The 53,701-nt window shown below is 57.0% G+C and carries 44 protein-coding genes and 2 pseudogenes; 21 read left to right on the forward strand and 25 right to left on the reverse strand.

Annotated elements, in window-relative coordinates; genetic code table 11:
* Positions 1 to 36: 36 nt before the first annotated feature.
* The 10 genes from LZP73_RS14970 to yceD form a co-directional block, all read right to left on the reverse strand.
* Positions 37 to 912 (reverse strand): NAD(P)-dependent oxidoreductase, encoded by an 876-nt coding sequence (locus tag LZP73_RS14970; RefSeq protein WP_234235792.1) that lies wholly within the window; start codon positions 910 to 912, stop codon positions 37 to 39.
* Between the two features lie 136 nt (positions 913 to 1,048).
* Complete coding sequence (locus LZP73_RS14975) at positions 1,049 to 1,534, reverse strand: acyl-CoA thioesterase (RefSeq protein WP_234235793.1); 486 nt, start codon at positions 1,532 to 1,534, stop codon at positions 1,049 to 1,051.
* Positions 1,535 to 1,740: 206 nt separating this feature from the next.
* Complete coding sequence (gene fabF, locus LZP73_RS14980) at positions 1,741 to 2,979, reverse strand: beta-ketoacyl-ACP synthase II (RefSeq protein ID WP_234235794.1); 1,239 nt, start codon at positions 2,977 to 2,979, stop codon at positions 1,741 to 1,743.
* A gap of 209 nt (positions 2,980 to 3,188) precedes the next feature.
* Positions 3,189 to 3,422 carry an acyl carrier protein gene (gene acpP / locus LZP73_RS14985; RefSeq protein ID WP_011865403.1) on the reverse strand — a complete coding sequence of 78 codons (234 nt, stop codon included), beginning with the start codon at positions 3,420 to 3,422 and terminating at the stop codon, positions 3,189 to 3,191.
* Between the two features lie 164 nt (positions 3,423 to 3,586).
* The gene (gene fabG, locus LZP73_RS14990) at positions 3,587 to 4,333 is read right to left on the reverse strand and encodes a 3-oxoacyl-ACP reductase FabG (RefSeq protein ID WP_234235795.1); all 747 of its coding nucleotides are present in this window, start codon (positions 4,331 to 4,333) and stop codon (positions 3,587 to 3,589) included.
* 9 nt (positions 4,334 to 4,342) lie between these two features.
* Positions 4,343 to 5,269, reverse strand: a complete 927-nt coding sequence (gene fabD, locus LZP73_RS14995; RefSeq protein WP_234235796.1) for an ACP S-malonyltransferase — start codon at positions 5,267 to 5,269, stop codon at positions 4,343 to 4,345.
* Between the two features lie 113 nt (positions 5,270 to 5,382).
* Complete coding sequence (locus LZP73_RS15000) at positions 5,383 to 6,342, reverse strand: beta-ketoacyl-ACP synthase III (RefSeq protein ID WP_234235797.1); 960 nt, start codon at positions 6,340 to 6,342, stop codon at positions 5,383 to 5,385.
* 9 nt (positions 6,343 to 6,351) lie between these two features.
* Entirely contained in the window at positions 6,352 to 7,380 is a 1,029-nt protein-coding gene (gene plsX / locus LZP73_RS15005) for a phosphate acyltransferase PlsX (protein ID WP_234235798.1), read from the reverse strand.
* A 15-nt stretch (positions 7,381 to 7,395) separates the two neighbouring features.
* Positions 7,396 to 7,566, reverse strand: a complete 171-nt coding sequence (gene rpmF, locus LZP73_RS15010) for a 50S ribosomal protein L32 (protein WP_153663821.1) — start codon at positions 7,564 to 7,566, stop codon at positions 7,396 to 7,398.
* Between the two features lie 17 nt (positions 7,567 to 7,583).
* Positions 7,584 to 8,108 (reverse strand): 23S rRNA accumulation protein YceD, encoded by a 525-nt coding sequence (yceD, locus tag LZP73_RS15015; protein ID WP_169562353.1) that lies wholly within the window; start codon positions 8,106 to 8,108, stop codon positions 7,584 to 7,586.
* A 275-nt stretch (positions 8,109 to 8,383) separates the two neighbouring features.
* Here yceD and LZP73_RS15020 point away from each other — a divergent pair, with 275 nt between their 5' ends.
* Entirely contained in the window at positions 8,384 to 8,983 is a 600-nt protein-coding gene (locus LZP73_RS15020) for a Maf family protein (protein WP_234235799.1), read from the forward strand.
* A 53-nt stretch (positions 8,984 to 9,036) separates the two neighbouring features.
* Here LZP73_RS15020 and LZP73_RS15025 read toward each other — a convergent pair whose 3' ends face one another.
* Positions 9,037 to 9,693, reverse strand: coding sequence for an HAD family hydrolase (locus tag LZP73_RS15025; protein WP_234235800.1), 657 nt, complete (start codon positions 9,691 to 9,693; stop codon positions 9,037 to 9,039).
* Between the two features lie 7 nt (positions 9,694 to 9,700).
* On the reverse strand, positions 9,701 to 10,660 hold the full coding sequence (gene rluC, locus LZP73_RS15030; RefSeq protein ID WP_234235801.1) for a 23S rRNA pseudouridine(955/2504/2580) synthase RluC: 960 nt from the start codon (positions 10,658 to 10,660) through the stop codon (positions 9,701 to 9,703).
* A 551-nt stretch (positions 10,661 to 11,211) separates the two neighbouring features.
* On the opposite strand from rluC, the pseudogene rne reads away from it, so the two are divergent.
* Both rne and LZP73_RS15040 read left to right on the forward strand, forming a co-directional pair.
* Positions 11,212 to 14,545, forward strand: a pseudogene (gene rne / locus LZP73_RS15035) (ribonuclease E).
* Between the two features lie 126 nt (positions 14,546 to 14,671).
* On the forward strand, positions 14,672 to 16,231 hold the full coding sequence (locus tag LZP73_RS15040) for a SulP family inorganic anion transporter (protein WP_234235803.1): 1,560 nt from the start codon (positions 14,672 to 14,674) through the stop codon (positions 16,229 to 16,231).
* Positions 16,232 to 16,434: 203 nt separating this feature from the next.
* Here the strand turns inward: LZP73_RS15040 and LZP73_RS15045 are convergent, their stop codons facing one another.
* The gene (locus LZP73_RS15045; protein WP_234235804.1) at positions 16,435 to 17,346 is read right to left on the reverse strand and encodes a bifunctional methionine sulfoxide reductase B/A protein; all 912 of its coding nucleotides are present in this window, start codon (positions 17,344 to 17,346) and stop codon (positions 16,435 to 16,437) included.
* Positions 17,347 to 17,580: 234 nt separating this feature from the next.
* On the opposite strand from LZP73_RS15045, the gene LZP73_RS15050 reads away from it, so the two are divergent.
* Together LZP73_RS15050 and ylqF are read left to right on the forward strand one after the other, a co-directional pair.
* Complete coding sequence (locus tag LZP73_RS15050) at positions 17,581 to 18,420, forward strand: isopenicillin N synthase family dioxygenase (protein WP_234235832.1); 840 nt, start codon at positions 17,581 to 17,583, stop codon at positions 18,418 to 18,420.
* 105 nt (positions 18,421 to 18,525) lie between these two features.
* Complete coding sequence (gene ylqF / locus LZP73_RS15055) at positions 18,526 to 19,467, forward strand: ribosome biogenesis GTPase YlqF (RefSeq protein ID WP_234235805.1); 942 nt, start codon at positions 18,526 to 18,528, stop codon at positions 19,465 to 19,467.
* A 35-nt stretch (positions 19,468 to 19,502) separates the two neighbouring features.
* Here the strand turns inward: ylqF and LZP73_RS15060 are convergent, their stop codons facing one another.
* Positions 19,503 to 19,970 (reverse strand): low molecular weight protein-tyrosine-phosphatase, encoded by a 468-nt coding sequence (locus LZP73_RS15060; RefSeq protein ID WP_234235806.1) that lies wholly within the window; start codon positions 19,968 to 19,970, stop codon positions 19,503 to 19,505.
* A gap of 47 nt (positions 19,971 to 20,017) precedes the next feature.
* Complete coding sequence (locus tag LZP73_RS15065; protein ID WP_234235807.1) at positions 20,018 to 20,878, reverse strand: DNA ligase; 861 nt, start codon at positions 20,876 to 20,878, stop codon at positions 20,018 to 20,020.
* A 207-nt stretch (positions 20,879 to 21,085) separates the two neighbouring features.
* Here LZP73_RS15065 and LZP73_RS15070 point away from each other — a divergent pair, with 207 nt between their 5' ends.
* Complete coding sequence (locus LZP73_RS15070; RefSeq protein WP_234235808.1) at positions 21,086 to 21,457, forward strand: diacylglycerol kinase; 372 nt, start codon at positions 21,086 to 21,088, stop codon at positions 21,455 to 21,457.
* On the opposite strand, the gene LZP73_RS15075 is transcribed toward LZP73_RS15070, so the two are convergent.
* Positions 21,429 to 22,319, reverse strand: a complete 891-nt coding sequence (locus LZP73_RS15075) for a LysR substrate-binding domain-containing protein (RefSeq protein WP_234235809.1) — start codon at positions 22,317 to 22,319, stop codon at positions 21,429 to 21,431. The genes LZP73_RS15070 and LZP73_RS15075 overlap by 29 nt on opposite strands.
* 108 nt (positions 22,320 to 22,427) lie before the next feature.
* On the opposite strand from LZP73_RS15075, the gene LZP73_RS15080 reads away from it, so the two are divergent.
* The 3 genes from LZP73_RS15080 to LZP73_RS15090 all read left to right on the forward strand — a co-directional run bounded on the left by LZP73_RS15080 (position 22,428) and on the right by LZP73_RS15090 (position 24,974).
* Positions 22,428 to 22,862 (forward strand): DUF413 domain-containing protein, encoded by a 435-nt coding sequence (locus LZP73_RS15080; protein WP_234235810.1) that lies wholly within the window; start codon positions 22,428 to 22,430, stop codon positions 22,860 to 22,862.
* Between the two features lie 22 nt (positions 22,863 to 22,884).
* Entirely contained in the window at positions 22,885 to 23,889 is a 1,005-nt protein-coding gene (locus tag LZP73_RS15085) for an ATP-grasp domain-containing protein (RefSeq protein ID WP_234235811.1), read from the forward strand.
* Between the two features lie 218 nt (positions 23,890 to 24,107).
* Positions 24,108 to 24,974, forward strand: coding sequence for a DUF481 domain-containing protein (locus LZP73_RS15090; RefSeq protein ID WP_234235812.1), 867 nt, complete (start codon positions 24,108 to 24,110; stop codon positions 24,972 to 24,974).
* Between the two features lie 78 nt (positions 24,975 to 25,052).
* On the opposite strand, the gene LZP73_RS15095 is transcribed toward LZP73_RS15090, so the two are convergent.
* Positions 25,053 to 26,648 carry a M28 family metallopeptidase gene (locus tag LZP73_RS15095; protein ID WP_442800749.1) on the reverse strand — a complete coding sequence of 532 codons (1,596 nt, stop codon included), beginning with the start codon at positions 26,646 to 26,648 and terminating at the stop codon, positions 25,053 to 25,055.
* Between the two features lie 216 nt (positions 26,649 to 26,864).
* Between LZP73_RS15095 and LZP73_RS15100 the strand changes: the two genes are divergently transcribed.
* Positions 26,865 to 27,890 (forward strand): diguanylate cyclase domain-containing protein, encoded by a 1,026-nt coding sequence (locus LZP73_RS15100; protein WP_234235813.1) that lies wholly within the window; start codon positions 26,865 to 26,867, stop codon positions 27,888 to 27,890.
* On the opposite strand, the gene LZP73_RS15105 is transcribed toward LZP73_RS15100, so the two are convergent.
* The 3 genes from LZP73_RS15105 to pdsO all read right to left on the reverse strand — a co-directional run bounded on the left by LZP73_RS15105 (position 27,877) and on the right by pdsO (position 31,613).
* Positions 27,877 to 28,500, reverse strand: a complete 624-nt coding sequence (locus LZP73_RS15105; RefSeq protein WP_234235814.1) for a class GN sortase — start codon at positions 28,498 to 28,500, stop codon at positions 27,877 to 27,879. The two genes, LZP73_RS15100 and LZP73_RS15105, sit on opposite strands and share 14 nt — an antisense overlap.
* Positions 28,501 to 28,545: 45 nt before the next feature.
* Positions 28,546 to 30,786 (reverse strand): marine proteobacterial sortase target protein, encoded by a 2,241-nt coding sequence (locus tag LZP73_RS15110; protein ID WP_234235815.1) that lies wholly within the window; start codon positions 30,784 to 30,786, stop codon positions 28,546 to 28,548.
* Between the two features lie 89 nt (positions 30,787 to 30,875).
* On the reverse strand, positions 30,876 to 31,613 hold the full coding sequence (gene pdsO, locus LZP73_RS15115; RefSeq protein WP_234235834.1) for a sortase-associated OmpA-like protein PdsO: 738 nt from the start codon (positions 31,611 to 31,613) through the stop codon (positions 30,876 to 30,878).
* Between the two features lie 392 nt (positions 31,614 to 32,005).
* On the opposite strand from pdsO, the gene pdsR reads away from it, so the two are divergent.
* From pdsR to LZP73_RS15130, 3 genes are all read left to right on the forward strand, one after another.
* Entirely contained in the window at positions 32,006 to 32,698 is a 693-nt protein-coding gene (pdsR, locus tag LZP73_RS15120) for a proteobacterial dedicated sortase system response regulator (protein WP_234235816.1), read from the forward strand.
* Positions 32,699 to 32,739: 41 nt separating this feature from the next.
* A complete protein-coding gene (gene pdsS / locus LZP73_RS15125; RefSeq protein WP_234235817.1) occupies positions 32,740 to 34,908 on the forward strand; it encodes a proteobacterial dedicated sortase system histidine kinase in 2,169 nt (722 codons plus the stop codon).
* A 127-nt stretch (positions 34,909 to 35,035) separates the two neighbouring features.
* The gene (locus tag LZP73_RS15130) at positions 35,036 to 36,214 is read left to right on the forward strand and encodes a cystathionine beta-lyase (RefSeq protein WP_234235835.1); all 1,179 of its coding nucleotides are present in this window, start codon (positions 35,036 to 35,038) and stop codon (positions 36,212 to 36,214) included.
* Between the two features lie 177 nt (positions 36,215 to 36,391).
* Here LZP73_RS15130 and LZP73_RS15135 read toward each other — a convergent pair whose 3' ends face one another.
* Entirely contained in the window at positions 36,392 to 36,865 is a 474-nt protein-coding gene (locus LZP73_RS15135; protein ID WP_234235836.1) for a CreA family protein, read from the reverse strand.
* Positions 36,866 to 36,899: 34 nt separating this feature from the next.
* Positions 36,900 to 38,342 carry a molecular chaperone gene (gene yegD / locus LZP73_RS15140; protein ID WP_234235818.1) on the reverse strand — a complete coding sequence of 481 codons (1,443 nt, stop codon included), beginning with the start codon at positions 38,340 to 38,342 and terminating at the stop codon, positions 36,900 to 36,902.
* A gap of 291 nt (positions 38,343 to 38,633) precedes the next feature.
* On the opposite strand from yegD, the gene ppk1 reads away from it, so the two are divergent.
* Both ppk1 and LZP73_RS15150 read left to right on the forward strand, forming a co-directional pair.
* Positions 38,634 to 40,775: a polyphosphate kinase 1 gene (gene ppk1 / locus LZP73_RS15145; protein ID WP_234235819.1), complete on the forward strand. Its 2,142-nt coding sequence runs from the start codon at positions 38,634 to 38,636 to the stop codon at positions 40,773 to 40,775.
* A gap of 41 nt (positions 40,776 to 40,816) precedes the next feature.
* Entirely contained in the window at positions 40,817 to 42,328 is a 1,512-nt protein-coding gene (locus tag LZP73_RS15150) for a Ppx/GppA phosphatase family protein (RefSeq protein ID WP_442800750.1), read from the forward strand.
* 91 nt (positions 42,329 to 42,419) lie between these two features.
* On the opposite strand, the gene trhO is transcribed toward LZP73_RS15150, so the two are convergent.
* Entirely contained in the window at positions 42,420 to 43,403 is a 984-nt protein-coding gene (trhO, locus tag LZP73_RS15155) for an oxygen-dependent tRNA uridine(34) hydroxylase TrhO (protein WP_234235821.1), read from the reverse strand.
* A 277-nt stretch (positions 43,404 to 43,680) separates the two neighbouring features.
* Between trhO and LZP73_RS15160 the strand changes: the two genes are divergently transcribed.
* On the forward strand, positions 43,681 to 44,349 hold the full coding sequence (locus tag LZP73_RS15160) for a glutathione S-transferase (protein WP_234235822.1): 669 nt from the start codon (positions 43,681 to 43,683) through the stop codon (positions 44,347 to 44,349).
* Positions 44,350 to 44,417: 68 nt separating this feature from the next.
* On the opposite strand, the gene LZP73_RS15165 is transcribed toward LZP73_RS15160, so the two are convergent.
* A complete protein-coding gene (locus LZP73_RS15165; protein WP_234235823.1) occupies positions 44,418 to 46,178 on the reverse strand; it encodes a SulP family inorganic anion transporter in 1,761 nt (586 codons plus the stop codon).
* Between the two features lie 138 nt (positions 46,179 to 46,316).
* The gene (locus LZP73_RS15170) at positions 46,317 to 46,925 is read right to left on the reverse strand and encodes a LysE family translocator (protein ID WP_234235824.1); all 609 of its coding nucleotides are present in this window, start codon (positions 46,923 to 46,925) and stop codon (positions 46,317 to 46,319) included.
* Positions 46,926 to 47,018: 93 nt separating this feature from the next.
* On the opposite strand from LZP73_RS15170, the gene LZP73_RS15175 reads away from it, so the two are divergent.
* The 5 genes and pseudogenes from LZP73_RS15175 to LZP73_RS15195 form a co-directional block, all read left to right on the forward strand.
* Positions 47,019 to 48,416, forward strand: a complete 1,398-nt coding sequence (locus LZP73_RS15175; RefSeq protein WP_234235825.1) for an aminotransferase-like domain-containing protein — start codon at positions 47,019 to 47,021, stop codon at positions 48,414 to 48,416.
* A gap of 212 nt (positions 48,417 to 48,628) precedes the next feature.
* On the forward strand, positions 48,629 to 49,810 hold the full coding sequence (locus tag LZP73_RS15180; protein ID WP_234235837.1) for a multidrug effflux MFS transporter: 1,182 nt from the start codon (positions 48,629 to 48,631) through the stop codon (positions 49,808 to 49,810).
* A 529-nt stretch (positions 49,811 to 50,339) separates the two neighbouring features.
* Positions 50,340 to 52,061, forward strand: coding sequence for an acetolactate synthase 3 large subunit (locus LZP73_RS15185; RefSeq protein ID WP_234235826.1), 1,722 nt, complete (start codon positions 50,340 to 50,342; stop codon positions 52,059 to 52,061).
* Positions 52,061 to 52,555, forward strand: coding sequence for an acetolactate synthase small subunit (gene ilvN, locus LZP73_RS15190; RefSeq protein ID WP_169562325.1), 495 nt, complete (start codon positions 52,061 to 52,063; stop codon positions 52,553 to 52,555). Before LZP73_RS15185 ends, ilvN begins: the two co-directional genes overlap by 1 nt.
* A gap of 945 nt (positions 52,556 to 53,500) precedes the next feature.
* Positions 53,501 to 53,655 (forward strand): annotated as a pseudogene (locus tag LZP73_RS15195) (IS5/IS1182 family transposase); the annotation flags it as partial.
* Positions 53,656 to 53,701 lie beyond the last annotated feature (46 nt).

Below are 53,701 nucleotides of genomic sequence, written 5' to 3' on the forward strand. Positions count from 1 at the left end.
TGAGCTTCAGTCCTTTTTTATGTGTGGTATTTGTGGCTAGTTGCGCGTCTTTTCCAGTCGCGCCAACAGGCTGGAGGTATCCCAGCGATTGCCGCCCATGGCCTGCACTTCGGCATAAAATTGATCAACCAGCGCCGTCATCGGCAACTGGGAGCCGTTGCGGCGCGCCTCTTCGAGGGCGATGGCTAAATCCTTGCGCATCCAATCTATGGCGAAGCCGAAATCATACTTGCCCTGCCACATGCTCTGGTAACGATTTTCCATCTGCCAGCTCTGGGCCGCACCTTTGCTTATGACCTCGACCACCTTCTCACCATCCAGCCCGGCACTGCGGGCGAAATGCAGCGCTTCGGCCAAGCCCTGGACCACGCCTGCGATGCAAATCTGATTGACCATCTTGGTCAATTGCCCGGCGCCCACATCCCCGAGGCGCTCGGCGCAGCGGGCATAGGCCGTTATCACGGGCTTAACCCTGTCGAACACACCTTGCTCACCACCGACCATCACGGTCAAGACACCATTCTCGGCGCCCGCCTGGCCACCCGAAACTGGGGCATCGAGAAAGCTCATCCCCTGCTCCGCGAGCAGAGCCGCAAGCTCCCTGGCGACATCGGCCGAGGCCGTGGTGTGATCGATAAGCACGGCACCGGGTGCCATGCCTGCCAGCGCCCCCTGTTCCCCGAGCACCACCTGACGCAGGTCATCATCGTTGCCGACACAAGTGATCACTATTTCCTGGCCCTCGGCGGCTTCTCTTGGGGTGGTGCAACTGCGGCCGCCATGGGTTTCGACCCATTTCAGGGCCTTTTCCTGGCTCCGATTGTACACAGTGACCTGGTGGCCTTTACCGACCAGATGCCCAGCCATGGGGAAACCCATGACGCCTAAACCTATGAATGCCACTTTTGCCATGAAAATACCTTCGCTTACCGTGAATATTAGGGGTTACAGAATTATTATGATTATGCTTGAAATCAGATGTTTATTGTCCCGCAGGAGCGGCGTATCAGTTTACTCCTTGGAGGGCAAATGTGAAAGCCACGGCCGGTTAAGCGCCAGACATGACGTGGGCCGCCATTTCGGCGCCAATTTTCTTGCGCATCTCCATCAGCCTGAGGGCCGAATCCCGCAGTTTGATATCCGCTTCTGTGACAGGAACCCACTCGGGCACAGGCGTCGGCTGCCCCTCATCATCGACGGCCACCATGATGACGATACAATGTGTGGTCAGGTGGCGCTCGGCGTTCTTGGGATCTCCGGCCCTAACGTCTATGCCTATGTGCATGGAGGTCCTGCCGGTGTAGATCACCTTGGCCCCGACCTCGACTATGTTGCCTACATGGATAGGCTCGACAAAGCGGATCCCGCCGGCATAGACAGTGATGCTGTACTTACCGCTCCAACCGGCGGCGCAGGCATAAGCCGCCAAATCGATCCATTTCATCACGGCGCCGCCGTGTACCTTACCGCCGAAATTGACATCCGCCGGCTCGGCCAGAAATCTCAGGGTTATTTGCCTATCTTGACCCGCCATGCTCACCTCTTTTCTTCAGCTAGTTTTGCCCGCCATATGTGGGTACAGTGTACGCCAGAAACATCCCGGGGAATATTGCCCAGGCCCGGCAAACACAGCTTTTATGGCGGCCATTTACGGAGTAATGCCCAGAACCCTGGCTGACGGTTAATAAAAAAGCGCCGAGAGGCGCTTTTTTATTTCAAAACCTGGCTTGGTTGCTGCTATCAGATTTTTTTAAATAACAGCGAGCCGTTGGTGCCACCAAAACCGAAGGAGTTACACAGGGCATACTCCAGCTTCACGTCTCTGGCGGTGTGGGCAACAAAGTCCAGATCACAGCCTTCATCCGGGTTGTCCAGGTTGATGGTCGGCGGCACTGCCTGATCCCTGAGCGCCAACAGGGTGATGATGGCTTCGACCGAACCCGCTGCACCGAGCAGATGCCCTGTCATGGACTTGGTCGAGCTCACCAGCACGTCATAGGCGTGGGCGCCAAACACAGACTTCACCGCCGCCGCTTCGGCCTTGTCACCGGCCGGGGTCGAAGTGCCGTGCGCATTGATATAGCCAATCTGCTCACGGGCCAATTGCGCATCCTTTATCGCATTGACCATGGCCGAGGCCGCACCCGCACCGTCGCTCGGTGGCGATGTCATATGAAAGGCATCGCCGCTCATGCCGAAACCGACCAACTCACCATAGATGGTGGCACCGCGGGCCTTGGCATGTTCATACTCTTCCACCACCATGACGCCAGCACCATCGCCTATGACAAAGCCATCCCTGTCTCTATCCCAGGGACGACTGGCGGCCGCAGGATCCTCATTGCGGGTCGACAGCGCCTTGGCGGCGCCGAAACCTGCAACCCCCAATGGGGTAGTGACATCTTCGGCGCCGCCGGCAACCATCACGTCGGCGTCGCCATAGGCGATGCTGCGGGCCGCGAAGCCTATGTTGTGTACCCCTGTAGTACAGGCGGTGGTCACGGCAAAGTTAGGCCCAGTCATGCCATACATGATGGACAGATGACCGGCGATCATGTTGATGATGGTGCTGGGAACGAAAAAGGGGGATACCTTGCGCGGGCCGCCGTTGAGCAGCGCGCTATGATTCTGTTCAATCAAGCCCATGCCGCCCATACCGGCGCCTATGGCGGTGCCGACGCGACTGGGATCTTCCTTGCTCATGTCCAGACCCGAATCCTGGATAGCCTGGATGCCGGCCGCCATGCCGTATTGGATGAAGAGATCCATCTTGCGGGCATCTTTCTTGGTCAGGTATTGTTCGACATCGAAGTCTTTCACTGAACCACTGAAACGGGTCGAAAATTCACTGGCATCAAATTTGGTGATGGGCGCTATGCCGCTCTTACCCGCAAGCAAGGCCTTCCACGAAGCATCCACGGTATTGCCTACCGGAGTGACCAATCCTAAACCAGTTATGACTACACGACGTTTAGACACGTTATTCACCTTAATATGCAAAAAATGTGTGAACCATGATAGAAGCTAATGATATGTCTATCACAAATGATCCGCCAACCCACGACGAGCATCTGAAACGAGAAAGGCTCAAAAATGTCAGACACTTTGAAGAAAACAACTGCAGAAATTGACGGGCTTAAAACAAAAACAGGCGGCATAAATTGCCGCCTGTTTTCTAGAATTCTGGATTACTGATTCTTGGAAACGTAATCGATCGCTGCTTGAACAGTAGTGATCTTTTCAGCTTCTTCATCAGGGATCTCGGTATCAAACTCTTCTTCCAGAGCCATAACCAATTCAACAGTGTCCAGAGAATCTGCACCCAAATCGTCAACAAAAGAGGCCGCTGGTTTAACGTCTTCTTCTTTAACGCCCAGTTGCTCAATAATGATTTTCTTTACACGTTCTTCGATGTTGCTCATTAGTTTTCTTTCCTATTCAAATTACGCACTTGCGTAAGATTGCGAGTAGTTTATTCGATTCTACTGACAATGCAAGCTTAGTTTTTGTGGTCTAACCACGAAATTTGGCTTGCATCCCAATGAAAATCACAACTCAATTGCGACAGATTCCCTGCCATTCGCCCTTAAACCATGTACATGCCGCCATTCACATGCAAGGTTTCCCCTGTGATGTAAGCGGCAGAGTCCGAGGCCAAAAAAAGCACAGCGTTAGCAATTTCTTGCGCTTGCCCTAAACGTTCCATCGGAACTTGAGACATGATAGCTTGTTGCTGTTCTTCGGTCAGCTCATCCGTCATGTCTGTCTGGATAAATCCAGGAGCAATAGCATTAACCGTAATTTGCCGAGATGCAACCTCTCTGGCAAGAGATTTTGTAAATCCGATCAAGCCGGCCTTGGCCGCAGAGTAGTTCACCTGCCCTGCATTGCCCATGGTGCCTACGACAGAGCCAATATTGATAATACGACCGAAGCGTTTCTTCATCATGGTGCGCATCACAGGCTTGGACAAACGGAACAAGGATGTCAGGTTAGTGTCTATGATATCCTGCCATTCATCATCTTTCATGCGCATCAGCAAATTATCGCGGGTAATACCTGCGTTGTTGACCAGAATATCAACATCCCCGGCTTTTTCTTTGATCTGGGCGAATAAATCGCTCACCGACTGACCGTCGGTCACATTAAGGACCAAACCAAAACCTTTATCACCCAGATAGTCCTGAATGGCCGCGGCACCGCGCTCACTGGTCGCAGTGCCTATTACCAGGGCACCGGCCTGGACTAACGTCTCGGCGATGGCCCGGCCGATCCCGCGGCTGGCGCCCGTGACCAGGGCCACTTTACCGTTCAAATTCAGGTTAACACTCATACAAACTCCTTATGCGGTCAGCGCGGCGAAAGATGCAGTATCGTTCACTGCTTGCGCTGACACAGATTTATTGATTCTCTTGGTCAACCCAGTCAATACCTTGCCTGGACCACATTCGACTAACTGGCTGATGCCTTCTGCCGCCATCTTCTCTACCGTCTCGCTCCAGCGAACCGGACAATACAATTGGCGTACCAAAGCATCTTTAATCTCTGCCGCCGAGGCAGGCGAAGCCACATCGACGTTGTTGATCACTCTTATGCTAGGGCTTGAAAATACGATGTTTTCCAGCGCCTGAGCCAACTTGTCTGCCGCCGGCTTCATCAGGGCACAGTGGGATGGCACGCTGACGGGCAACGCCACCGCCATCTTGGCACCTGCGGCCTTGCAGGCAACGGCCGCGCGCTCAACCGCCTCTTTCTGACCCGCGATAACGACCTGCCCTGGGCTGTTGAAATTCACCGGACTGACGACCTCACCCTCGGACGCCGTTTCACAGGCCGCGGCAATGGCCGCATCATCCAGGCCAATGATGGCATACATGGCACCCGTACCCGCAGGTACCGCCTGCTGCATCAGTTGGCCACGCAGCTCGACGAGCTTGATAGCTGCCTTAAAATCTATCACACCGGCACACACCAGCGCCGAATACTCGCCCAGACTATGACCCGCCAAGACGTTTGGCAGCGCCTTGCCTGTGGCCAGATAAGCCCGCCAGATGGCGACGCTGGCCGCCAATAATGCAGGTTGGGTCTTATCGGTTTCATTGAGCGTTTCCGCCGGACCATCTTGTACCAGGGCCCATAGATCATAGCCCAAAGCCTCGCTGGCCTCGGCGAATGTCTGGGTAACGACCTCATGTGTTGCGCCCAACTCGGCCAACATGCCGACGGCCTGAGAGCCTTGACCAGGGAACACGAAAGCAACATTTTCCATAATATTTATACCTATTTATTTGTCTATCAAACGGCGGCCCGAAACGTTAGCTGCCGGCGATGGATGCCCGCCGGTTAACCACACTCGGCGATCGGCAGCCTCGGGCCGCAGGGTTAAAAGCGGATCAGCGCGCTGCCCCAGGCAAAACCGGCACCGAAGGCTTCCAGCAACAATAATTGCCCCCGCTGAATGCGGCCATCCCTGACGGCTTCATCCAAGGCGATAGGCACGGAGGCCGCCGAGGTGTTGCCGTGTTTGGCCAGGGTCAATACCACCTTATCCAGGCTCATGTCGAGCTTCTTGGCCGTGGCATTGATGATACGGAAATTCGCCTGATGTGGCACCAGCCAGTCGATCTCCGACTTATCTATGTTATTGAGCCTTAAGGTTTCAGTCACCACGTGGGATAACTGAGTAACAGCCACCTTGAAGACTTCGTTGCCTTTCATTGTCATATAACCGGAAATATCTGTGGGCTGCTCCCCTCGCGGCGGCAAGGCGCACTTGAGCAGGTCTCCCTGGCGACCATCGGCGTAGATGTGGGTAGATAAGATCCCCGGGGTCTCACTGGCCCCAACCACCACGGCGCCGGCGCCGTCACCAAACAAGATGATGGTCGATCTGTCTTCCGGCTCACAGAGGCGTGATAACACGTCTGCGCCTATCACCAGGATTTTTTTCGCCGTTCCGGCTTTGATAAATTGATCGGCAACGGATAAGGCATAAACGAAGCCCGAACAGGCGGCGGCAATATCGAAGGCTGGGATAGTATGAATGCCGAGCAAGGTTTGTATTTCACAGGCGGCGGCCGGGAATGCATTGCTGGCACTGGTGGTGCCGCAGATGATCATATCTAAGTCGGCTGCTTCTATGTTGGCCATTTCAAGGGCGTTGACTGCCGCCCTGTAACCCATGGTCGAAACGGTTTCTTCAGTGGCCGCAATGCGACGCTCCGAGATCCCGGTGCGTTCAACAATCCACTGATCTGTGGTTTCCACCATTTTTTCCAGATCTTGATTGCTACGTACCTGCACCGGCAGGTAACTGCCGGTTCCGAGAATTTTTGTATGCATAAGGAAGAGTCAGCTATTGATATCTAAAAGAATCGACTCCAAACGATCTTTTATCATTTCAGGGAGTCGACGTTGCGCTTCGGTTACTGCCAAACTAATCGCTTGTAAATAGGCAGTCGCGTCTGCGTTTCCATGGCTTTTTACTACTATTCCGCGCAATCCTATCAGACTTGCGCCATTGTAGTGGTCGGGGTTCATCTGGCTCAGTACCGCCTGAATGCGCGGGGCGATGATTTTAGCCAGAAAACGTACAAAAAAACCTTGGGTCAAACCTTGCTTGAGCCTATCCACCAGTAACTTGGCTATGCCTTCGGATGTCTTGAGCGTGATGTTGCCGACGAAGCCATCACAGACGATCACATCGACATTGCCACTGTAGATCTCATCGCCCTCGATAAAACCAGTGTAGTTGAGCCTATCCGTATGTTGTAATAACTGCCCGGCCTGCTGCACCTGATCGTTGCCCTTGATCTCCTCTATGCCTATGTTCAGTAACGCCACCTTAGGGCGTGACGTCTTCTCTACCGCTTCACACAGGACAGATCCCATGACGGCAAACTGAAATAAGGTTTCTGAGTCGCAGGAGATATTGGCCCCCAAATCCAGCAAATACACTGGCTTGCGGGTCACGGTCGGCAAACAGGTCACCAGGGCGGGCCTGTCGATACCTGGTAAGGTTTTCAGCAACACTTTCGCCATGGCCATCAAGGCACCCGTATTACCGGCACTGACACAGGCCTGGGCCTTGTCGTCACGCACCAATTCTATGGCGAGCCGCATGGAGCTGTTCTTGCGTGAACGCAATGCATGTACCGGACGATCGCACATCTTCACCACTTCTGTGGTGTGAAGTATCTCTAAACGGGAGAGTAAAGCGGCTTCTGCAGATTGCAGATGGATATCGATTTGGGCCTTGTCACCGACCAAAATGATATTGAGAGAAGGATGTAATTTTAGTGCCCGCAAGGCTGCAGGCACTGTGACGTGGGGGCCATGATCGCCGCCCATCGCATCCAACGCAAGCGTCAGACTCGTCATTAGGAAACCAACAAATTACTTGTTGATAACCTTTTTACCGCGATAGAAACCATCGGCAGTCACGTTGTGACGCAAATGTAATTCACCGCTGGTAGCGTCTACAGACAACTGAGCTGTGCCCAGTGCGTCATGTGAACGGCGCATTCCGCGCTTTGAACGAGATTTTTTATTCTGTTGTACAGCCATGGGCCCTGTCTCCTAGATTACTTGCTCTTCAGTTTTTCTAACACTGCAAACGGATTTGGACGCTCCTCTTGAGCGGATTCGATCTCGCCTACAACCACATCCTTCGATCCCTTATTGCAATCAGTACCTTCATGCATAGGGATGATGGGCATGGCGACTATCAATTCATCTTCGATCAATTGATGTAGACGTATTTCGCCAATTTCATTGCACTCAATCGGGTCATACGCATCCGGGAGCTCATCGATTTCTGCCGGCGTCCGACACGGACTAAAGCAGAAGTCGACCGTAACCTCTGTGGTATAAAGCGTCATGCAACGTTGACATATCAGAGTGAGCTCCGTCACAGCCTTCCCTTTCAGGTAGACTATCCCCTGTAAATCTACGCCACATTCCAACGACACTGTCACATCGGAACAGTCGCCGGCACATAACTCATTTAATCGCTTCAGCTGCTGACCGGGAACAACCCCCTGATAGGTGAGTCGACTCGCGGCAGTGCGAAAAGGATCAATTGAAACCGGTATCTTTACTGTTTGCATAAGGCGCGCATATTATAGTTTGAAAACGCCAGAGTCAAAGAAAAAATGATGCCTGGGTTGCAGTTTGCGCTACAGACCCTTTCCTGACCCCGACATTGAAATTGACGGAAGCGAAATTTTACCCAAGCGCCCCGGGTTCCACAAGCATTAGCAGGCTAAAATAGCCGCATTCGCGCAAATGAATGCGTTCCGGGGGCATCCGAGTCATTCCCGGATGACATAAAAGCCGCCACAGGTACAATAGGCTCACATTCTATTCCCCCTTGGGTTACCCAATGACAGCAGATCTTATTTTAGCCTCTACCTCGGAATATCGAAAACAATTGCTGGACAAGCTGCAACTGCCCTTCGGCAGCTGCAGCCCTGAGGTCGACGAGAGCCCTTTGCCGGGCGAAGGCCCCGAGGCCCTGGTGCTGCGTTTGGCCCAGGCCAAGGCAAGGGCCGGCGCCAGGATGCACCCGGGTGCACTCGTGATAGGCTCGGATCAGGTGGCGGTTATCGAAGGTGAGATCACCGGCAAGCCGCTCAACTTCGCCACCGCCGTCGCCCAGCTCACCCAGGCATCCGGCAAGGCCATCACCTTTTATACCGGACTGGCACTCTACAACGGGGCCACAGACACCATGACCGCCGAGGTCGAGCCTTTCACTGTTCATTTCAGGACTCTGACCCAGGCGCAGATCCAAAATTATGTTCGCCGGGAAGCGCCCTACTACTGCGCCGGCAGCTTCAAGAGCGAAGGTCTGGGCATAGCCCTGTTTTCCCGCCTCGAAGGCCGGGACCCCAATACCCTGGTTGGCTTGCCGTTGATTTTGCTGACGCAGATGTTGCTCAGCCAGGGGCTGGACGTGCTCGGGGACGATGAACGGATTTGAGTAAGGGATTAAGGGTATAAGGTATAGCTAAGACGGAAACCACAGGCGCACAGCTACAGGTGCGCAAGCAGCTCCTCGGCCGTGTCTATGATGGCTTTGGGGGCGGCGCCGCGTAACTGAACTGCGCTGTGGGCTCCGTAGCTGACCCCTATGGCGTCCATGCCGGCGTTTTTGGCCATGAAGAGGTCATGCACAGAATCCCCGACCATGATCGCCTGCTCGGGCCCGAGCCGCAGCTGGTGCAACAACTGCTGCAGCATCTGTGGGTGGGGTTTGCTCTCGGCTTCATCGGCGCAGCGACTGGCATCGAAATACTCGCCCAGGCCAGTCTCCTGCAGCACACGCTCGAGTCCCTGCCGCCCTTTCCCTGTGGCGATCGCCAGTCGGTATCCCCGCGCCTTGAGTTGCACCAGCAAGTCCCTGCTGCCCTCGAAGAGCGGGCTGGGAGTGGTATCCAACTCGAGATAATGCTGCCGGAAGCAGGCTTGCATCTGCCGATAGACCTGAGGCGTCTCGTGCGGGAACAGCTGCGCCAGCGCCTTGGTCATGGACAGGCCTATGATATCTCGGATGGCGGCCTCACTCGGCACAGGCCTGGCGAGCTCCCGGGCGAGCCGCGCCATGCAGGCGACTATCTTGCCGACGGAATCCATCAGGGTGCCATCCCAATCGAAAATCACCAGCTCGTAGCCCGGCCTCTGCTCGCCCATGCCGATGTCAGACCCGGGTCAGCTTAGTCAGCAGGGCTTCGAGGTTGTCATCCAGCGGTGCCTTGACCCGCATTATCTCTTCCGAGTCGGGATGGGTAAACATCAGCTCGGCGGCATGCAGGAATAACCGGCTCAGCCCCAGGCTGCGCATGCTGTTGTCGAACCCTTGCTCGCTGTACTTATCGTCACAGGCGATGGGATGGCCGGTATACTGGCAATGCACCCGGATCTGGTGGGTCCGGCCCGTCACCGGACTGGCCTTGACCAAGGTGCAGCCCTGATAGCGCTGCATTATCTTGTAGCGTGTCTCGGACGGCTTGCCTTCGGCATTGACCCGGACGATGCGCTCACCGGATTTGAGGGTCAGCTTGAGCAAGGGTACCTTGACCACCTTATCCTGCGCCGACCACTCGCCCTTGACCAGGGCCAGATAATCTTTCTGCATCTTCTTATATCTGAGCTGATCATGCAGATGTTTGAGGGCGCTGCGTTTCTTGGCAATCAGCAACACACCTGAGGTGTCTTTGTCCAATCTGTGCACCAGCTCGAGGAATTTCTGCTGTGGCCTGAGCGCCCGCAGCGCTTCTATCACCCCGTAATCCACCCCGCTGCCACCATGGACGGCGATCCCCGCCGGCTTATTGAGCACGATAAGGTGCATATCTTCATGCAAGATACGGTCTTCGAGTTGCGAAACCTTGGTCAGGTTGGCAGAAGGTGCGGTACGGTTATCCGGCTCGGCAACCCGCACCGGCGGAATACGTACAATATCCCTGTCCTGCAACTTATATTCCGGCTTGATGCGTTTCTTGTTGACCCTGACCTCACCCTTGCGCACGATGCGGTAGATCATGCTCTTGGGAACGCCTTTGAGTTTGGTCAGCAGAAAATTATCTATGCGTTGTCCGGCGTTGTCTTCATCTATGGTGACCAACTGGACTTGGGGGGAGGTAGATTCTGTGTTCATGATGCGCCATTTCGTAGTAACGGCGCTCATTGTACAACAAGTGAGAAGAATTGTGCCTTCCCATTGCCGAATTTTTTGATTATTGCTATATTTCACCAGCGGTGGGGATAATAGGTGAATAAAGTGTTCACAAAGGCCCCATTTCAAGCGGTGTTCACGCCGTAGAAACCCTGTTCAACTAGGTAGCAACTCATTGATTTGCAAATCGTACCTTGAGTTAATTATAGAAAAACACATTTTTACGATTAAACTTAGTTAACAACCTTAAATTAAGATGGTTTCCACCCAGAACACCTACCCGATTTCGAAGTAAATTTTAACTTGTCGTCAGACAAACCTATTCGATTTGGGCATTACCGGAACGTAATTAGATAATTTATGGGGTTGGTTGATGTTTTACAACGAATTCCTTGTTTTTGTAATCATTAAAAAATAAGCCATAAATAGGATGCGACACGCAGCGATTGCGTCGGACAGCAATGCGCATCTTCTGCCTATCCCCAGCCGTGAGGCTGTGTTTATCAGGATTAGGCCCGTAATGCAGCGAAGAAGTGTTGTTTGATGACCCATTTATAGAAGAATAATGTCATCATGAAACGTATGTTAATCAATGCAACTCAATCAGAAGAGTTGCGCGTCGCCCTGGTAGATGGGCAACAACTTTATGATCTGGATATCGAAAGCCCAGGTCATGAACAGAAAAAATCCAACATCTACAAGGGTAAAATCACCCGCGTAGAGCCTTCTCTCGAAGCCGCCTTTGTCGACTATGGTGCCGACCGTCATGGCTTCCTGCCACTGAAAGAAATCGGCAGAGAATACTTCCCCAAGGGCTATTCTTTCCAGGGTCGTCCCAACATCAAAGAAGTGGTGCGCGAAGGCCAGGAAGTCATAGTTCAGATAGACAAGGAAGAACGTGGCAATAAAGGCGCAGCCTTGACCACCTTCATCAGCCTTGCCGGTTCATACCTGGTATTGATGCCCAATAACCCGCGCGCCGGCGGTATCTCGCGTCGCATCGAAGGGGATGAGCGCACCGAACTCAAGGAAGCCATGGCCGATCTGGAAGTGCCTGCCGGCATGGGCCTGATTGTCCGCACCGCGGGCGTGGGTAAAGAATCGACCGAACTCAAATGGGATCTTAAGGTGCTGATGCACCACTGGACGGCGATCAAAGAAGCCTCGGAAACCAAGGGGGCCCCTTTCCTGATCCACCAGGAGAGCAACGTCATAGTCCGTGCCATACGTGACTATTTGCGTCGCGATGTGGGCGAGATCCTCATCGACCATCCACGCATCTTCGAAGACGCCAAGCAACATATCGCCCTGGTGAGACCCGATTTCGTCGACCGCGTCAAACTCTACGAAGCCGAAGTGCCGTTATTCACCCACTTCCAGATCGAGTCACAAATCGAATCCGCTTTCCAGCGTGAAGTGCGCCTGCCTTCGGGCGGTTCTATCGTTATCGACCCAACCGAAGCCCTGACCTCGATCGATATCAACTCGGCGCGTGCCACCAAGGGCGGCGACATCGAAGAAACGGCGCTCAATACCAACCTGGAAGCGGCCGATGAGATCGCCCGTCAGTTGCGTCTGCGCGACTTGGGTGGCCTGGTGGTCATAGACTTCATCGACATGACCCCGGTTCGTCACCAACGTGAAGTCGAGAATCGTCTGCGCGATGCCGTACACCACGACAGAGCCAGAGTGCAGCTGGGACGCATCTCCCGCTTCGGTCTGATGGAAATGTCACGTCAGCGTCTGCGCCCTTCACTGGAAGAGTCGGCAGCACATTTATGCCCTCGCTGCCATGGCCAAGGCACCATCCGCAGCACAGAGTCTTTGGCCCTGTCGATACTGCGTCTGATGGAAGAAGAAGCCATCAAGGAAAACACCTCACAGATCGAGGCCATAGTGCCGGTCGATGTGGCCGCCTTCCTGCTCAACGAGAAACGTAAAGCCATCCGCATCACAGAGCAACGTCATGACGTCGAAGTCTATGTGATCCCAGACTCACACATGATGACTCCTGAATATCGGGTTGTACGTCATCGCAGCGACGATGAAGTCACAGAGTCCAGCTATAAGCGTACCGAACGCCCCGAAAGCAAGCTGTACGAGCCGCGCAAACTGGAAAGAACTGCGGCCCCCGAGCCGGCCCTGAAAGGTTTCGCTCAGCCACAGAAAATGGTCGCAGCCCCGGAAGCGGCGACGCCTGCGGCCCAGCCACAACAACCAGGCCTCTTCGCCAAGTTAGTCTCTGCCATCGGCGCCCTGTTCAGCGCAGAAGAAAGCAAGAGCAGCACACCCGCCAAGAAAGTTGAAACCAAGACGGCCGACAAGCCACAGGCGAGTGCCAATGCCAACAGACGCAATCGCCGTAGCGATAGCCGTAGCGATAGCCGTCGTCCACGCGGCGAGGAAGGCAGAGGCAAGGACAGTGCAACACGTGAGCCGCGCGAGCCTCGCAGCCGCACCGCCAAGAAAGTCGATGCCTCTCAGGAACGTCCGGTACGTGACAGAGATGAGCAGGCCAAGCGTCAGCCTAAGGCCGATGCCAAGCCGCGTTCAACGCCCAAAGCGGCGCCGGAAGCCAACGTCGAGCAAGACTCTCCCAAGCAGGAAGTCGCCCGCGAACGTCGTCAGCGCCGCAACATGCGCCGTAAAGTTCGCATAGAGAACGAGCACAACACGCCCGACACCAAGCCTGAACTGGCTGCGGACGCGGTTGAAGCCCAAGTTGCCAGCGCCGCAGCTGTGGTTGAAACCAAGGAAAGCAAGCCGACTAAGTCACGTCGTCAGCCACGCAAAGAGACTGAAGCGCAAACGCCAAGCGAGATAGGCGCCGGCGTAGTGGAAGAAGTGCTGGCCGCGACCATCACAGTGGTTGAGTCACAGCCGGATGTGGTGCTCAGTACCGACAGCGAAACTCATGTTATCGCCAGCCAGGCGCAAGCCGAGCCGGACGATAGCGCAGAAACGCCAGAAGCCATGGATGACAGCGGAAAGCGTGAACCCAGAGAAGGTCAACGTCGCAGTCGTCGCAGCCCACGTCATCTGCGCGCCGCCGGTCAACGCCGTCGCCGTGATGAAGATGAACAGGGACAAAACGGCGAAGCGGCCTTCACCGCCCATGAGGAAGCCCCGGTCCAGCTCAATCCTACCGAGCCGGTCCAGGCCGCTGTGGCTGCAGAAACACCAGTTGCAGAAACGCCGGTTGCCGACCAAGCCAAAGAGGCTGACGTTGCTGTGAGTCACACAGAGGCTAAGCCGGACGTCGAACCTGAGCTTAAGTCTGAAGTGAAAGCTGAGGTTAAGCCTGAAGTCGAGCAGGAAGTGAAACCAGAGGCAGCTGTTGCCCCTGCCGCTGCTGAACAGACGGCTGAAACAGCTCAAACGACGCAGGAAGCGGAAGCCGTCAGCGTCAAGGAGCCGCTGGTTGCCGAGGTTGCCGAGGTTGTTGAGGCGCAGGTGAGTGAAACCGCCGCGCCACAGGCCAAAGTCGAAGTTCAAGCCGAGGTTCAAGCCGAGAGCGAAAAACCGCAAACGGCCGAAGCGCATACAAACACAGCAGCCAAGGTCGCCGCGGAAGCCTCGGCGCCCATGGCCAAACCTGCTGTCATGCCTAAGCCTGCAATCAAGCCGACTGCGCAAGCCGTGGCGAGCGCCGAGCCCAAGCCCGTGGTTGAGACCCAGGTCAAAGCCAAGCCGGCCACCAGCCGTTTCGGCTCCATGGTATCATCGACCACCACCAAGCCGGTCGTCGATGCCCGTGACCAGGTTGAGACCCCCAAGGGCCGTGCCTATGAGCCGAGCGAGTCAGAACCTGCCGAAGCCAAGGCTAAAGTCACCAACAGTGCCGATGCGGATATGGCTCGTCCATAAGCCGGCACCCTGAAAACAAGCCATGCCTGGTGCATGGCTTTTTTTTTGTCCAAGGTTTAGCCGCAGTGGTTTTTTTGTTAGTATCCGCCGCCTGAACCGCAACCCAACATGAAAAACAGAGGATCAATGTTCGATCTCATTCGTCATAAAACCAGCAGCCACAAAGCCGATGTGCTTTCGGGGCTCACAGTTGCACTCGCACTCATTCCGGAAGCAGTGGCTTTCGCCTTCGTTGCCCATGTGGAACCTATGGTCGGGCTCTATGCCGCCTTCATCATGGGACTGATCACCGCGCTCATAGGTGGCCGTCCCGGGATGATCTCCGGCGCAACCGGTGCCATGGCCGTGGTCATGGTGTCGCTGGTGATGGAACATGGGGTGCAATACCTGTTTGCCACAGTGGTGCTCGCAGGTCTTATCCAGATCTGTGCCGGTATCTTCAAACTAGGCAAATTTATCCGCATAGTGCCTTACCCTGTGATGATAGGTTTCGTCAATGGCCTGGCGATAGTGATCTTCCTGGCCCAGCTGGGGCAGTTTAAGGTCAAGGATGCCGCCGGCGAGCTGGTATGGATGGCGCAGGAGCCCTTGCTCTTGATGTTGGGCCTGGTGGCTTTGACCATGGCCATCATTCATTTCCTGCCCAAGCTCACCACGGCCGTGCCCTCCTCCCTGGTGGCCATATTGACGGTGACGGCACTGGTCGTCGGCCTGGATCTGGATACCCGCAACGTACTGGATTTCCTCAAGACCATGAGCGGCGATGACAATATCACCATAGCCGGAAACCTGCCCAGCTTCGCCATCCCCAGCGTGCCCTTCAACATGCAGACCCTGTACATAATACTGCCTTATGCCTGTATCCTGGCGGCCGTTGGCCTCATAGAATCCCTGTTGACCCTGACAGTGATAGATGAGATGACCAGCACCCGTGGACGCAGCAACAAGGAATGCATAGGCCAGGGTGTCGGCAACATCACCAGCGGCTTTTTCGGTGCCATGGGTGGCTGTGCCATGATAGGCCAGTCGATGATCAACATTAACTCGGGTGGCCGTGGCCGCCTGTCCGGCATCACGGCGGCTGTCGGCCTGTTGACCTTCATACTGTTCGGCTCGGCCTTCATCGAAATCATCCCCCTGGCCGCCTTGGTCGGGGTGATGTTCATCGTAGTGATAGGGACCTTCGAGTGGGCCAGTTTCAGGGTGATGAATAAGGTGCCTAAGCACGATGCCTTCGTGATAGTGCTGGTGACCACGGTCACAGTGTTCACGGATCTGGCCTTCGCGGTGTTTGTCGGGGTGATAGTCTCGGCCCTGGTGTTCGCCTGGGAACACGCCAAGCATATCAATGTCGAGATCAGCGAAGACAGCCAGGGCTGGAAGGTGTATCGCCTCAACGGGCCGTTATTTTTCGGTTCTGTGGCCAATTTCCTCGAACTGTTCGATGCCAAGACAGATCCACAGGATGTGATAGTCGACTTCGGCAATTCCCGGGTCGCGGATCACTCGGCACTGGAAGCCATAGATACCCTGGCCGAGCGTTATGTCTCCGCCGGCAAACGCCTGCACCTGCGCCACCTCAGCGGCGATTGCAGGCAACTGCTGCGCAACGCAGGCGATCTGGTCGAAGTGAACCTGATTGAAGATCCCCACTATAAGGTGGCGGACGATAAGCTGGATTCCTAGGCTGCGGCCAGGAAAATAAAGAAGCGAGCCTGGCTCGCTTTTTTATTGCCTGATTCTTATTGCCTAGCTTTCATTGCCTAACTTTCATTGCCTAGCTTTCATTGCCTGGTTTTATTGCTTGCTTTGCGCTTGCTGGCAGGTCCCGGCCCGAGAGGCCGGGGGCTATTTCACCCTCTTGTTTCAAGACTCTTATTTCAACTGTTTCAAGACTCCGGTTTCAACAGGGCTGCAAAGGCGGCCCTGAATTTCTCCACCTTGGGGCGGACGACCAACTGGCAATAGGGCTGCTCCCCATGCAGAGCAAAGTAGTCGTTATGGTAATTCTCCGCCGGATAGAAGGCCTGGTACGCAGTCAGCTCTGTCACTATCGGGGCTGCCCAAAGGCCGGCCTGTCGCAGTTTTTCTATCATGGCCGAGGCACTGTCTATCTGCTCGGCATCGTGAGCGAAGATAACCGAGCGATACTGAGGGCCGATATCATTGCCCTGGCGATTGAGGCTGGTCGGATCATGGCTCTGGAAAAACACCTGCAACAAGGTATCGAAACTGATCTCGGCCGGATCATAGGTTATCTGCACCACTTCCGCATGCCCTGTGCTGCCACTACAGACAGTGCGATAATCCGCCTCTTCGGCCAAGCCACCGGCATAACCGGATCTCACTCCCTTAACCCCCTTGAGCGCGGCAAAGATAGCCTCCAGGCACCAGAAACAGCCCCCGCCCAGGGTGGCCAACCGCTCACCCGAGCGCGGCTGCTCGGCATCCTGTGGCTGAAACAGCAAGGAAACAGAGTTCACGCAATGACGGACATTCTTCGGGGTAAGAAACTCCCCCTCGAATACATGCCCCAGATGGCCTTGGCAGTGGCTGCAGACGATTTCGGTGCGGCTGCCATCCGGGTCAGGATGCCGGGTCACGGCCCCCGGGATCTCATCATCGAACGCCGGCCAGCCACAGTGGGCGTTGAACTTGCTGTCGGAGCGGTATAAGGGCGCACCGCACTTCTTGCACAGGTATAAACCGGGGGCATCGAGGGTGACATATTCGCCGGAGAAAGGCCTTTCGGTCCCCTTCTCTTCGATCACATATTTCTCAAAATCGGTCAATTCGCGCATCTGTAGCTACCTTGTCTGCCGTTGGGATCCAATAGGACCCGCCGCCGTTGCGGATAATTTCGTATCATTATTCAAATAAGCGCCCGGGTTTGTCCAGTGACAAACCAAGATAGTGCTGCACGGACGACTGAGCCGGGCTGGCGATGGCAATGGCAATGGCAATGGCAAAATTTGCACTTATATCTGCGCGCGGCTAAACTGGCGCGGGGTTAACTTAAAATAAGAACACAGATGATGAAATTAGAAACAATCGATTATCGCGCGCCCGACAGCGCCGCAAAATTTGTCGAGTCATTGAGGGAAACCGGGTTCGGCGTGTTGTCCAACCACCCGATAGACAAGGCCTTGGTGGAAAACATCTACCAGGAGTGGCATGCCTTCTTCCAATCCGAAGCCAAGCATGACTTCCTGTTCAAACCCGAGACCCAGGATGGCTTCTTCCCGGCATCCGTGTCGGAAACGGCCAAGGGCAATACGGTTAAAGACATCAAAGAATACTTCCATATCTACCCTTGGGGCAGGATCCCTGACTCACTCAGGGAGAACATCCTGGCCTATTATGCCCAAGCCAACGCGCTGGCATCTGAGCTGCTGGGTTGGGTCGAGGCCCACTCGCCCGCCGAAGTGGCGGCACGTTTCTCCATGGCACTGCCGGATATGATCAAAGACAGTCAGCAAACCCTGTTGCGGGTGCTGCATTACCCGCCTATGACGGGTGATGAAGAGCTGGGTGCCATTCGCGCCGCGGCGCACGAAGACATCAACCTGCTGACAGTGCTGCCGGCCGCCAACGAGCCCGGCCTGCAGGTCAAGGCCAAAGACGGCACCTGGCTCGATGTGCCGAGCGACTTTGGCAACATCATCATCAACATAGGTGACATGCTGCAGGAAGCCTCGGGGGGCTATTTCCCGTCGACCTCACACAGGGTCATCAACCCTGAAGGTACAGATAAGACCAAGTCACGGATCTCCTTGCCGTTATTCCTGCACCCGAATCCATCAGTGGTATTGTCCGAGCGCTACACGGCCGACAGTTACCTGAAGGAAAGACTGCGTGAGTTGGGTGTGATTTAATCAGACTCAGAGATAAGAAGCGCCCCAGGGCGCTTTTTTTATGAATTTACCCGCCAAAGAGGTAGAATATTCCTCTTTGGCAATCAGTTAAGACAAGGCGTCATCATGGCAATTCAGTGGTATCCGGGACACATGCACAAGGCACGCAAAGAGATCGAAGAGGCCATGCCTCAGGTCGACTTAGTGATCGAGGTACTGGATGCCCGCATCCCCTTCAGCAGCGAAAATCCCATGGTGGCCAAGCTCAGGGGCGACAAACCCTGCATTAAATTGCTCAACAAATCGGATCTTGCCGATCCCGCTGTCACGGCCCAGTGGATCGAATACCTGGAGCGGGAACAAGGGGTGAAGGCCACCGCCATCACGACCCTGCAGGCCGCCATGGTGAAACGCATTCCCGATATCTGCCGCAAGCTGGTGCCCAATCGTGACAAGGTAGAGAAAGACATACGCACCATGATCATGGGCATACCCAATGTGGGCAAGTCCACCATAATCAACACCCTGGCGGGACGCGTGATCGCCAAGACGGGCAACGAGCCCGCAGTCACCAAGACCCAGCAGCGCATCAACCTCAGGAATGGCATAGTGCTGTCAGACACCCCGGGGATCCTCTGGCCCAAAGTGGATAACGAGGCCAGCAGCTACCGTCTGGCGGTCACAGGCGCCATCAAGGATACCGCCATGGAATACGAAGATGTGGCCCTGTTCGCCGCCCAGTATTTCCTCAGCGCCTACCCCAAGGAAATTTGTGAACGTTATAAACTGAGCGAATTGCCCGAGGATGATATGGCACTACTCGAAGCCATAGGGCGTAAGCGCGGCGCCTTGAGGCCGGGTGGCCGCATAGATCTGCATAAGGCATCCGAATTGCTGCTGCACGAGTACCGCTCGGGCAAGATAGGCTTACTCAGCCTGGAAACCCCGGCCATGGCCGAGGTCGAGAAGGAAGAAGTGGCCCGCATCATGGCCGAGAAAGAGGCCGAAAAACAAGCCAAGCTGGAACAGGAACAACTGAAACGTTCAGGCAAACGCCATAACGATTAACACCTGAGCCGGACCCGGGTCCGGCTTTGCCCATGCTAATATGCCGCCACCTGCTCGAGTAGCCTCTCCAGGCTGTCATCCAGCAGGTCCAGCACAGTTTCAAAGCCGTCGCTGCTGCCATAGTAGGGATCCGGCACTTCCCCTATCCCCAGGGTGCCGTAGGATAGCATCAAACGCAGTTTATCCTTATGGGCCGGCGGGCATAGGGCCATGAGCTCGGCCAGATTCTGCTTATCGGCGGCGAGGATCAAATCGAATTGTTCGAAGTCTTCGGCAGTGACCTGCCTGGCGAAGATCCCATCGAAACTCAGGTGGCGTTTCTCGCCGGCGGCAACGGCACGGGGATCCGGCGGATTACCTCGATGAAAACCCAGGGTACCGGCAGAATCTATTCTGAGATTTAACCCCTTCTGTTGCAGTTTGACCCGGCAGAGTGCCTCGGCCGTCGGCGAGCGACAAATATTGCCCATGCAAACGAAGAGTACCGATGTGATTGACTTCATTTAACCCTCTTGATTCATGCATTATCCGAATACCGCTCAGGCCTGTGCTAATCGGAACGTATCCGGAGAAAACGGGCAAATCTTGGCAGCCCATTGGCGGTCAGGCCCGAATATTGATACGTCACCAGGGTGCCAATGGCGGGCGGTTGTTGCCTTTGCTTAAGATTAAAACCTATGCCTAGACTGAATTCCAGCCCCTCTGGAGTACGCACCACCAGGGCCCCCATCATGCCGCTGAACTGTCCTTTGCCGGGACGATAGCCTATCACCTCGGCTTCGGCATCGTAATGGGGTTTCAATTTCATCATATCCTGATTGCGCCCCGCCGCATACGGGGCGCGTTTCCTGTGCAAGACCAATCCTTCGGCCCCGGCCGCCACACTGGCGTCCAACTTAGCGTATAAACTGGCGATGCTGTCCAACTGAAATTGGGGGATGAGCTTAAGGTAAGCGCTCTCTGGGTTGAGATGGGTCCTGGCGAAGGCGTAGCGCTCGGCGAAAGCCGCCGGGTAGGCGGGCAGATCGAATACCCTGAAACTGACCCTATGCCAGAGCGCATCATCGGCGCCGCCATGCCGAACCAGGGTAGAGACGCTCTCGAAGCTGCCCCGCGCCAGCCACAACTCCCCATCCAGGGGATAATCGGGGAAATCGGCCACAAACCAAGCTGGGGCGGCAATGGGGTAACCCTGGCGGGTCAGCAACTCACTGCCTGTCCAATAGCCTCTGACGCCATCGAGTTTTTCGCTCACCAGATATTCTGCCGGGACTATGTCCTGGCTGAATTGACTGGCGAGCTGGAGTGGCGGTTTGCTGCGGGTGCGGCTGAGATCGCGTTCGCTGCTGCCCAAGGGGAGCAACAAGAGGCTCAACCCCAGTACCAAGGTAACGACTCCAATGAATGACATGCTAGCCTCCAGGCCTGTTGCTGCGTCCTGCAGATGCTCCAATGAAGACTAGGAGGCCAAACTCAGTTATTCAAGGCCCGACGGTTTTATCCAGGCCGGTGCCGATGTTATACTGCGGCCATTCATGTGCTTAGCGCCGCAAAACAACAAACGCCATCGCGACTAGGCATTCCTGGCAATTCTATCAGTAAGCAACTCCGGAATTTTATGAAACCAGCTAACAATCACGGCATTAAACGCGTCTTTCGCGCCACCGGCTTTTCGATGCAAGGTCTGCAATCGGCCTGGGTCAACGAGGCGGCCTTCAGACAGGAGCTGATCTTGGCCCTGTTCATGTTACCCATTGCCCTGCTGCTCGATATCAGCACCCTGGAGCGTTTGCTGCTGATCCTGACCCTGTTTATCGTGTTGATTGTCGAATTGCTGAATTCGGCCATAGAAGCCGTGGTCGACCGGGTCGGTGATGAGATCCACCCCTTGAGCGGTCAGGCCAAAGACATAGCTTCGGCCGCCGTATTCATGAGTCTGCTGCTGTGCGGCATTTGCTGGGCTATCGTGATTGCGCCTTTGTTGTTGTGATGGACTCGGTATTATGCGGGCCATCGTCCTTGAGGATCTTGATGGCCTGAGCGACCTGGACGCTTCTCTCGTTTTGCGGCCAATACGCCAGGTACACGGTTCTGGGGATGGCGTTGGCCCCGGCAACCAAGTGCAGCTCGCCGCTATCGAGATGGGGCTGCAGCAAATGATCCGGCAGGAAGGCACAGCCGGCATTATTGAACACGAAGTCCAGGGCTATGCTCGCCGAGCCGGTATGCAGGGCCGGCAGCGGCAGGTCAGCATAATCCTGGGCGTGTACTATGTTGAAAGCCGTGCCCCAATCCACCTTGATGTAAGCATGACGTCTTAAGTCCGTCACCGCCAACCCGGCCTTACTCGACACCAGCAGCAACTTCACCCTGCCCAGAGGCACCAATTCCAATTCATCGAGACTGGGGGGGTCGAAGGAAATGGCGATGTCCAGGGTGCGCTCCATCAATTGCCGCGTCATCACAGCCGGCGTCAGAATTTCGGTTCTCAGGGCAACCCCTGGCAAGCCCAGGTGCAGCGGCTGCAGATAGGCCTGAAGATAGGCATCCCAGATATTGGGGGCGGCGCCTATCGCCAGCTGGGTCGATTGCAACTGACTCAGGGACACGTCCTGCTTGGCGCGCTCCCAGGCGGTCAATACCGCCTCGGCATGCCCCAGCATGCGTTCCCCCGCCGGCGTGGGTTGAATATTGTTGCGTTGGCGCTCAAACAATTCGACCCCAAGGATGCCTTCCAGCTGTTTCACCCGGAAACTGACGGCACTGCGGGTCAAATAAAGATTCTCCGCCGCCTTACCGAAATGCCGGGTGCGGGAAACCTCGAGAAAGGTCTTGAGTAGATCTGTATCCATAAAAATTCTTTACCGAGAGAGGCAATTTTTTTTGATTTCTAAATCAATGATACTAGCCAATACTCCAGTTGCAAATCTTTGTATATCAAAATCTAGTAGGTGACTGCCATGTCTGCATCGTCTCTATCGCCCCGCTCTCCCGGTGCCGAAACATACCCACACTCAACCCAAACCGGCTTTGTGGCTCACAAGCCTTTCTATGACGACGTCAATTTCCCCAAAGGCTTCAAACGCTGCGGGGATTTTACCAACAAGGAAGCCGAGCTGCTGGAAACTCACGGCCAGGCACTCAAAGAGCTTGCCGAGGGTAAACGCCTGCCCTGCTGCCCGGATGAGGCACAATTTGTCCAAGTAGCCCAAGGACAGCTCGCCGCCTCCAGCTTGTTAGAGCAGATCTGGCAAAAGTATTGTAGACTCGCGCAGGGAAAGCCCTTCTATGCCGTGCTGGGTACTGTGCCAGCAGCGACAAGCAAGGCCGAAAGCGAAACAATATACGATATTGAAGACGATGCTCAGCAAGATGCTGAGCCTGAGGATAACTGATGAAAATTAAGGTTTGCGATTAATGCGTGGTTGGATTTTATATAAAGAGACCGCGACTCAGCTGAAACCTGAATTGTATGAAATCAACCGCTTGTTGGCCGCCGCCAAGGCAGACAACATAGAGTTGGAAGTCTATGCCCCGGAAGAGTTTGATCTGACGGTCACCCGGGAGGATAACAAGAGCATCTTACTCAACGGCCAGGCGGTCGACTTGCCCGACTTTATCATTCCGCGCATGGGTTCGGGCACCACCTATTTTGCCCTGGCGATCATCCGCCATTTGGAAAGACTTGGGGTCTATTGCCTCAATCCATCCAAGGCAATTGAAATAGTGAAAGACAAGTTATTCTCACAGCAATTGCTGGCCGAGAAGAATTTACCTACGCCCAAGACAATGCTGGTCAAGTTTCCCGTCGACATAGACCTGGTCGAACGCCACCTGGGGTTTCCCGTGGTGATCAAGACACTGTCCGGCTCCCAGGGCAGCGGGGTCTTCCTCTCCCATAGGGCAAGGGAATTCGATGACTTGATGCAACTGATAGAGGCGACCAACAAGAACGCCAACATCATATTGCAGGAGTTTATCGCCAACAGCCATGGCCGGGATTTGCGGGTATTCACCATAGGCGGCCGGGTTGCCGGCTGCTATGAGCGCCGCGGTCAGGAAGACAGCTTCAAAGCCAATGTCAGTGCCGGTGGCTCGGCCAGGCCATTCGAGATCACCCCGGAAATCGAATGGTTGGCCACCCAAACCGCCAACATACTGGATCTGGATGTCGCCGGGATAGATCTGCTGTTCGATAACGGCCATTACAAGATCTGTGAGGCCAACTCCTCACCCGGATTCGAAGGCCTGGAGTCCTGTTTGAATGTGGATATCGCCGCCCAGATATTGCACTTTATCCGTATCCGCCTGGGCATGTTTAACCGCGATCCCATAGCGCCAAAACAGCCTGCAGCGACTGAGCCCGAGACAACCTCGAATCGGGTATTGACGCGTAAGGTGACCGGCACAGAGGTCGAATAGCCTCAACCGCCGGCACGCGCCGGGGGCAGACTAAAAAACGCAGCCTGGGCTGCGTTTTTTTATGCTTGCCTTCGACCAGGTATAAATTTCACTCAAACCGAAACAATCTATTCACATTTAGACACAAAATGGTACACTCGCTGGGTTCGTCAAGGAAAGGCGCCATAACACAGAGTCAGTATTTGACCATAATAACTATAGGCTATGGAGCTAGTTTGATGGTAAAGCATTATTTTCTATTGTGTTTTTTTAGTTTGACCCTATGTGGCGCCGCCAGCGCGAGTGAAACCAGCATCAGTCTGGGTGGTTTCTATTCACAGTCCGACTCCAGTATCCAGGTCAATGACCCGGTTCAAAAAAGTCAATACACCCTGGATTACGAATCGGATCTCCAGCTAGCCGAAAACCAATTCCTGCCCTTTGTCTCTTTGAACCACCACTTCAACGAGCGACACAATTTCTATTTCGACTGGAAGCAGCTGCACAGAGATGCGGATACCTCGGGCCTGAACCAGCCCTTTCAGGTAGAAATCGATGATACCGTCTATGAAGTCAACGCGGGAGCCAAGCTGCATACCACACTCAATATCGACATTGCGACCTTAGGCTATGGCTACGATTTCCTTCAGGGCACCAACTACAATGTCGGTGCTTCTGTGGGCCTGCATACCATGTTTATCAAGGCCGGCTTCGAAGGCACCATAGGCGCCTGTGCCAGTTCGGACCTGGTTAACAACCTGTGTGGCAGCCATGCCATGCCCAGCATAATAGAAGAACATGTCACAGCGCCGCTGCCCGACTTCGGCCTCTACGCCAACTACGAATTCCTGCCCGGCTGGCAATTCAATGCCCAGGCACAGTATTTTTACGTCAGCCTCGACGATATGCAGGGCCGTTTGGTCGATGTCAAACTCGGGGTGGAAGCCGAAATCGCTAAAAACTGGCATATGAGCGTGGCATACAACTACTACCAGATAGATGTCGAACTCGATCAACAGCGTCCAGATGCCGAGGTCAATATTGCCAACTACAACCTCAATTACAGCTTCACGGGTCCCATGGTGTCGCTGAGCTACAGGTTCTAAGCGAGTTAAGGCCGCACTGACGGCAAGGTTGAGACAAAAAAGGCGCCCAAGGGCGCCTTTTTCTTTCAAGCCATTAGCCTAACGCCCATCCAGAGCCCGGCGTTGCTTGAAATCCGATGCCTCTAGCCACTTGGGCCACGCCCTGTTGTTGGCCAGCTCGGCGAGCATATTGCCTATCAAGTCCAGATCTTGCTCTACTCCCTTCAGGGACCAGCTGGGATCGTAATCGTCGGCCCCCTTATGGTATTTATGGGCGATATAGTCGGGATCTGTGTCCCCCAGGCTCATGAATAACAGCCCAGGCACACCTTGCTGGGCCAGGGCAAAATGATCCGAGCGGAACATCAAACCGTTCTGCGCCTTGGGATCGGCTTTAACACTGCGTTGCTGCGCCGAGGCGAAGCGTTGCAGATAGTCTTCCATTTCTGAGACGCCCTGACCGTACTGGAGTATGTAGTCCACCCCGGCGTTGACATTCATGCCATCTATATTGAGGAAGGCGACGATATTCTTGGTCGGTACCACGGGATGAGCGGCAAAGTACTGCGCCCCTATCAGCCCGGTTTCCTCGGCGGTAAAGCTGCTGAACATAATTGAGCGTTTGAAGGGCTTGCGATCGGCCGCCTGTTTGAAGATCCGCGCCAACTCCAGCACCCCGGCGACCCCACTGGCGTTATCCACGGCGCCGTTAAATACCTGTGTCTTGCCCGCTTCGGTCGTCGTGCCCAGATGATCCCAGTGAGCCTGCAGCATCACCACTTCGTCCGGACGTTCACTGCCGGGCAGCAGCGCCAATACATTGTAGGATTGAGCCTGCTCTATGTGGTTCCTGAGCTGCAGCTTGACCTTCTGCTGCAGCGCTACAGGAGCGAATCCCGGCTTGGCGGCGCGGGTTTTGAGGGCCTCGAAGTCCAGCCCGGCCCGGGCGAAAATTTTCTGCGCCGCATCATGTTGCAACCAGCCCATGACGCCCAGCCTGTCGCGGTTTTGCTTGTCGTCCACTAGGGTAAATTTGACGTTTGTGTTGCCATTCCTGACGACCCCCCAGCCATAGGCCGCAGGCGCCGTCTCATGCACTATGAACACGGCCGCAGCGCCCTGACGCGCCGCTTCTTCATACTTATAGGTCCAGCGACCATAGTAGGTCAGCGCATTGCCTTTAAACACCTGGGGATCCTGAGTGGCGAACCCGGGGTCGTTCACCAGCACTATCACAGTCTTGCCCTTCACATCCAGCCCCCGGTAATCATTCCAGCCATATTCGGGGGCATTGATCCCATAACCGGCGAACACCAGGTCGCTGTCCTTGAGGGTCACAGTGTCACTGATGCGCTCGGTTCTGGCGGTGAAGTCGCTGCCATTAGTGAAGCTCAAGTCACCTATCTGCAACTGCATCTGCTGTTCGGCCCGTATCGAGGCCATGGGTACCGGCTGCAAATAGCTGTCGCCGAAGCCGGGTTGCAATCCCATGGCCTTGAACGCTTGGCTCAGATAGTCCAGTGTCAGCTTTTCTCCCCCTGACAGGGGCGCGCGGCCACCGAACTCGTCCGAAGCCAAGGTGCTGACATGCTGGCGGTAGCGGCCGAGATCCAATTGCTGCTTCACCCCTATCTCGGCCCGCACCTGCGGCACAGACAAGGCGCAGAGCAGACAAGTTAAAATGAGTCTGTTCACTGTGTTATTCTCCCTGGATTGATGTTTATCTTGTTTTAATTATCGGGTAACGTGTTCCGGATGGCATAGCAGCGCATCCTAGCTAGGTCACGATCTCGGCCGCGATGCCCCTTATATGTATGGCGCATCGCCATCGGCCTCCGGGTATCCAAACAGGGATCCTCAGGCAATGCAAGCTTTCCCCTGCCCTGGCAGGCTTTTGATTAAGGTACCCAGATGTCGCCAACATTATTACAAACCGCCGCCATGCACCTTAAGCGAGCCGTGCCGCTGATGCTCAAGCATAGCATTCCCACCACGCCGACCAATTATGCCCTATGGTACACCTATGTTGGTGAGCAAAACCCCACATTAAATCAAAAACTTGATACCATTATTTCCCAGTACTCCACCTGTCCGCCCATAGACAGCGAGCAGCTATACCGTCAGTTCGTTGCCGATCCCACCCAGTTGGATGTCAGGAATATGCGCCAGAATCTCGATGCCATGGCAACCGAGCTGTCACAATCGCTGACAGACACACGTTCCGATGCCAGCACTTTCCAGAACCGGATAAAGGGCCATTTCGATAAGCTGCACAGGGTCGAAGATGAAGGTTTCAGCGTCGAGCAGGTATTGGATCTGGTGCGCAATTTCGTCAAGGAGGCCGATGATATACGTTCCAGCACTGAGTATTTCACCGAGCAACTGGCACGCGCTCAGTCGGAAATCACCAGCCTGAGGCATAGGCTGGAGCAAACCGAGAAAGATATGCTGTTCGATGCCCTGACCTCTTGCCTGAATCGGCGGGCCTTCGATGAAGATCTCGCCGGGCTCTTGACCCAGAGCCCCCAGGGGACCTGCCTTATCCTGCTGGACATAGATCACTTCAAGGCATTTAACGACAGTTACGGCCATCAACTGGGCGATCTTGTGTTGAAAGCCGTCGCCAAGCGGGTACAGGAGGCCTGCCGTGACGGCGCTAAGCTCTACCGGGTCGGCGGTGAAGAATTCGGGATCTTGGTCCCCGGCAGTCAGTTGATGCGGGTAAGGCAACTGGCGGAAGCCATCAGGCGCAGCCTGGAAAAGTTGAGCGTCAAAGACAGGCGCTCGGGGAACATAATAGATAACATCACCGCCTCCTTCGGCGTCGCCCAGTGGCAGGCGAAACAGTCGTCGACCCAAGTGTTCGAGGTTGCCGACAACCTGCTCTACCAGGCGAAAAATCTGGGGCGCAACCGGGTCATGCCTATGGCTCCCTGAGTTCGCTCATCCTTGGCACGGCTTCGACAATAAACCTCAGCTCGGCGCCTGCCGTCAGTGCATCGAAGGGATAGCAGGTGATGAGTGTCAACCTGTCTTCCCCGTCCCTGGCCATGAAGCGGCTGTCACTCTCATGCACTACCCGGATGCTGACAACGCGATAGGCCAGTTCCCGTCCATCGGCAGTTTGCAACCACAGAGGTTGTCCCTGGCGCACCTCCTGCAAGATGCCGAAATGTGTGTCCCTATGCCCTGCAATGACGCTGTTGCCGGCCTCGCCCACCCTGGCCCCGGATAGCACCAGGGCCGGGCCGAACGCCAGGTTGCGCCCCGAGGCCCCCGCCAGCACATACATGTCTTTCACCCGGATAACCGCGTCGGTGCCGGCTGACATCAGGGGCACCGACAACTTGGCGACAGGATAGGTATCGGCCCAGTGCCAGGGCTTATGGGGCCTCTGGTCCCTCAGGGTTTGCTGCCAGGCAGCCTGGATCAAGAACTGGGCAAAATGGGCTTTCGCCTGCATATAGACACCTCTGCCAAACAAGATGACCCCGAGTAACAGCACAGGCAGCCAGCCATAGCGCCGCATAGCCCTGGATAATGCCATCTCTGACTCCTTCAATAGGGATAAATTCAGGGCCGAAGCCAGCCTCTAGCCTTGCCAGCGACTATTCGCCCCTGCCCTGCCTCTATGGCTCAGGGCCAGCAGGGCCGCCAGGCCTATGAGCAAGGCTCCCAACAAGATCTCCAACCGGCTCGCTGTGGCCGTTTGCGGCAGACTCCCTGGGGCAGGCTGCCATCCCCAGGGCAAGGCCTGGCGCACTTGGGCCTCCCGGGTCGGCTCGCCTGCCTGTCTTGCCGGCGTCAGCTCGACGGCGACCAGGCTGGTATGCCGGCTCACCAGATGATAATCCAGTGCCAGGGCCGTCACCGCGGCTTTGACTTCCGCCGCGTTGGCCTGGGTCCGGTTCAGTTCGAGTGCGGCAAGCTGTTTCCTGGCCCACAAGATGTCCAGACCGCTGCCGGGCAATGCCTCGCCCAGGAACAACTGCCTCTGCCAGAACTGGCCGTCGACCTTCCCCGACACCCGCAGCTCTCTAGGCGAGTCGGCTGCCTGTTTCAGGCTGATAAGCAAAGGTTCGCCACGATAGAGATCCGTCACCCGCCTGGGCCAGTAATCGGGCACACTGGCATCCGGATATTCGAGCCTGATGTCGGTCACCACAGGCAGCGCCAGCTTACCCAGGAGGGTTTGCATCTGTGATGCCACCTCGGCCTGCTTGCCTATATAGAGAAAGCTGCCCCTGCCAAGCTCGGCCGCCCTCTGCATGAAGTGGGAATTGGGCGCCGGGCCTATGCCAACGGTGAACAAGCGGCTGCTACCCAGGTGTTCTGCTATCAGGCGGAACAGGGCGGCCTCGTTGTCCACGGCCCCATCTGTCATGAAGATGATCTGTCGTAACTTTTGTCGTGACTTTTGTCGTAACTGCTGCTGCCCGGCGGCGGCCAGCGCCCTCAACAGCGCCGGCGTCATTTCTGTGCCGCCGTCGGCGGTCAAGGCCGCGACAAAGTCCTGTGCCCGACTCAGATTACTGCTATTGGCGGGCAAGGCGCCGGCAGCAAATGCGTTCACGTCGTTGCTGAACGCCAGAATGTTGAAGCTGTCCTGCGGCCTTAGCCCCGACAGCGCCTGGGCCATGGCCTGTTTCGCCTGCTCCATGGCATCTCCGGCCATGGAGCCTGAAGTATCCATCACCAGGATGAGTTCCCGGGGCACAGGGTCCGGATGCCTGTCGCTCGCCCCGGGCGGCATCAGCATGACCAAGGCGTACCTGGCTTCGTCTTCCGCCCCTGTGCCCTGATCCTCAGCCGGGGGCTGGGACTGGGCTGAGGCGGCATGGGTCCGGCCCGGCTGATTAAACATGGTCACCTCGACCCCGGACAGGGCCTGTGGCCGCCAGCGCAACACAAAATCACGGTTGGCTATGGCAGCTTCCGTCAAGCTTATCTCTGTGCTGCCGTCCGGTTGCTCCGTTCTGGTGATGCCGTGGTAGGGGCTAGTCACCTCCGCCAGCGGGAAACCCGCGGCCAGCCTCACCCGGATGTCGACACCCGGCTGAGGCTCAGTGGCGCCCATCAACCATTCCCCGGACTCGGATTGAGCCGCCGCCCAGCCACTCCCGGCCTGCTCATCTGTCTGTCTATCCTCTTGCCTATCCTCCTGCTTATCCTCCAGGCTTGCCTCAGGGTCATAGGCAGGAGAGTCATCTGCTGCGCCCGACCGCCTAGGACTATATCTTGGGGTGATTCGCATGGGAAAACGCAAGCCGACTTCGCCATCCAGGTAGTTGAGGGTCTCCTGATAGCTGATTTCAACCGTCATTGTCTCCCGCGGAGCTAGGTTGGCCACCTCGGTACTGAAAATGTTGGGCCTTTCCTGGGTCACCAGGCTGGCCCGTCTCCCCTGGACCTTGGCTGTCTCGTAGCTTTGTCTCGCCGCGGCTTTCGCTTGGATCCTGCCTTCTATGATGCGCTCACCCAACATCAGGCGCAGGGCATCGACGGCGGCCTCGTTGGGCAAGGGAAAGCGGTACTCGCCGTTAAGCCAGTCTTGACCAGGATTTTCGAAGCTTTGAATCACCCTGACCCTGTTCACCAGCCCTGTGACCTGCATCTCGACCCTGGTATGCAGTGGCAGCGCCTGCCGATAGCCGCCATCCTCTCCCAGGTACCAGAGGCTGCCCTGAGCGAGTTCGGCTTCCCGGGCAGCGCCGGCGTCGGCCGCTGCGACTGCCGCCGGTGCCCCCAAGAGCAGGCAGGCTAAACTCACGAGTGCCGCCAACATGCCGCCGCAGCGAGGCGGCGCAATCACTTGCGCCTTAGCTATAGGCATTCCCTGTTCTCCTCTCAAATCCCTGCTCTTCTCTCAAATCCCCAGCTTTCCTCGCACGCCCTTGCCAAAGGCATGGCGCCCGGGCCATCTCAGTGCCCGGCGACCTTGGCCAGCTCTGTGTCCCTTGCCTGCAACTTCAGGGTCACCCGCCGATCGAACACGTCGGTTTCCCTGTCCTGGGTTTCGTTGAGCGGCGAGCTGGCGCCATAGGCCTGGGCGTTGAGCCTGTCCTTGGCCACGCCGCGTTGCACCAGATAGCTCTTCACTTCCGCCAGGCGCTGCTCGGACAGGGCCTGGTTATAATCTGCATCGCCACGGCGATCTGCATATCCCGTCAGATCCAACCTCAACTCGGGCGCCAGCGCCATGGTATCGGCCACATAGTCCAGTTGGCGGGCGAAATGCGGCTCTATCACAGAAGAGCCGGTACGGAACTGCACATTCAGTCCCAGGGCCAACTCGGCCAACAGTTGTTGCTGCGCCTGTTTCAGGGCGCTCAGCTGTCGCTGGGCCTGATCATATTCTTGCGCCGTCGCGGTCAACGCCGCCTGCTCCTGCCTGAGTGCCGTCAGCTCGTTTTCCTGTGCGGCCAACCGGGTCTGCTTGCGGGCCAGTTCCTCGTCATCGCCGACACTCTTGCCCAAAATCCCCCCGGTGAATGCCCCTATGATGGCCCCGACCGGCCCGCCTACCACTGCGCCCAGGACGATACCCGAGCCTACGCCTATGAGCTCCTCATGCCCCTGCTCCTTCTCCTGTGCCTGCTCCTCATGTCCCAGGGCCTTCTCCTGCCGCTCGGCCGCCAGGCTTTGACCTGAAAAGCCCAGGCTTGTCGCCACGCCGACACTCACCAGCAAGGGGAGTAACCGCCGCTTGAACGCCCGTGGCACTGTTGTTGCCGACACTATCTGTCCCGACTCGGCGGGTGCTTGCTGCATTGAGCCTGTATGCATTTGTCTATTCATCTTCTTGTCCCTGTATTGTTGCTGAATGAAATGGCGCGACACCTTGGCCATTATGGCCACGACCGCCGCTTTGCCGGCGCCTCGCATGTCGATGAAGTCATTAAACATCAAGTAGATGGCAACGGCAGGGAAGAAAGAAGGCTGTTCGCCTATCAATAGTGGCAACAAAATGGCAATTGCCGCGCCCCTCTTCAATCCCGGATAAAATCCTGTATAGTCACGCCAAGTTCAGCAATGCCAAGTGGAATACCAGGATGAAACGTATCGCCATAGTGGAAGATGAAGCGGCCATTCGAGAAAACTATAAAGATGTCTTGCAGCAGCAGGGCTATAGCGTACAGACCTATGCCAATCGCCCCGAGGCGATGCAGGCGTTCAATACCCGGCTGCCGGATCTGGCCATCATAGACATAGGCCTGGGTCATGAGATCGACGGCGGCTTCGCCCTATGCCAATCGCTGCGGGCGCTGTCGAGCAGCCTGCCGATCATTTTCCTCACCGCCCGCGACAGCGATTTCGATACCGTCTGTGGCCTGCGCCTGGGCGCCGATGACTACCTGAGCAAGGATGTCAGCTTCCCCCACCTCATCGCCCGTCTGGCCGCCCTGTTTCGCCGCTCCGACGTCGCTGGAACCCAGGCGAGCCAGGATAACCTGCTCGAGCGGGGGCCCCTGACCATAGACAGCAACCGCATCAGGGTGCTTTGGGAGCAGACCCCCATAGAACTGACGGTGACCGAATTCTGGATGGTGCATGCCCTGGCCAAGCACCCTGGACATGTGCGCAGCCGCCAGGAGTTGATGCAGGAAGCCAAGATATTTGTCGATGACAGCACCATCACCTCCCATGTCAAACGCATCAGGAAGAAATTTATCGCCGCCGATCCTGCCTTCGACTGCATAGATACCGTCTATGGCATGGGCTACCGTTGGGATTCCCAAGGCTAGTATGTGCACGTCGCCCGTTCACTCAGGACCTCAGCTCCAAGATGCTTAATCTGCCCATAGGCCTGCGCACCAAGGTCGTCATACTGTCGCTATTCCTGCTATGCCTGCCCTGGCTTGGCTACCAATACGTGTGGGAGATGGAAAAATACCTGCGCCAGGGCCAGGAGCGCACCCTGGAGGGCACCACCCAGGCATTGGCCACCGCCCTGCATGAGAGGCCCAAGCTATTCGACAACCAGGCGAGTTTCCTCAACAGGGTCGAGAAGAGCCGGGATCTGTATGCCTACCCGCTGAACGGCCCCATCCAGCTCGACGGTAAGCTGGTCGACTGGCAGGGCTACAGCCACAGATTCATCAACTATGGCCAGTCCCATCTGATAATGCAGGCAGATGAGGATGCCCCCCTCAACCTCAGCTTCACCCATATGGTGGGCAGATACGGCGGTTATCTCTACGGCTTCTTCGAAGTCACAGATCCCAATGTCGTCTACCGCGGCCGCAGGGCCCTCAGCGTCGACCATAACGATCATCTGACCCTGGCAACCCTGGCACCGGACGGTCAATTCAGGCGCTATATCATAGCCACCAGCAAAGATGGCTGGATCAGTGCCTTCGAGCTGCCCGCCAACCCGGCACGCTCCACCCCTGTCACCCCAGAGGTGCGCATTCAGGGCCAGTGGCGCAAGACAGACAAGGGCTACAACATAGAGCTCAGATTGCCGCTGGAGATGGTCGGCAGCAAGCTCGGCTTCGCCATTTCCGATGTCAACGACAAGCGGCGCCGCAGGGTCGAAGCCATAGTCGGCACCTCCGCCATAGACAGGGCCGACAACCTGGGGACTGTGCTGGTACCCTCACCAGAAATTGAGAACATCATCAAGGGCATGGGCCACAATAGCTCGCGGATCTGGGTGATAGACAACCACGGCCGGGTGCTGGCCAAGTCGGGGGATATTCGCGCCAACAGCAGCGTCTGGACCCGCACCCTGGATGAGGAGGAGGATGAAGATCTCTGGAGCCTGTTCAAACGTAAAATATTGCACCCCCTCTATTACCGGGTGCTGACGGCGCCACCCCAGGACTTTGTCGACTCACTGCAAGACTCCACCGAACTGGATGGCAGTCATATTCGCAAGGCGTTGATCGGCAAGCAAGGTTCCACCTGGCGCCTGACACCGGACAGCAAGGCGGTGATCTTGGCCGCCGCCAGCCCCATCTGGATAGATGACAGGGTCATGGGCGCCGTCGTCGCCGAAGAGACCACCCACGGGATCCGCAGCCTGCGCAATCGCGCATTGGAGAAGCTGTTCAACGTCATCATCACCATCATGAGCATGGGCACCCTGGCGCTGTTCTTCTTCGCCTCCAGCATCTCCAGCCGTATCCGCAGCTTGAGGGACGAGGCCGAAGGGGCCATCGACAGCCAGGGGCGGATCCGCAGCGGCATCAAGGCCTCGAACAACAGGGATGAGATTGGCGACCTGTCGCGCAGCTTCTCCAACATAGTCAGCCGCCTGAGGCAATACAACCAATACCTGGAAAACATGTCTTCGCGTCTGTCGCACGAGCTGCGTACCCCGGTCGCAGTGGTGCGCAGCTCGCTGGAGCACCTGCAGCTGCAGCAACTGGACGGCGACAGCCAGAAGTATGTCGATCGGGCCCAGGAAGGCGTCAGCCGTCTGGGCATGATACTCAACAACATGAGCGAGGCTACCCGGCTGGAAGAGAGCCTGTCCCAGGCCGAAATGCAGGCCTTCCCCCTGTCCAAGGTGATCTCCGGCTGCATGCAGGGCTACCAGCTGACCTACCCGCAGCAGGAATTTACCACAGAGATAGAGCAGGAGCTGAGGATGCGCGGCGTGCCCGAATACCTGGCCCAGCTAATGGATAAGCTCATCGCCAATGCGCTGGAATTCAGCCAGCCGGACAGCGCCATCCAGGTCAGCCTCAAATCCCAGGGCAAGCAGGCCTGCCTCATGGTCAGCAACAGCGGTCCCGCGCTGCCACAGAACATGGCCGAACAGATCTTCGAGTCCATGGTGTCGGTCAGACCCCATCAACAACAAGCCAAGCCCCACCTGGGACTGGGGCTGTATATCGCCCGGCTGATCTGCGTCTTTCACCAGGGGCAGATCCTCGCCCGCAACCGCGCCGATGGCTCAGGGGTGGAAATAGTGATCCACTTGCCTCTGCTCAAGGACAGCCAATAGCGGGGCAGCATGAATAGGCTTCATCTTGACGGCCTGTTATTCGGCCCGTGAGATGCTAAGATGCCAGCGCAGCAGCCAGACTTTTCGATTCAATCCATGGCAGGAATTAGCGATGAAACAGCATGATATGAAGCAAGACACCAAGATAGTCAGCCTGGGCCGGGACAAGAAGTGGACCAAGGGGGTGATTAACCCGCCTGTGTTCCGCGCCTCGACTGTGGTATTCGAGACCATGGATGACATGCGTCATGCCGCCAAGCATAAGACCCAGGGCGAGATGTTCTATGGCCGCCGCGGCACCCCGACCCACTTCGCCTTTCAGGCGGCGATAGCCGAACTGGAAGGCGGCGTCGGCACCGCCCTCTATCCCTCAGGCGCGGCGGCGATCAGCGCTTGCCTGCTGAGTTTCCTCAAGTCGGGGGATCACCTGCTGATGGTCGACAGCGCCTATGAGCCCAGCCGCGATCTCTGCGACAAGTTGCTGGCGGGTTTGGGCATAGAGACCAGCTACTACGACCCCATGATAGGCGCCGGCATCGCGGCGCTGATCCGCCCCAACACCAAGGTGCTGTTCCTCGAGTCGCCGGGTTCGCTCACCATGGAAGTACAGGACGTGCCGACCCTATGCCGCATCGCCCATGAGCAGGACCTGGTGGTCATGCTCGACAACACCTGGGCCTCGCCCATCAATTGCCGTCCCTTCGACATGGGGGTCGATATTTCCATCCAGGCGGCGACCAAGTACATAGTAGGACACTCGGATGTGATGCTGGGCACGGCCACCGCCAACGCCCGCTGTTGGGACCAGCTGAGGGAAAACAGCTACCTCATGGGGCAAACCACCTCGCCCGACGATGTCTATCTCGCCGCCCGCGGCCTGCGTACCCTGGGGGTGCGCATGGCCCAACACCAGAAGAATGCCCTCAAGGTCGCCAACTGGCTCCAGGGGCGCCCCGAGGTGGATCACCTGCGCCATCCGGCATTCGCAACCTGCCCCGGGCATGAATTTTTCAAGCGTGACTTCAGCGCCGCCAATGGCTTATTCTCCGTGGTGTTGAAGCATGGGGATCTCGACGCCATCACCGCCATGGTGGAAAACATGCAGCATTTCAAGATGGGCTTCTCCTGGGGCGGCTATGAGAGCCTGATCCTCGGGGTGTTCGGCATAGAGAGCATACGCACCGCCACCCGCTGGGATAAGACCAAGCCATTGCTCCGCCTGCATGTCGGCCTGGAAGATGCCGATGACTTGATTGCCGATCTCGAGGCGGGTTTCGCCCGCTTCAACGCCGCCTTGGCCAACTAACCCGGGCAGCCCGCTCTTACCAGGGCATCTGACATAAAAAAACCGCCGGCCGGCGGTTTTTTATTCTGGCCCTAGGGGCCTGTTCCCTAGGCTTATATTCCCTAGACTTAGACTCCCAGGGCCTGGATTCTTAGGGCCCATAGGCGCTCAAGGCTTAGGTTCTCAAGGCCTGGGTGCTCAAGGCTTGGGCTCGGGAGCGACCCAGGCTGCCGTGCCATACAAGGGCACGGTCGACAAGGCATGCTTATGGCTGCCGTTGGTTTCCTTGGTGGAGTATGACAGGTACAGCAGGGTCTGGTGCTCCCTGTCGAAGATCCGCCTCACCTTGAGGCTCTTGAACAGTATGCTCAACGACTCCTTGAAGACGATCTCGCCCTGCTTGCTGGTATCTATGCCCGCCAACTGGGCCGAGCTGATGGGCCCAGTCTGACGGCAGCTGATGCTCATGTCAGAAGGATCGGCCAGATCCAGGTTCGCCTCTATGCGGCTGATGTGGCAGGTCACCCCGGGCAACTTGGGATCCTGTTTGGCATCTATGATCACATCCTTGGTGGTAAACAGCCCCAGGCTGACCTTACCCACATCGTCGCCACAAGCCGACAGTGCCAGACTCGCGCCCAGAACGGCCCCGGCCAGTAACCCGGTCCTCATGCTCTTGCTGCCGATAATTTCACGTCCCTGCATATCAATACGCCTCGCTGGTTGCTCTGCTGGCGGCTAAGTTTGCCGCCGGATTGACGGGCGCAGCGGCAAACAGCTTCTGCGCCCAAAGGGTCAGGCCGGCGGTGACCGAGCCGAAATGATCGCCCACTACCACGGGCGTCTTTGGGAAGATGGCGGCGATCCTGGCATAGATAGCCGGGCTCTTGGCCGTTCCCCCCGTCACATAGATCACCTCAGGTACCTGTCCGTCAGCCTGGGCCAGTGCCTGGTGCATCAGCGCCTCGACCCTCGCCAGCGATGTCTCTATGGCGGCCTCGAACTGGCCGCGGCTGACCTCGACCCGCAGCTCTGAGTCCAGATACCCCAGACTGCTGGCGGCACTGGCCGCGTCAGACAAGTCAATTTTAGCCCGCTCGGCGCTGCGCACCAGCTGGTAACCCAGTTGCTCCCTCTGCACCTTGAGCAGCAAGCTTAAGCACTCAGGCGTCTGCGCCTCTTCCAGCAGCGCCTGGATCAGCTTGCGTGAACTCAGGGCAGCGAACTCCCGCTGGGCACTGATGTCATTGACTGCGACCGCATTCCAGAAAGGCTTGCTCGGCATGGGCTTGCCGCTCCTGGTCTGGCTGCCAAGCCCAAGCCGGGGCATGAAGGCCTGCATCGCCAGGGCGATATCCAGATCGTTACCGCCGATACGCTGCCCGCTGTGGCCGAGAAAATCGGCGCTGCGATCCGCTTTATGCCTGTGGCCTGGGCCCATCTTGACCAAAGAGCAATCCGTGGTGCCGCCCCCCACATCGACCACCAGCACAGTCTTGTCCTCCGCCAGGCTCGCCTCATAGTCCATGCCGGCGGCGAGGGGTTCGAACAGGAAGGCCACCTCGCTGAAGCCGGCGCGGCTCGCCGCGACCCTGAGGATAGCTTCGGCCTGGCGATTGCTCTCCTCGCCGCCTATGCCCTGGAAGTTCACGGGTCTGCCTATGACGGCATGGCTGATGGCTCCCGCCATCTCCCCAGCCTCGGCCAACCTGGCTTCGGCCAGCGTCTTGATGTGCTGCATCATCAGAGTGACTATGTCCTCGAACAGGGCTATCTGCTCCGGCCTCAGGCCCGTGGCACCGAGAAAGGATTTTGGCGACCGGACATAGAATCCCTCGTCCGGCAGCTCGAGATAGGCTTGCACCGCCGCCTCGCCGACAAACACCGCCTGCTCGTCGGCGCCCAGATCCAGCTCGTGGCGCACCATGCGGGCCCGGCTCAACTGAGCGGCGCGCTTGCCGGCATACTCGGCCTTGAGTCCGGCCGGCAGGCCATGGAAGACGGCCTCGGCGATGAGTTCCCTGTCCATGGCGTATAAGGTGGACGGCAGGTAATCCGAATCACTCGACAGCGGCAAGAGCCGCACTTCGGCTCCCTGCATCATGCCGACGGCACAATTGGCACTGCCATAATCAAACCCAATAAACATAGCGAGGCTCCAAAGCGGAAAACCGCGTACCTTAGCATAGTTGGCGCCGCAGCTGAAGCCGCCGCCGGCTGCAACAGCGCTCTTCGAACGCCATGTCACCTGAGTGTCATATTTATGTCGCATTCGTCATCAAACTGACACAATGCCCTTGTAGCTTAATCGCCAGAAGAACCCTTGGTGCCAATCACTTACAGCCAAAATCCTCCGCCATGCCATGGGTAAATCCATTGCACAAAGCAGGATGAATGCTATTGTGTATTGCCCCGGACGCTTGCTATAAGGAGCCGTGCAGTGTCGCCCGTCACAGACAAGTTATCGATAGATAAAGAGCTTTCCTGGTTATCCTTCAACGAACGCGTATTGCAGGAAGCCTGCGATCCCCAGGTCCCCCTGGTGGAACGGGTGCGCTTTCTGGGGATTTTTTCCAGCAACATGGATGAGTTTTTCCGGGTCAGGGTCGCGGCGGTGCGCCGGGCCATCCTCATTTCCTCGCTGCAGGATGGCCGCAGCCACAGCCGCCACCTGATGGCCAAGATCCAGTCCAAGGTGCTCGCGCTGCAGGAGCGCTTCGACGCCATCTACGCAGATCTGATGCGTGAATTGGTCAGGCGTAATATTTTCTTAATCAATGAGAAACAATTGAGCGACTTCCACAGCGCCTGGCTCAAGAAGCATTTCAAGGATCAGTTCAAACGCCATATTAGTCCCCTGATAGTCAACAACAGCCGGGATCTGGTGAAACAGATCAACGATGATGCCACCTATCTCGCGGTCTGCCTCTACAGCAAGGAGCGACGTCAGTATGCCTTGGTCGAAGTGCCCACCAAGAACCTGCCGCGCTTCATTGAGCTGCCGACCGAGAAGAGCAAGGCCAAGAAATACCTGATCTTGCTCGACAATATTATCCGCCATTGTGTCGATGAACTCTTCGGTCCCTTCTTCGAGTACGAGGCCATAGACGCCTATTCGATGAAACTCACCCGGGATGCCGAGTTTGACATCACGGATGAACTGGAGCAGACCCAGTTGGAGAAGATGACCAAGGGCCTGAAGAAACGCCTGACCGCCGAACCCGTACGCCTGGTGTATGACAGGGACATGCCGGAGCATATGCTGATTATGCTCAAGGACAATCTCAACATCAGCTCCACCGAGTGTCTGATCCCCGGCGGCCGCTATCACAGTTTCAAGGACTTCATCGGCTTCCCCAATCCCAGCCGCCATTACCTGGAAAACGAGAAGATGCCGGCGCTCGACAGTGCGGGCTTCGGGCGCTGCGCCAACAGTTTCGATGCCATCGCCATGGGCGACATCATGCTCAACTACCCCTATCACAAGTTTTCCCATTTCACCGAGATGGTGCGCCAGGCGGCCTATGATCCCGCGGTGCGTTTCATCCGCATCAGCCTCTACCGGGTCGCCAAGAAGTCCCATGTGGTGCAGTCGCTGGTGGATGCGGTCAAGAATGGCAAGAAGGTCACTGCGGTGATCGAGCTGCATGCCCGCTTCGACGAGCAATCCAACATAGAATGGTCCCGCATCCTGGCCGAGGCCGGGGTAAGGGTGCATCACGGCATCCCCAGTCTCAAGGTCCATTCCAAGCTCTGCCTGATAGGCCGCGAGGAACAGGGCGAAACCCGCCTCTATTGCCATGTCGGCTCGGGCAACTTCAATGAAGGCACCGCCAGGATCTACACGGATTTCTCTCTGTTTACCGCCAATCAGGAGATCGCCAGGGAAGTCGAACAGGTATTCGAGCTGATCGAGCATCCCTACAGGCGCGATAACTTCCAACACCTTATCGTCTCGCCCTATGATGCCAGGCAGAAGCTCACCAACCTGATAGATCAGGAAATAGTCAATGCCCACGGCCGGATGAAGGCGGCTATTACCCTCAAGCTGAATAACCTCATAGATGAGGCGCTGATCCAGAAGCTGTACGAGGCCTCGGCGGCCGGGGTCAAGATCAGGTTGCTGATCCGCGGCATGTGCGCCCTGATCCCCCGCATTCCCGGGGTGAGCGACAATATCGAGGTCTACAGCATAGTCGACCGCTTCCTGGAGCATTCCCGGGTCATGCTGTTTCACGCCGGCGGCGAGAATAAGCTCTATATCTGCTCCGCCGACTGGATGAGCCGCAACGTCGACAACCGCGTCGAGGTCAGCGCCCCCATCTATGATCCCCGTCTGAAACAGATGGTGATGGACATACTGTCGCTGCAATTCAACGACAACACCAAGGCGAGGATCATCAACAAGGAACAGAGCAATCCCTACCGTAACAGGGGGAATAAACGCAAGCTGCGCTCCCAGGTCGCCATCTATCATTATCTGGTCAACTATGAGAAGCGCCAGCTGCAGGAACTGAAGCAACAGACTGAGGCGCAGGCGCAAGACAAGGGCCATGACGTCTTGCTCACCAAGGCGGGATAACAGCCAGGGCCCCGGCGGCCTTGCCCTTAAGGTAAATGACATTGGTTAACACACAAGCACAACCCAGGCACTTCGTCGCCATCGACATGGGCTCCAACAGTTTTCACCTGGTGATCGCCCGCGAGCAGGACGGCAGCCTGCAGGTGCTGCATAAGGAAAAGCAGCAAGTTCAGCTGGCCCAGGGATTGGACGATCAGGCCCGTCTCAGCCAGGAGGCCATGGACAGAGGACTCGACTGTCTGCGGGACTTCAATCAGCGCTTTTCCAGCCTGAGCCAGGCCCAGGTGCGCCTGGTCGCCACCCATACCCTGAGAGTCGCCAAAAACCGCGACAGCTTCATAGAGGCGGCGTCCGCCATCATGCCCTACCCGGTCGAGGTGATTTCCGGCCATGAAGAGGCACGCCTCATCTACAACGGCATAGCCCAGAGCCAGGTATTGGCCAAGCACAACCTGGTGATCGACATAGGCGGCGGCTCCACCGAAGTGGTGCTTGGACAGAAAAACCGCCCTACCCACCTCTCCAGCCTGCGCTGCGGCTGTGTCAGCTTCAACGAACGTTATTTCGGCGCCGGCCGGCTCACGGCCGACGCCTTCAAGGCCGCCCAGGCGGCGGCCGACAGGCAGTTTTCCAGCCTGTCCAAGGACTATTTCAGCGGCGACTGGCAACTGACCCTGGGCAGCTCAGGCAGCATCAAGGCCATCTGCGAGGCGCTGCTGGAAGAGCATGGCGATGAAGTGGTGACCCTGGCGCGGCTCAAACGCCTCAGGCTCAAGTTGATCGCCTGGGGCCATGTTTCCCATATCCAGTTTGCCAACATAGACGATAAACGCACGCCCCTGCTGGCCGCCGGTCTGGCGATCCTCATCAGTTTCTTTCGGCGCCTGCCTGTGACCCAACTGGTTTTCGCCCAGGGGGCATTGCGTGAAGGGGTGCTGTACGAGCTGGCCAAGATAGGCCAGTACCAGGACATCCGCCTGCGCACGGTGGACAGCATAGCCAGGCTGTATCATGTCGATCCGGATCATGCCGCCAAGGTCAGGGACTCGGCCATGGCCCTGTTCGAACAAGTCGCCGACGCCTGGCAACTGCGGGCCCACGCCCGTCTGTTGGCCTATGCCGCCAGCCTGCATGAAATCGGCATACACATAAATTCGAAGGCGGCCCACAAGCATGGGGGTTACATCATAAGCAACAGCGACCTGCCGGGATTCAGCCAGGCGCTGCAGCAGGACTTGGCGCTGCTCATCGCCAACCATTGCAAGAAACCCAACCTCGCCTTGCTGGATGAGCTGAGCCAGCCACAGCGCCTGCCCCTGGTGCGCCTGCTATGCCTGCTGCGCCTGGCCGTATTGCTGAATCTGGGCCGCAACGCCCACAGCCTGACCCTGGATAGGGTGCAGGCCGGCAGCCAGGGGCTCAACCTGACCCTGCCCGGCAATAAGCGCAAGCTCAGCCTGTTCCTGAAGGACCTGCACAGGGAACAGAAACACATGTCGAGCCTGGGGCTGGAACTCAGCCTCAGCCTGCAGGACAAGGCCATGCGCGACTGACTACCCAGGGATGGCCGCCTTGAGCCCAAAAGACAAAAAAGCCAGTGGCTATGCCACTGGCTTTCTTGTTTCAGACCAAGAGTTCTTCGACTCAGGCGTTTTGTTCGTTGCGGCTCTTTCTGAGCGCTTCTTTATGCAAGCGACGCTCCTCTATCACCCGGTTCACGTCGCTGCCTATATGGGCCTCGTTACGTGCCTTGGCCAGTTGCACCTGACGCTCACGCTCGACGAAGCGCTGACGCTGCTCATCGGAAATCTTGTCTATGCAATGGGGACAGCTCACTCCCTGAACATAGGCCGGGCTCAGCTTCTCTTGCTCAGTGATCGGCATGCGACAGGCATTGCATTGATCGTATTGGCCCTTCTCCAGCTTATGATCCACCGCGACGCGGTTGTCGAACACGAAGCACTCGCCTTCCCACAGGCTCTCTTCCTGTGGCACTTCTTCCAGGTACTTGAGGATGCCACCTTCCAGGTGATAGACCTCATCGAAGCCTTGCTCCTTGAGGAAGGCGGTGGATTTCTCACAGCGGATGCCACCGGTACAGAACATGGCTACCTTCTTATGCTTGGCCGGATCCAGGTTCTGTTTCACATACTCGGGAAACTCCCTGAAGGTCTCGGTCACAGGGTTGACGGCATTCTTGAAGGTGCCTATCTGCACCTCATAGTCGTTGCGGGTATCGACCAACACCACCTCGGGATCCGAGATCAGTGCATTCCAGTCCTTGGGCTTAACATAAGTCCCTACGACCTTGAGCGGATCTATGCCCTCGACGCCCATGGTGACGATTTCCTTCTTCAGCTTGACCTTGGTGCGGTAGAAGGGCATCTCTTCGTCGAACGACAGCTTGTAGACGATATTGTCCAGGCCATCCTGATCCGCGAGCCAAGCCAGCAGGCCATCTATGGCCGCTTGGGAACCGGCAACAGTGCCGTTAATCCCCTCTTGGGCGAGCAGCAGTGTCCCCTTGATCCCGGCAGCTTCCATCACCTTCAGCAATGGCAGGCGCAGGGCCTCGAACTCGGGCAGGGATACAAATTTATATAAGGCACAGACAACAACTTTCGACATAACTTCCTCTCTGCTGGCTGGAACTTCATTTCCAGTGCATCTTCACTATATTACCCGCCGCGGCGGCCTCAGGGCCAAGCGCAGCGGGGCGTAAAATCGCGCGATATCTTACCCGAAACCGGCAACAAATGCAGTAATAAATCGGCCCTGCCCCGACTCATGCCACGTTCCGGGCGTCAATTCGAATTTCAATGACGCCGACCTGGGGTTATCATGCCTGGGCATGTTACTTTTTCGGTCCAACAGACAGCGACCATGATAGCCATACAGTGAGCCTATGAAGCCATCCCCCCAGACACTGCCCATACTCTACTCCTTTCGCCGCTGCCCCTATGCCATGCGCGCCCGCATGGGCATACTCTTATCCGGCCAACAGGTGATGCTGCGTGAGATCTTGCTCAAGCATAAGCCCGAAGCCATGCTCCAGGCCTCACCCAAGGGCACAGTGCCCGTGCTGGTGTTGCCCCAAGCCAAGGTGATAGACGAGAGTCTGGACATAATGCGCTGGGCATTGAACCTGGCGGATCCCCTTGGCGTGTTGCCCCACAATCCAGAGCAACAGGCGCTCAGCGAGACCCTGCTCGAGTGCAACGACAGGGAATTCAAGGCTTGGCTGGACAAGTACAAGTACGCCGACCGGCATCCACAGCACCCCCAGAGCCATTACCGCGCTCAGGGACTGGCGTTCATCGCCCGGTTGGAGCAGGCCCTGGAGCGCCAGACCTTTCTCATCTGCGACCGCCCGACCCTGGCCGACTACGGCATCTTTCCTTTCGTGCGCCAGTTCGCCGGCGTCGACAGCCACTGGTTCGTCCAAGTCCCCTACCCTAAGGTGCAACTCTGGTTAGCCGGCCTGCTGCAGAGCCGGGTCTTCATCCAGGCGATGGCGAAGTTTCCCAATTGGCTGGAAACCCACACAGAGTGCCGCTTTCCCGCCGAACTCTGATGCCAATCTCTGACGCCGGACTCTGATCCCAGTTTTTGATGCCAATCTCTGACGCCGCCGGCCCAGGTTCACAGATGGCTGTGGGTGAGCGCCAGTTCATCTTCCTTGATTTTTTGTACCAAAGGCGCCTGACCTTCGGCGAGAGCCTGTTTATAGGCCTGGTTCATCTTCAGCGCCAGGTACAGGTCCGGCCTGACCAGTATGCCGCCTTCTCCCGTCGGCAGGCCCGCCTGCTCGAACCAACTGAGCAGTTGCCGCTTGCGCCCCGCCATCACCAGGCGGACGCCGCGCTTCTTCAGCAGCTGCTGCAGATCCCCCAGCATGGCCATCACACTGAGATCCAGGTGGGTAAAGCTGGGCACAGCATCTATTATGATGCAATCGACGGGCTCGGACTCACGCACGAAGCGCTCCAGCAATCGACGCTTGAAATAGGTGGCGTTGAAGTAGGTCAGCGGCGAGTTGAAGCGATAGATAAACACCCCGGGAATGGATTTGGCCTTGTCCGTGTCATCCATGCTGCGGATCACCCCCTTGGCGTCCAGCCCCAGCACCTGATCCGTCGGCCGGGTGACGGTCAAAAGGAATTGAAACAGCCCGAGCAACACCGCCAGGGTGATGCCGGGGATCACCCCGATGAACAGCACGGCAAACAGGGTCGTCAGCGCCAGCAGGAATGCCGATCTGTCCCTGTTTCTCAGGTGCCAAACCGCCTTGATGTCGATAAGCGACAAAGAGGCCACCACCAGCACCACCCCAAGGGCGGCACTGGGAATGAAGGCCAGCGGCGCGGTGAAAAACAGCGCCACCAGGGCGATCAACAGCGCCGCCAACACAGACACCAGCTGGCTCTTGCCGCCGTTGGCATCGTTGACCGCGGTACGTGAATCGGCGCCACTGATGGCGAACCCCTGGGACAGGGCCGAGGCTATGTTGGCAAATCCCAGCGCCCTGAATTCTTTGTCCGCATCTATATCGTAACCGTTCTTGGCGGCGAAGCTGCGGGCGGTCAACATCATGCTGACGAAGCTCACCATGGCGAGGTTCAACGCCGGCATCACCAGCTCACGGGCTATGCCCAAGTCGAACGCCGGCGCCTGGAATGACGGCAAACCGCTTCTCACCTCACCCACAGTGACTATCCCCAACTGCTGCAGATTGAATAACCAGACCAGCAGTCCTGCCAGTGCCAGCACACACATGGAGGCCGGCCACCTGGGACGAAAGCGCTTCAACAACACAAACACCAAGACGGTGACGGCGCTGATCATCAGGGTCGGCCAATGCGTCCTGGTTAAGGCGCCGGGGACATTGAGCAGCCGCTCTATCAAATAGCCTTTCTCGAAGCTGAAACCGAAAATTTTCGACAACTGCCCCACTATGATGGTGATGGCCACCCCGTTGAGCAGCCCAATCAGAATAGGCTTGGAAAGAAAGTCCGCCATCACCCCGAGGCGGAAGCGGCTGGCGACCAGGCACCAGAAGCCCGTCATGACAGTCATGGTCATCACCAGCTGCCAATGTTTCAGGCTGTCTCCCCCCGCCAGCGGCGTCACCACGGCGGCAATCACGGCGCAGGTGGCCGCATCCGGGCCAACGATCAACTGTCTGGAGGTGCCGAACAGGGCATACACCAACATGGGCAAGACACAGGAATAGAGCCCCACGGCGGCGTTGACTCCGGTCAACTGGGCATAGGCTATGGCGACAGGCAAGGCGACGGCGGCGACGGACAAGCCCGCCCGCACATCGTCTTGCCACCACTGGGACTGGTAATTAGCTAATTGTTCTAAACCTGGCATAAATGCAATAAGACGAGGAAACGACACGCTGGACTCTCAAACGAATGACCTCAATAAGTTATTAATATTAGGACGATTCGTTTCGAAAGCCAATGCCATGGCGGCGAGTATTGCAAGTATATTACCGCCGTTTTCCTCACGGTTTGAGCGCCGGGTCTTGGCGGGTTATTTCACCAACATGGGGATCGAGACCATCAACAGGCTCGCCATGAACCAGTTGAAATGCCGCCGACGCCGCACAGTGTTGAGCTTCTTGCTGATGGCGGCGCCTATCATCACCCAGGTAAAGCCAGCGGGGAAACCGATCAGATTGAACACCAACAATCCCAGCACGGCGCTCGCCCAATAGCCATCGCCACCCAGGGTGAAGGCGCTGCACAGGGTAATGGTCGTCATCCAGGACTTGGGATTGACCCACTGGAACAGTGCCGCCTCACGCAGCGACATGGGGCTGGCATCCCCGGGCGTCCCCGGCGCAGCAACCGGCAGGGTGACTATCTTGATGACCAGGTACAACAGATAGGCTACCGAGCCATATTTGAGCAGCTGATGCAACAGGGGCCAGGCCTCGAACAGGGCGCCGAGTCCCAACAGTATCGCCAGGTGCAGCGAGGTCGACCCCAGGCGTATGCCCAGCACATGGGGCACGCTGCGCCTGATGCCAAAGTTGGCGCCCGAGCTTGCCAGCAGGATATTGTTGGGTCCGGGTGTCATGGTCATGGTGGCACAGAAGAGCGCCGCCGACAGCATCAGAGCCAAGAGAGAATCGTCCATACCACCCCTTAAATGTATACATACAATAATTGACACAAAGCACCTGTTGCGCATATTATCCGGATTATTCTCGGGATCAATGGATTTATTGTCATGGGTACAATGTGGGCACCTTCGTTGGCCGAATTCAGCGGGCCTAAATATCGGCGCTTGCTGAGCGCGCTGGAACAGGCCATACAGGCGGGACAACTCTCCCCGGGCACCAAGCTGCCGCCCCAGCGACGGCTCGCCGATGCCCTGCAGCTCACGGTCGGCACAGTCACCCGCGCCTATGCGCTGGCGGAGCAACGGGGTTATGTCGAGGCCAGGGTCGGTGACGGCACCTATGTGGCCGCCACAGAAACCCCGGCGCACGAACCTGCGCAGGTCAACCTGGCAACCTGTCAGCAGCCGCTGACGGATCAGGTGGCCCAACTGAGCGATTGCCTGCAAGCACTGGCCAAGAGCCCGGCCAAGCTCGCCGCCCTGCTGGGGTATCACGCCAATCCCCTACCCCATCAACAGGCCATATTCCATCGCTGGCTGAGCCGGCGCGGCATACTGCAGTCGCCGCAGCAACTTGTGTTCACCCACGGGGCGCAGCAGGGCATATTCGCCATCCTCAATGCCCTGTGCAGCGCCGGCGATACCCTGCTGCACGAGGCCTATTGCTACCCTGGGGTGCGGGTGGCGGCCGGCCAGTTGGGACTCAATGCCTGCGGCATCCCCCTGACCCGGGAGGGGCTGGATCTGGCCGCCTTCGAGCGACTGCTGCGTGCCCACAGGCCCAAGCTGGTGTATCTCACTCTCAATAACCAGAATCCGACCTGCATCCAGTACAGCCAGCCGCAGCGTCGCCGCCTGTTGGCACTGGCGAGCGAATACGATTTCTACATCATAGAGGACGACGTGAATTACTGTCTGCCGGAGGAGTGGCAACCGCCGCTGTGGAACCAGACGGCCGCGGCTCAGCCGACACTCAGACCCGAGACACAACCTGAGGGACAGCCGGAGAGCCGGGTCATCTATGTCGCCAGCCTGTCGAAACTCTTCGCCGGTGGCCTGCGTCAGGGCTTCATGCTGCTGCCCGATGCGCTGATGCCACAGATCAAACGGGCGCTGCATAGCCAGTGCTGGATGGTGTCGCCGCTCAATGTGGAGCTGGCCTGCCAGCTGCTGGAGCGCGGCGAGCTGCAGTCAGGGCGGGATCAGCTCATCCGCCAGCGACAGCAGGCCTTTCGCGCCATGGGCGAGCGTCTCCAGCTGCAGCAGAACTGGCGCGGCCTCAACGGCTGGCTGCAACTGCCGGCGCCGGTGAAGGCCCACCACATAGTGACGGCACTGGCGGCCAAGGGCATCCTGGTGCGCAACGGCGACGACTTCAACAACCACGACAACCATATTCGCCTCAGCATAGGCGGCATAGGCAGCGAGGCCCAGTTCAGTCACACCCTGGAGACCATAGCCGCCACCATCAGCGCCGTCAGCCAGAGTGCCTACTCAGTGGTATGAGCACGGCCCACGCCTCGCCGGTTTATTTACACTCTGAGGGGATAAAACTCGCTTGAGCGCCATTGGCTTATCCCTGCCGGACGCTTACTATGTAACAGTGCATGACCCGCGCTTTAGCAACAGCAAACTTAGCAGCCATCTTACAATCACCAGAGGTACCAGTGGACTCCCAACCCAGAGATTTAGCCGCTCAATCCAATAGACCCGTGCCCATGCTGGCACTGCTGATCCCCATGCTCGCCGCCATAGTGGCCATCACGCCGCTGGCCATCGACATGTACCTGCCGGCCATGGCGACCATAGCCGCCAGCTTCGACACAGATATCACCACGGTACAGCAATCCCTGAGCCTGTACTTGGCCGGGTATGCCCTTGGCATGTTGTGTTTCGGCCCCCTGGCCGATCGCATAGGTCGCCGCCCCCTGGTGATCATGGGGCTGGCGGGTTTCAGCCTCATCAGTCTGCTTATCGCCGTCAGCCCCAGCATAGAAGTATTTCTCTCGCTGCGGCTGCTGCAGGCCTTCATAGGCGCGGCCGCAACCGTGGTGGTGCCAGGCTATATCAAGGAGGTCTATGGCAACAACACAGCCAAGGGCATGTCCTATGTCAGCCTGATCATGATGTTGGCGCCCTTGCTGGCACCGACGCTGGGCAGCCTGATCCTGGGACTGGGCAATTGGCACCTGATCTTCCTGGTGCAGGCAGGCTATGCCGTCACCCTGCTGCTGCTGGTGTTGTTCAAGCTGAAGATGCCCAGCGACAAGGACATGGGCAGCCGCAGCCAGAAGTCTTTCCTCGGCGGCTATGCCACTGTGTTTTGCCGCAGCGGCGTCAAGATGAACATCGCCAGCGGGGTACTGACCTCGTTCGCCTTCTTCTGCTACCTCACAGCCTCGCCATTCGTGTACATGGAGGTATTTGGCCTGGATAAGGCCATGTTCGCCCTGTTGTTCAGCACCAATGTCGGCGCCCTGATGCTGGCCAACATACTCAACTCCCGCATAGTGGGTCGCTACGGCTCGGTGCGCATGTTGCGTGTCGCCACCTTCTGCGGCGCCCTGGCCGCCAGCGGCCTCCTGCTGGTGAACCTGTTTGGGCTTGGCTACCAGTTCACAGTGCTGATGCTGATCCCCCTGATGGGCAGTCTGGGGATCATGTCGGTCAACGCGGATGCCATAGTGCTGATGAAGTTTCAGCAGCAAACCGGCACGGCCACCGCAGTGATAGGCACCCTGAGATTCGGTTTCGGCGCCCTGGCGGGCCCGCTGTTGGCGGTGTTCTACACGGGCACTGCCGTGCCCTTCTCGGCCATCATGCTGCTGGCCGTGGTGCTGGTCGGCCTGTGTCAGTTCAATAGCCCCAGCCATAAAGCGGCAGAGAAGCCTGTGACTTAAGCTGTCACGCTAAGGCCCGGCCAGCTCCAGTCACCATAGAACCGCAACGCCCATTGACGTTGCGGTCCGTCTCCCTTGGCAAACGCTAGTTTCAAAAAGCGACTGTTTTAAAAAAGCTATGACTTCAAAAAGTCATTGCTTCACCAAACCTGTTGCTTCAAAAGTTATGCTAAAAGCTGTCACCAACCGGAAGCAGAGTCCGGCTTCCTGCCTCAACCCCATGACAAGAAGACGGGCCCAAACCACATAAAACTCCGTCAGCCGTCCTCGGCCGGACGGCTTAAAGATGAAAATGTTTCATTCAGGTTATTTTTCTGATTAAAAGGCTTGAAACGCAACTGCTTTCCCCTATGATGAAAAGCTGTTGCCCAGCAACAGTTGCTGCATCCACAGGATGAAAAGTCTGCTCCACCGAGCAGTCATCGGCAAGCGAGAGTCGGGACTACCCTCCCGGCTTTACTTTAGAGCGATTACCGTCGCTGTAAGCAAGCTACTGTCTACCGTAACGGTAACTTAAGAGGAATTGCCCATGGAGATGTTATCCGGCGCCAGCATGATCGTCCGTTCCCTGATCGACGAAGGCGTGTCCCACATATTCGGCTACCCAGGTGGCTCGGTTCTCGATATCTATGACGCCCTGCACGAAATCGCCGGCGTAGAACACATACTGGTGCGCCACGAACAGGCGGCGGTACACATGGCCGACGGCTATGCCCGCGCCACAGGCAAGGTGGGCGTGGTGCTTGTGACCTCGGGTCCGGGTGCCACCAATGCCATTACCGGCATAGCCACAGCCTACATGGATTCAGTCCCGCTGGTGGTCCTGTCCGGCCAGGTGCCGAGCAACCTGATAGGCAACGATGCCTTCCAGGAATGCGACATGATAGGCATCTCGCGTCCGATAGTGAAACACAGCTTCCTGGTCAAAGATCCCCAAGACATACCCGAGACCATCAAGAAAGCCTTCTACATAGCCGCCAGCGGCCGCCCCGGCCCTGTGGTGGTTGACCTGCCCAAGGATTGTCTGGATCCTGCACTGCTGCACCCCTATGTCTACCCCAAGAGCGTCAAGATGCGCTCCTACAACCCGACGACCTCGGGCCACAGGGGCCAAATTCGCCGCGGCCTGCAGGCACTGTTGGCCGCCAAGAAGCCTGTGCTCTATGTCGGCGGCGGCGCCATCATTTCCGCCTGCGACCGCCAGATACTGACCCTGGCCGAACGCCTGAACATTCCCGTGGTCAATACCCTGATGGGACTGGGGGCCTTCCCCGGCACCCACGCCAATTGCCTCGGCATGCTGGGGATGCACGGCCGCTACGAGGCCAACATGGCGATGCACCACAGCGATCTCATCTTCGGCATAGGAGTGCGCTTCGACGATCGCACCACCAACAAGGTCGAGAAATACTGCCCCAACGCCACCATATTGCACATAGACATAGACCCTTCGTCCATCTCCAAGACCATCAGGGTCGATATCCCCATAGTGGGCAGTGCCGACAATATTCTCGATGCCATGCTGGAACTGCTGGACACAGAACAAGACACCCGGCAGGACGAGGCCGCGATAGATTATTGGTGGAGCGAAATCAACCACTGGCGTGAGCGCGACTGTCTGGCCTACGACAGCAACAGCGACCGCATCAAGCCGCAGCAGGTGATAGAGACGCTGTACAGGCTGACTAAGGGCGAGGCCTATGTGGCCTCGGATGTCGGTCAGCACCAGATGTTCGCCGCCCTCTATTACCCCTTCGACAAACCCAGGCGCTGGATAAACTCGGGGGGCCTGGGCACCATGGGCTTCGGCCTGCCGGCCGCCATGGGGGTTAAGATGGCGATGCCGCAGGAGACTGTGGTATGCGTCACCGGCGACGGCTCAATTCAGATGAACATCCAGGAGCTGTCGACCGCACTGCAATACGATGTGCCTGTGAAGATCATCAACCTCAACAACCGTTTCCTCGGCATGGTCAAGCAGTGGCAGGACATGATCTACTCGGGTCGCCACTCCCATTCCTATATGGATTCTGTGCCCAACTTCGCCAAAATCGCCGAAGCCTATGGCCATGTCGGCATGACCATCAGCAACCCGGCCGAGCTGGAGACCAAACTGTCCGAGGCCCTGGCCATGAAAGACAGGCTGGTGTTCGTCGACATCAGCATAGATGAGACAGAGCACGTATACCCCATGTTGATCCGCGGCGGGGCAATGAATGAAATGTGGCTGAGCAAAACGGAGAAAAGCTGATGCGGCGAATTATTAGTGTGTTACTGGAAAACCAACCCGGCGCCCTGTCCCGCGTGGTCGGCCTCTTCTCCCAACGCGGCTACAACATAGAAAGCCTGACGGTGGCGCCGACCGACGATCCTACCCTGTCGCGGCTCAACATCACGGTCGCCGCCGACGAGATGGTGCTGGAGCAGATAGAGAAGCAGCTGCATAAGCTCATCGACATACTCAAGGTATCCAACATCACTGAGTCGGCCCACATAGAACGTGAGCTGGCGCTGGTGAAGGTCAAGGCCAGCGGCGACACCCGCGAGGAGGTCAAGCGCACCGCAGATATCTTCCGCGGCCAGATAGTGGATGTCACCGCCAGCCTCTATACCATACAGATGGCCGGCACCAGCGAGAAGCTCGACGCCTTCATCCGCGCCTTGGGGGAAGTGACCAAGGTGGTCGAAGTCTCCCGCTCCGGCGTGGTGGGCCTGGCCCGCGGCGACAAGGCGATGCGCGCCTGAAGCCTGAGTGCCTGAGTGCCTGTGCGATGGCAATCGACCAGCCAAGCATGATGAACAACAAAGGCCGGCTCAGCCGGCCTTTGTTGTTTTAAGACACAGCAGTGTAATTAATGCATGCCATGGTGTGCCTGGCTTATTGCCACTATCTGACTCAGGCTTAGGCTGAAGCTTGGACTTGAGCTTGAGCTTGGAATTACAATTAGGCTTACATTTGGACTAAGGCAAACGCCAAGTCCGCCTGTCTTGTTACCCTCTGCCTTATTCCACCGCCAGATGCCCAATACCCGCCGCAGACAATAAACCGCTGGCACTGGGACAACAACAACATCTGCTTCAATGGCCTGTCCTCTGGGGTTACAGCTCCAGGGGTGACAGATCTAAGTAAACAGCTCAGGGTTAACAAGATAATGCTTGCCTTTATCGCTGTTTCTACTTAAGTTAATTTCAGTTAACCCAAGACTGTTATGGGCCTGCACAAGGAAACGGCAGTACAAAGATTAGACGGCACGAGACACCGCGGCGCAAAGGCAACAGACTCAGGATGAGCCCTACCCCATCATATCTTGAATCCCCTTTCCCTTTTGCTGACCGTCAACCGGCACACTGGGAGCCCTAATCCAGTGCGGTAGCCTGCCCGTAGACGCTCTCTGTAAAAGTCTGTTTTTATGAAGAGTCGACAATGCTGGTTGCCTGAATGCCCAAGACATCAACCGGCTACCATGACTAAGTTACCGGGTAGGTTCAAGCTCCTTTATCAAAATGATGAGACGTTGTGGACAGGGCCTAGGGATTGTCTCGCCCTAGATGATTTGAGCAACAAGGCCGATCTCTGAATGTTTCTTCTATCTGCATGCACTTACTATAGGCGTTGTTGCCTTATATAGGTGAACCTTCTGCTCCTGATGCGATCAGATCCTGTAAATAACACACCGGAATCGATACAAGATGGGCAAATCCAAGCATCGCATCACCAATTGGCCGGAATATAACAGAGCCTTGACCAAACGAGGCTCACTGACTTTTGGATAGACGAGCAGGCTATGAGCCACTGGTGCTGCACTGAGCATCATGGTGGCCGAGGCCGGGGATTTCAGTACAGCATTCTTCGTCAACTAGATGGGCGATTGAAACCGCATTGATACTCAA

The organism is Shewanella sp. AS16 (assembly GCF_021412365.1).
Lineage (GTDB): Bacteria > Pseudomonadota > Gammaproteobacteria > Enterobacterales > Shewanellaceae > Shewanella > Shewanella salipaludis.

Bases quoted from the DNA above. Each gene is read 5' to 3' on its own strand.
- LZP73_RS14970 (WP_234235792.1), bottom strand. From the start codon at position 912: ATGGCAAAAGTGGCATTCATAGGTTTAGGCGTCATGGGTTTCCCCATG.
- LZP73_RS14975 (WP_234235793.1), bottom strand. From the start codon at position 1,534: ATGGCGGGTCAAGATAGGCAAATAACCCTGAGATTTCTGGCCGAGCCG.
- acpP (WP_011865403.1), bottom strand. From the start codon at position 3,422: ATGAGCAACATCGAAGAACGTGTAAAGAAAATCATTATTGAGCAACTG.
- fabG (WP_234235795.1), bottom strand. From the start codon at position 4,333: ATGAGTGTTAACCTGAATTTGAACGGTAAAGTGGCCCTGGTCACGGGC.
- fabD (WP_234235796.1), bottom strand. From the start codon at position 5,269: ATGGAAAATGTTGCTTTCGTGTTCCCTGGTCAAGGCTCTCAGGCCGTC.
- LZP73_RS15000 (WP_234235797.1), bottom strand. From the start codon at position 6,342: ATGCATACAAAAATTCTCGGAACCGGCAGTTACCTGCCGGTGCAGGTA.
- plsX (WP_234235798.1), bottom strand. From the start codon at position 7,380: ATGACGAGTCTGACGCTTGCGTTGGATGCGATGGGCGGCGATCATGGC.
- rpmF (WP_153663821.1), bottom strand. From the start codon at position 7,566: ATGGCTGTACAACAGAATAAAAAATCTCGTTCAAAGCGCGGAATGCGC.
- yceD (WP_169562353.1), bottom strand. From the start codon at position 8,108: ATGCAAACAGTAAAGATACCGGTTTCAATTGATCCTTTTCGCACTGCC.
- LZP73_RS15020 (WP_234235799.1), top strand. From the start codon at position 8,384: ATGACAGCAGATCTTATTTTAGCCTCTACCTCGGAATATCGAAAACAA.
- LZP73_RS15025 (WP_234235800.1), bottom strand. From the start codon at position 9,693: ATGGGCGAGCAGAGGCCGGGCTACGAGCTGGTGATTTTCGATTGGGAT.
- rluC (WP_234235801.1), bottom strand. From the start codon at position 10,660: ATGAACACAGAATCTACCTCCCCCCAAGTCCAGTTGGTCACCATAGAT.
- LZP73_RS15040 (WP_234235803.1), top strand. From the start codon at position 14,672: ATGTTCGATCTCATTCGTCATAAAACCAGCAGCCACAAAGCCGATGTG.
- LZP73_RS15045 (WP_234235804.1), bottom strand. From the start codon at position 17,346: ATGCGCGAATTGACCGATTTTGAGAAATATGTGATCGAAGAGAAGGGG.
- LZP73_RS15050 (WP_234235832.1), top strand. From the start codon at position 17,581: ATGAAATTAGAAACAATCGATTATCGCGCGCCCGACAGCGCCGCAAAA.
- ylqF (WP_234235805.1), top strand. From the start codon at position 18,526: ATGGCAATTCAGTGGTATCCGGGACACATGCACAAGGCACGCAAAGAG.
- LZP73_RS15060 (WP_234235806.1), bottom strand. From the start codon at position 19,970: ATGAAGTCAATCACATCGGTACTCTTCGTTTGCATGGGCAATATTTGT.
- LZP73_RS15065 (WP_234235807.1), bottom strand. From the start codon at position 20,878: ATGTCATTCATTGGAGTCGTTACCTTGGTACTGGGGTTGAGCCTCTTG.
- LZP73_RS15070 (WP_234235808.1), top strand. From the start codon at position 21,086: ATGAAACCAGCTAACAATCACGGCATTAAACGCGTCTTTCGCGCCACC.
- LZP73_RS15075 (WP_234235809.1), bottom strand. From the start codon at position 22,319: ATGGATACAGATCTACTCAAGACCTTTCTCGAGGTTTCCCGCACCCGG.
- LZP73_RS15080 (WP_234235810.1), top strand. From the start codon at position 22,428: ATGTCTGCATCGTCTCTATCGCCCCGCTCTCCCGGTGCCGAAACATAC.
- LZP73_RS15085 (WP_234235811.1), top strand. From the start codon at position 22,885: ATGCGTGGTTGGATTTTATATAAAGAGACCGCGACTCAGCTGAAACCT.
- LZP73_RS15090 (WP_234235812.1), top strand. From the start codon at position 24,108: ATGGTAAAGCATTATTTTCTATTGTGTTTTTTTAGTTTGACCCTATGT.
- LZP73_RS15100 (WP_234235813.1), top strand. From the start codon at position 26,865: ATGTCGCCAACATTATTACAAACCGCCGCCATGCACCTTAAGCGAGCC.
- LZP73_RS15105 (WP_234235814.1), bottom strand. From the start codon at position 28,500: ATGGCATTATCCAGGGCTATGCGGCGCTATGGCTGGCTGCCTGTGCTG.
- LZP73_RS15110 (WP_234235815.1), bottom strand. From the start codon at position 30,786: ATGCCTATAGCTAAGGCGCAAGTGATTGCGCCGCCTCGCTGCGGCGGC.
- pdsR (WP_234235816.1), top strand. From the start codon at position 32,006: ATGAAACGTATCGCCATAGTGGAAGATGAAGCGGCCATTCGAGAAAAC.
- pdsS (WP_234235817.1), top strand. From the start codon at position 32,740: ATGCTTAATCTGCCCATAGGCCTGCGCACCAAGGTCGTCATACTGTCG.
- LZP73_RS15130 (WP_234235835.1), top strand. From the start codon at position 35,036: ATGAAGCAAGACACCAAGATAGTCAGCCTGGGCCGGGACAAGAAGTGG.
- LZP73_RS15135 (WP_234235836.1), bottom strand. From the start codon at position 36,865: ATGAGGACCGGGTTACTGGCCGGGGCCGTTCTGGGCGCGAGTCTGGCA.
- yegD (WP_234235818.1), bottom strand. From the start codon at position 38,342: ATGTTTATTGGGTTTGATTATGGCAGTGCCAATTGTGCCGTCGGCATG.
- trhO (WP_234235821.1), bottom strand. From the start codon at position 43,403: ATGTCGAAAGTTGTTGTCTGTGCCTTATATAAATTTGTATCCCTGCCC.
- LZP73_RS15160 (WP_234235822.1), top strand. From the start codon at position 43,681: ATGAAGCCATCCCCCCAGACACTGCCCATACTCTACTCCTTTCGCCGC.
- LZP73_RS15170 (WP_234235824.1), bottom strand. From the start codon at position 46,925: ATGGACGATTCTCTCTTGGCTCTGATGCTGTCGGCGGCGCTCTTCTGT.
- LZP73_RS15175 (WP_234235825.1), top strand. From the start codon at position 47,019: ATGGGTACAATGTGGGCACCTTCGTTGGCCGAATTCAGCGGGCCTAAA.
- LZP73_RS15180 (WP_234235837.1), top strand. From the start codon at position 48,629: ATGCTGGCACTGCTGATCCCCATGCTCGCCGCCATAGTGGCCATCACG.
- LZP73_RS15185 (WP_234235826.1), top strand. From the start codon at position 50,340: ATGGAGATGTTATCCGGCGCCAGCATGATCGTCCGTTCCCTGATCGAC.
- ilvN (WP_169562325.1), top strand. From the start codon at position 52,061: ATGCGGCGAATTATTAGTGTGTTACTGGAAAACCAACCCGGCGCCCTG.